The sequence below is a fragment of the Ruegeria sp. 6PALISEP08 genome (assembly GCF_001238295.1).
Lineage (GTDB): Bacteria > Pseudomonadota > Alphaproteobacteria > Rhodobacterales > Rhodobacteraceae > Ruegeria.
The window spans coordinates 1-54,526 of record NZ_LGXZ01000012.1 but is presented as its reverse complement, the minus strand read 5'-3'; the positions used below and the strand labels follow the sequence as shown (position 1 = coordinate 54,526).

The window sequence follows — 54,526 nt, the reverse complement described above, 5'->3', positions numbered from 1 at the left end:
CGGTGCTGCCACCCGGCCTGCACGCAACTTTGCCGAGGTGGTCCTGACCTTGGACAACTCGGAACGTCTCGCCCCGTCAGGTTTCAACGACAGTGATCAGTTGGAGATCGTCCGCCGCATCACCCGTGATGTCGGCAGCGCCTACAAGACCAATGGCAAGGATGTGCGAGCCCGAGATGTGCAGATGCTGTTTGCCGATGCCTCGACCGGGGCACATTCGCCCGCACTGGTGGGACAGAACCGCATTGCCGAGCTGATCAACGCCAAACCCCGCGCCCGCCGCCGTATTCTGGAAGAAGCCGCCGGGATCTCGGGCCTCTATCAGCGCCGCCATGAAGCCGAGTTGAAGCTGAAAGGGACCGAGGCCAACCTGACCCGCGTCGATGATGTTCTGGAACAGCTCGGTGGGCAATTGGCTCAATTGGCCCGTCAGGCGCGTCAGGCCGCGCGCTATCGCGAGATTGGCGAACAACTGCGGCAGGCCGAAGGGATGCTGCTGTATCGGCGCTGGAAAGAAGCTGATATGGCCCGCCAGCAGGCTGAAGAAAAGCTGCGCGAACGGATCACCGAAGCCTCCCGCGCCGAGGCTGAAGCCCGAGCGGCCGCCGCCAAACGGTCCGAGATCGAAGAAGCCCTGCCACCTTTGCGCGAAGAAGAGGCCATTGCTGCGGCTGTTCTACAACGTCAGCAGGTGCAGCGCGATCAGCTTTCGGATCAAGAAACCCGCGCGCGGCAGACCATTGAGACACTGACCAACCGTATTCAGCAGCTTGGCAACGATATTGAGCGCGAAACCGGTCTGAACCGCGACGCGGGTCAGATGATCGAGCGTCTGGAATGGGAAGCGCGCGAGCTGACCAAGGCAGCCGAAGGTCATGATGAGAAAGTGGCCGAAGCGGCAGAAATCGCGCGCGAAGCGGCCTCGATCCTGCAGGACCGCGAAGACCACCTGTCGCAACAGACCGAAGATATGGCCCGCCTTGTTGCCCGGCACCAATCGGCGCAACGTTTGGTCGAAGACAGTCGCAAGACTTTGGCCCGGTCCGAGGGCGAAGAGGAAAAAGCACGGCACGCAGTGGATGAGGCCAAAACGGCCCTGACCCGCTCCAGCGAGGCGTTTGAAGCCGCGCAGGAGGGCGAGGAAGAAGCGCGCGAAGCAGCTGAAGCCGCTGACGAGGCCCTGGCTGCCGCCGACGAGCTGCGCAACGAAACGCAAGCGCGCGAGGCCGAAGCGCGTGCGCAGCGTTCTGAGGCTGAAGGCGAACTTGGAGCGATCCGTGCCGAAACCACTGCCCTGGCCAAGCTGGTGGAACGTGACACCGCCGAAGGTGGCCAAGTGCTGGATCTGCTGCGCGTAGAGCCGGGCTTTGAAAAAGCCCTGGGCGCGGCCTTGGCCGATGATCTGCGTGCGCCGCTGGTCGAGGGCGATGGCCCCTCCGGTTGGGTGCAGGTGGCGGGTTATGACAGTGATCAGCAGTTGCCGGATGGGGTCGAACCGCTGGCGCTACATGTATCTGGCCCGGATCGTCTCAGCCGTCGGATTGCTCAGATTGGCCTTGTGGATGCGGATCAGGGTGCACGCCTGCAGGCGGCGCTGAAACCGGGTCAACGGCTGGTGTCCCGCTCGGGTGATCTGTGGCGTTGGGACGGCTTCCGCGCATGGGCCGAAGATGCCCCAAGCGCAGCAGCGCTGCGGTTGGAGCAGCTCAACAAACTGGAAACGCTGAAGCAGGAATTGACACGCACCGAGGCGCAAGCAGATGGTGCCCGCGCTGCGCATGAGGCGCTGTCGCGCCAATTGGCAGATGTGACCGAGGCCGACCGTCGGGCGCGTGAAGCTCGCCGTGCTGCTGATCAGCGCATGGCTGAAACCGCGCGTCTGCTCAGCCGGGCCGAAGCGGATCGCAATCTGGCGCAGGGAAGGCTGGAAACCCTGACTCTCACCGTGGATCGCCACAAGGAAGACGCCATGGCGGCCCGCGCGCAATTGCGCGAAGCTGAGGGTGCATTGAGCGGTTTAGGTGAACTCGACAGCGCCCGTGCCGAGGTCGAAGACATCAAACAAACCGTCGAAGCGGCGCGGATCACAATGCTGACCCACCGTTCGACCCATGATGAGCTGCGTCGTGAGGGGGACGCACGCACTCGCCGTTCGCAGGAGGTCACAAAAGACCTCAGCGGATGGCGGCACCGATTGGAAACTGCAGAAAAGCGGATTTCGGAATTGGCCGAGCGCAAGGAAAGCTCGGAAGAAGAACTGACCGAAGCCATGGCAGCGCCCGCAGAAATCGCCGAAGCGCGGGAAGAGTTGAACGAACTGATCGAAGCGGCTGAAACGCGTCGGGCAGAGGCTGCTGACAAGCTGGCCGAGGCTGAGACCCAGCAGCGAGAGATTGTTCTGGCTGAACGTGAGGCTGAACGTTTGGCCTCGGAAGCGCGTGAAACCCGCGCGGCGGCTGAAGCACGCTGTGATGCGGCCAAAGAAAGCGTCGTCGCTGCAGCGGAACGGATCGCTGAAGATCAACAGCTGACCCCGAACCAGCTGCTGAACCAGTTGGACGTGAACCCCGACCAGATGCCTGCTGCGGATGTACTGGAATCAGAGGTGAACCGCCACAAGCGCCAACGTGACGCAATGGGCGCGGTGAACCTGCGGGCTGAGGAAGACAGTAAAGAAGTTCAGGAAGAGTTCGACACGCTCAGCAGCGAAAAAGCAGATCTGGAAGAGGCCATCAAGGCCCTGCGCAGCGGCATTGCCAGCCTCAACCGCGAAGGGCGCGAGAGGTTGCTGACCGCGTTTGAACAGGTGAACTCGAATTTCGCGATGCTGTTCAAGCATCTCTTCGGCGGTGGTGAGGCCAATCTGGTCATGGTCGAAAGCGACGATCCGCTGGATGCAGGCCTTGAGATCATGTGCCAACCGCCGGGCAAGAAACTGTCGACCCTCAGCCTGTTGTCGGGTGGAGAACAGACCCTGACCGCGACCGCGCTGATCTTTGGTGTGTTCCTGGCAAATCCCGCGCCGATCTGCGTGCTGGACGAGGTCGACGCGCCGCTGGACGACGCCAACGTCACGCGGTTTTGTGACCTACTGGATGAGATGTGCCGCCAGACCGATACGCGCTTCCTGATCATCACCCACCATGCAGTCACGATGGCGCGGATGGACCGGCTTTTCGGCGTGACCATGCAGGAACAGGGCGTCAGCCAATTGGTTTCGGTTGATCTGAAGAAAGCCGAGCAGATGGTCGCCTGACCGCTCACTGCAAGTTTATGACGGTTGCGGCCGTATCACGCTAACTTGGGAACATGACGCGTTTTCTGATCCCCGCCCTAATCGCTGCCAGCCCGGCCTTTGCCACAGACTGGTCTGTCAAATCCGGGGATGTTCCCCTGACATCATCGGAACTCGACGCTTTGGCGGGCCAAACGTTCACCTTCTACGATGACGGTCAGGCCAAATTCTCGGCTGGAGGGGCCTATTCCTTCACTTATGCCAGCGGAGACTCGGCTTTTGGGACCTATTCCATTGCCGAGGACGGCAGCGTCTGCATCGCTTATCGAAATGGGTTCAGCCGATGTGATCTGTATGTGCACAGCGGCGAGAGGCTGATCTTAATCGACGAGAAAGGCGATCGGTATCCGGTTCGGCCCGAGTAAACCGGTGTGTCAGCGCGGTCCAAAGACAAAGCACAAAACAGGGACTCTCTTCATTTTGACGAAAAAACTTGTCAGATTGTGCGGACGATCTTTCCAGCCAAAGGCCCATGAGGGGATATAACCTGTGACAGAAGACTACGACAAACGCCTCGCTCTGGGAAAACAACGCGGATCGCATGGTCGTCAGCAAGACAAAGGTGTTCTGGTCATTCGAACGATTGCGATGCCCGCCGACACCAATCCGGCGGGTGACATTTTTGGCGGATGGCTGATGTCGCAAATGGATCTGGCTGCAGGCAATATGGCGGCGCGTGTGGCGCAGGGACGATCGGCGACCGTTTCCGTCGAGGCGATGCAGTTCTTGCAACCGGTCAAGGTTGGGGACGAAGTGACGCTCTATGCAACGCTGGTCCATGTCGGACGCACATCCATACGCGTTCATGTGGATGTCTGGGCGCGTCCCAGACAATCCGACAATGGCCAAAAGGTAACGGATGCGGATTTCGTCTTTGTTGCCTTGGATAAGACCGGGGTGCCACGTCCTGTGTTTGAAGACAGTTAAAGCCGTCTAAAGGCGGTTCAACAATTCAACTGTCGGCCACGCGTCTGCAGGCAGGCCCAAGCGTTGCTGTTCCGCCTGCACAGCGGCCCGCGTTCCAGCTCCCAGAATGCCGTCGACTTTGCCGACATCATAGCCCTTGGCCTGCAACTTGCTTTGTAGCTGCTTCATTTGTGCGCCGTTCAAACCTTGCGCCGGATTGCCTGCATCATAGATCTGCGCGCCTTCAAGCCGTGTGCCGAAATAGGCGGCTGTCACAACGTAGACAAAGCTTTGGTTCCACTCGAAATAAACGTCGAAATTGGGATAGGCTAGGAACGCTGGCCCGTTGCGTCCCTGTGGCAGGATCAATGAGGCTGGCAGATTGGCCAGCGACCCGCTGCGGGCCTGTATGCCCATGGCTTGCCAATCAGCCACCGAGCGTGGTTTGCCGGGGCCAGACAGGGACCAATCCATTTGTGCGGGCACTGTGACCTCTTGCAGCCACGGCTCGCCCGCACGCCAACCCAGATGCGACAGCATCTTGGCCCCGGACATCAGCGCATCAGTGGCCGAGGTTTTCAGGCGAACATGCCCGTCACCATCTCCGTCGACCCCGTTTTCCAGAATGTCACGGGGCAGCATCTGGACCATGCCAATCTCTCCGGCCCATGCGCCCGTTGTACGGGCAGGGTCGAAATCACCGTTCTGATACAGTTCGATGGCAGCAAATATTTGCGGGCGGAACAGTTCGGGCCTGCGGCAGTCATGCGCCAACGTCACCAGCGCGTTGCGGGTGTTGTAGTTCCCCTGAAACGCACCATAGTCTGTTTCAAACGCCCAAAAAGCCAGCAGCACCCCGCGCGAGATGCCATACTCGCGCTCGATCCGGTCAAACACAACGTCGTGTTCGCGCGACATTGCCTGCCCACGTTCGATCCGATTTCTCGTGATTAGAAGGCGTGAAAATTCGATGAACGGTTTCTGGTACACCCCCTGCGCACGGTCCGCCTTCAGCACGGCATTGTCCTGCTGCACGCCATTGAAAAACGCGTTCACGGTGGATTTATCAAAACCCTGCTGCACAGCCTCGGCTTTTAACCCCTTAACGAACGAATTGAACCCGCCACCACATTGGGCCAGAGCAGGAGAGGCAAACAGAGCTGCGGCGATCAGACCAGAAAGAAATCGCATGAAGGGACCCGTCAGAAAATCAGTTTGACCCCAACCGACACTGACACGAGCCCAAGCGCAAGCCCCCAAACGCACCACAACATGTGACATGCGCGGAAAACTTCCGCCGCGCCGATGTCGTGCGGCGCATCGCCGTTGACCCAGGCCAGATCCCTGACCTGCCCGTCATAGCTGCGCGGTCCGGCAAGGGCGACGTTCAGCGCGCGGGCCATGGCGGCCTCGGGCCAGCCTGCATTGGGCGAGATATGGCGGCGCGCATCCCCTACAATTTCGCGCCAGCGCGACCGCTGGCCCGAGAGCGCCACGATCAGCACACAGGTCAGGCGGGCAGGGATCAGGTTCAGCAGGTCGTCGAACCGGGCCGAGGCCCAGCCAAACGCGCGGTACTTTTCATTGCGATAACCGATCATGCTGTCGGCGGTATTCACGGCTTTGTAGACAAGCAGCCCGGGCAATCCGGCGACCAGAAACCAGAAAGCAGGCGCAATGACCCCGTCGCTGAGGTTTTCCGCCGCGCTTTCGATGGCCGAGCGCGCCACCTGCGCCTCGGTCATGTCCCGCGTATCGCGTGAGACGATCATGGCCACCTGTGCCCGCCCTTCGGCCAATGAGGTCAGCAGCCCGTCACCCACCGCACGCACATGTGCAACCAGCGATTTCTGGGCCAGCAGGATCGCACAGAGCAGGACCTCGACAACCGGCCCCAGCAGAGACAGCGCCCAGCCCAGCCCCCATGCACCGCAGACCAGCAGGGCAAGCACACCCACCCCTTTCAACCGACGTCCGGCCCCATGGTTCAAACGTTTATCCAGCCAGCCGATCAGATTGCCGATCATCACAGCCGGGTGTTTGACGCGCGACCAGAGCCAGTCGGGCTCTCCCAGCGCTGCGTCCAGACACATGGCGCAAACCAGCATCAGGCCAAGGCTCACAGCGCGGTCTCCAGCCGATCCCACCCGTCCGCAGGCGGCAGCCCGAGACGCAGATAGGTGGTTGAATAAGGAAAGACGCGGCTCCAGATATGGCTTTGTGCCAGTCGATTCTGCCATCCAGCGGCGTCGTCAACCTGATAAAGCCGGAACAGGCTGGTGCCACCGATGACCCTTGCCCCCTTGGCAGTCACCAGAGCGTCCAACAGGGCGGCCTCATCATCCAATCGCGCACGTGTATTGTTTGCCCAGCCATTGTCCGCCAGGGCCTGTGTTCCAACCCTCAGGGCAGGGCCAGACACAGACCACGGGCCCGTCAGATCGTTCAGCCGGTTGATCATCTCTGGCCGCCCGATTGCAAAGCCCAAACGCATCCCGGCCAGTCCCCAGAACTTGCCAAAGCTCTTCAGCACGATAACGCCGGGGCGGTCTGCCAGATGGATCAAGGACACGTCCGGCATGACGTCGCAAAAGCTTTCGTCAATCACGGTCAGCGGGGCAGAAACATCGCTTTCCTTCCAGATACGACCGTCGGGATTGTTCGGATGCACGATTACGCGGGCATCTCCGGGTGAATTAGCTTGAACGGTCCAACCCTGTGCCGAAAAGGCGGCGGCGTGTTCGTTATAGGTGGGCGGCGTGATCTGCACGGCGCCTGTCGTGGCAAGCGCGGGAATGCGTGCGATGATGGCCGATGCGCCCGGTGCGGGCAGGATCGCCGCGCCCTCCGGCACATTCCAGAACTGGCGTGCGGCATCTGAAAGTCGTTCAAAGGCCCCGTGATCCGGCAGTTCAGCCCAATCACCGGCAGTTAGCCCAGAAACCTCGTAAGGATGCGGGTTGATGCCGGTCGACAGATCGATCCAGTCGGAGCGTTGACCACCATACCTGACAATCGCCCTGTCCAGCCCTCCACCGTGGTCGCGCGCCGCGCGTGGGTCCAGACCGTGATCCAATGTGCTCATTTGCTCTCTCTGCGGGAAATGACCGATTTTTGCGCGTTTCAAGCGGATTTTTGCCTCTTACACAAGCAAATCCGCCAGTTCACGGAGCTGTGGGGCCGCTGTTAACACTTTGTTAAGGAAATAACGAGATCACGGACCACGGGGGTCGGCACCAATCACCATATCAAGTGCCGAGGTTGTTGCAAATGAAAGTTCTGATTGTTGAGAGTAATCCCGATCTTGGTCGGGTCTGGAAAAGGCATCTGGAAAGGCAAGGCGCCGAGGTCACGCTGGTCGAGACGCAGGAGGCCGCCATTCTGGCGCTGTATGGCACGGATTTCGAAATCATCGTGCTGGATCTGGTTTTGGAAACCGGCAGCGCTTTGGCCGTGGCCGATTTCGCCAGCTATCGCCGCCCCGAGGCGCGGGTGATCTTTGTCACCAACACCTCCTTCTTCTCGGATGGGTCGATCTTTGCCCACAGCCCGAATGCCTGCGCTTATGTACAAAGTGAAACGCCGCCAGAGGATCTGGCGGCGATGGTCGAGCATTACGCTGCAGGTCGCTGATCGCGGCCATGCGGCTCTGCATAATCCAGCACCGGGTTCACCGGAATAATTCGATGCGGATTGATGCTGTCGTGGCTGTAGTGATAATGGCGCACGATGTGGTTCATGTTCACCGTCTGCGCGACACCCGGCCACTGGTACAGCTCACGCGTATGGGCCCATAGGTTCGGATAATCGACCAGTCGCCGCTTGTTGCACTTGAAATGCAGGTGATACACTGGGTCGAAGCGGACCAGAGTTGTGAAAAGCCTCCAGTCGGCCTCGGTGATCCGGTCCCCCATCAGATAGCGGTTGCGGGACAAACGGTCTTCCAGCCAGTCCAATGTGTCGAACAGCGGGCCCACAGCGGCGTCATATGCCGCTTGCGAGGTGGCAAAGCCGGACTTGTAGACACCGTTATTGAGGTTTGAATAGATGCGCGCATTGACCTCTTCGATCTCGTCCCGCATCGCTTTGGGCCAGTAATCGTCGGTATTGCCGGTAATCCCGTTGAAGGCGGAATTGAACATGCGGATGATTTCCGAGCTTTCGTTCGAAACGATTGTCTCGTGCTGTTTGTCCCACAGGATCGGCACCGTGACGCGACCAGAATAAGAAGGATCGGCCCTGGAGTAGATCTGATGGGCATAATCCAAGCCATACAGGTCGTCACCGGCGGCACCATGATTGTCGGCTTCAAAGGTCCAGCCTTTGTCCAGCATGTCTGGATGCACGACCGAGACCGAGATCAGATCGCTCAGCCCTTTCAATTCGCGAAAGATCAGTGTGCGATGTGCCCAGGGGCAGGCGTAGCTGACATAGAGGTGATAGCGCCCGGCTTCCGCTTTGAACCCGCCCTTGCCTGACGGCCCTGCACTGCCATCGGCGGTCAGCCAGTTGCGAAACAGCGCGGCGCTGCGTTTGAACGCCCCGCCCGTGGATTTGGTGTCATACCAGGTGTCGTGCCATTTTCCGTCGACCAGCAGGCCCATTTCTTTTCCTCCGCAAAAGCGTTTCGCCAAAGATAGGCCCATGCCCGGCATCTTCCTATCCGAACACTCGCGCAAGAGCTCTGCATTGTCGCACAGTCGGGGTCGGGATTTCTGTGCAACAGACTTCGGATAGAACGTGATCTGTGATGCGGTTCACTGGATTTTTACAACTCTTCCCGCACAATAGAACTCATAAGCGGGGGAACGGATTAATGAGTACCTATGTTTCAAAGGAAATACGCGCCGAGTTGGACGCGGCCCGAATCGCCACCATGAAGAAAGCCAGCCGTTTGCGGGCGGAAATGGGCAACAATACATACAAAATTCTTAAATTGTGGAAAGATGGATTTACGGTTGAGGCCCAAACCACCCCGCGTCTGCGCGGGCTGGTCGATATTTATGATGGGGCAAACCATCTTTACCAATGCCTGATCGTCGCGGATGAGGACGAAGGTGGTGAAATGCGGTATGAATTCAAACGCAGCACCGCAGCCCATGACAAGGCTCCGCTCGATTTCTATCGCGCGCCGGATGCACCGATTGCCCTATTGGGGCACGAGGATTAGGGCCGGATTTCGACGGCCGTGCCGGTTTCTGTCAGGCTCCAAAGCTGCGCCATTTCGGCATTCGACAGTGCAATACAGCCCAATGTCCAGTCTCCGGGCAGGGTAACACCGACCACACCGTTTGGTTGCCCATGGATGAAGATGTCTCCTCCGGGGTCCTCACCCTTCAGACGTGCGCGTTTAATGTCATCGGGTTGGGGATAGTCTATTCCTAGTGACAGGTGAAAGGCGCTGTTCGGGTTGCGTCGATTAATTTCATAAAGCCCGACAGGGGTTTTTCCGTCCCCTTCAATCTGCTTGGCTCCGTCCGGGGCAAAACCTAACGAAATGCCGGCCTGCATCACCACTGCCCCGTCCAGCGAGGCAGTCAGGCGGCGGGCGGATTTCTCAATCAGGATATGGTCAATGCGTGTGGCTTCGGGCGCCAGCGGACGGGCCGGCGAGCGCGGGCCATAGCGGTGCCAGCCAAACCAGCCGGCACCTAGTGTCAACAGAATGAGACATATCAGCTCCAACCGCCGCATGTCTTATTGCAGATCCTCGAAGGCTCGTTTCAATCGCGCGCAAGCTTCCTCGACCCGCGCCCGTTGCGTTGCGAGATTAAACCGTTCGAACGTCTCTCCACCAGCGCCAAAACCAGGACCTGGCGAGGTCGCAATCCGCGCATCCTCGCGCAGGCGGCGGACAAACTCGTCATGATGCATGCCAGTGCCCGAGAAATCGACCCAGGCCAGATAAGTCGATTGCAACGGCATCGACCACAGGCCCGGAATTTCAGCAATGGTCTGATCGAACAGACGGCGATTGCCCTCCAGATGTGCGATCTGGGCATCCACCCATTCGGCGCCCTCGGGGCTGTAGGCGGCAGTGATCATCGCCACACCCAGTGCGCTAGGGTCGTAGTCCAGCGTCTGCAACCGATGCTTCATGGTCGCGCGCAGCTTGGGATCAGGAATGATCATGTTGCCGGTGCGTTGCCCGGCGATGTTGAATGTCTTTGACGCAGCGGTCAGCGTCACAGTCCAGGGTCGTGCATCCGGGGCCGCAACATCCATCGGCACAAATTTGGTGCCGGCATAGACCAGATCGTGGTGAATTTCGTCCGACACTAAGATCAAGCCGTTGCGTTCGGCAAACGCGGCCACGGCGCGCAGCTCCTCCGGCGTCCAAACCCGACCCGACGGATTCTGCGGCGAACACCACAGCAGCATCGTCTCGGACCCATCCAAACGCGACTGAGCGTCCTCCAGATCAAGGCCATAGCTGTCGCCTTCACGCACTAGCGGGCATTCCACGACTTTGCGGCCCGATTTGTTCACCTTGTGGGCAAACTCATGATAAACCGGGGTGAAGATCACGATGCCATCGCCCGGCTTAGTCCAGACATCCAGTGACAGCGCAATTGCGTTGCCCAAGCCTTGGGTCGTCAAAATCCAATCGGTGTCGATCTCCCAGTCGTGGCGAGCTTTCATCCACCACTGGACCGCAGCCAGATAATCCGGGTGCATCCAGGAATAGCCGAACACGCCAAGATCTGCCGCTTTGCGCACCGCGTCGATCACGCAAGGCGCTGTTTGGTAATCGGAATCGGCCGTCCACATGGCCAGCCCATCCTCGGGTGAGACACCATACAGCGTCTCCATCTTGTCCCATTTTGAACTGTTGGTGCCCCGGCGGTCGATCAGGTCGTTGAAAGTCATGTCTGCTCCGTTCTGTTGGTCGAAAGCTAATCGCAAATCGGGCAGGTGCAAGGGGGGCGTTGCGGCGCGGGGCGGGATGGCCTAAATCAGCCTCATGAAACGCAATATCCTGATCCATCCCGACCCCCGCCTGAAGAAGGTCTGCGCGCCCGTTGACGACCTTACGGACGAGCTGCGCAAACTGGCCGACGACATGCTGGAAACCATGTATGATGCGCCCGGCGTCGGCCTGGCCGCGCCTCAGATCGGTGTGCTGGACCGGCTGATCGTGATTGATTGCGTCAAGGAAGAGGGCGAGACACCGCGCCCCCTGATCATGTTCAACCCCGAGGTCGTTGCGTCTTCGGATGAAACCAGTGTTTACGAAGAAGGCTGCTTGTCCATCCCCGATCAATATGCCGAAGTGACCCGCCCCAAGGTGGTCGATGTCACTTGGATGGATCAGAACGGCAAGCTTCAGCAGGAAACCTTTGACGGGCTTTGGGCGACTTGTGTGCAGCATGAGATCGACCATTTGAACGGCAAGCTGTTCATCGACTATCTCAAGCCGCTGAAACGGCAGATGATTACCCGCAAGATGCAAAAGCTGAAACGCGAACGGACCCGGACATGACCGTCCGCCCCTGCCTGCCATGGCCCGACAAACGCCTGCGCACCAAAGCGGATGAGGTGGTTGAAATCACTGATGCGATCCGGGCCATCTGGGATGACATGATCGACACGATGGATGCGATGCCCGGCGTTGGTCTAGCTGCGCCGCAGATCGGCGTGATGTTGCGCTTGGCTGTGGTCGATGGGTCGGCCGAACGGGGTAAGGCCGTACGTCTGGCCAACCCGGAAATCCTGCACAGCTCGATCGAGCTGCGCGAACACGAAGAAGCCAGTCCAAACCTGCCCGGCGTGTCGGCCAAGATCAAACGACCGCGCGCAGTAACGGTGAAGTTCCTGAATGAGCAGGGCATGGTGGATCGCCGAGATTTTGTTGGCATAGACGCCACCAGCGTGCAGCATCAGATCGATCATCTGAACGGACGGATGTTTTTCGACCGGCTCAGCAAGGTCAAACGTGACATGCTGCTGCGCAAAGCAAAAAAGCAGGGGTAAAGATGCGCGTTGTCTTCATGGGAACCCCGGATTTCTCGGTGCCGGTTCTGGATGCACTGGTCGAGGCCGGGCATGAGATTGCCGCCGTCTATTGCCAACCCCCACGCCCCGCCGGTCGCGGCAAGAAAGACCGCCCAACGCCCGTTCACGCCCGGGCCGAGGCTCTGGACTTGCGCGTCCGCCATCCGGTTTCGTTGAGATCAGCCGAGGAGCAGGATGCCTTTGCCGCGTTGAATGCGGATGTGGCCGTGGTTGTGGCCTATGGCCTGATCCTGCCACAACCCGTTCTGGATGCGCCCAAGCAGGGTTGCCTGAACATCCATGCCAGCCTTCTGCCGCGCTGGCGCGGGGCTGCGCCGATTCATCGGGCGATCATGTCCGGCGATACCGAGACAGGCATTTGCATCATGCAGATGGAGGCTGGTCTGGATACAGGCCCGGTTCTGCTGCGGCAGGCGACAGCGATTGAACCAGAGGAAACAACCGCGCAACTGCATGACCGGCTCTCAACCATGGGGGCGGCGCTGATCGTCGATGCGCTTTCTAAGCTACAGGATCTCACGCCCGAACCTCAGCCTGAGGACGGCGTGACCTACGCCTCCAAGATCGACAAATCCGAAGCCCGCGTCGACTGGACACGTCGGGCGGTCGACGTCGACAGGCAAATCCGGGGCCTGTCACCCTTTCCCGGGGCATGGACCGAGATGGATGGTGAACGCATCAAACTGCTGGCGTCGCGTTTGGTGGACGGGCAGGGCGCTCCGGGGGAGGTTCTGAATGATGATCTGTACGTGGCCTGTGGGCAGGGTGCTGTCGAACTGCTGCGCTTGCAAAGGGCAGGCAAAGGCGCGCAGGATAGGGAAACCTTCCTACGGGGCTGGGCAATACCCACCGGCACTCGGCTGTCTTCGGAGTAAAGCCATATGTTCATGGTGATGATGGGCACCGTCGTGATCGCCGGGATTGTCGGATACCTGTCCGAACAGACCGGTTTTACCCGTAACGGCTATTTGCAATCCATCATCATCTGTGTGGGCGGGGCGTTCCTGTTCTATTTCGTGCGTATCATGTTCGGGATCAGCTTTGGCCCGCCAGGTCTGGATGCGGTGATATCGTCCGTTGGTGCCCTGATTATCGTTCCGACCCATTGGAGGAAATGAGATGCCCATCGTTGTGTTGATCATCATCGGTGCTGCGGCAGGGTTCCTCGCCACCCGTTTGATGCGGATCGAGGCGGATATCGCGACGACCATGCTGATCGGCATCGTGGGGGCGTTGATCGGAGGGCTTCTGCTTCGGTTTCTGCTAACCGTCATGGGCTGGCTGTCAGGGTTTGTAGGGGCGGTCCTTGGGGCATTGCTGGTGATCTGGATCTGGCAGACCTATCTGCGCCGTTAACGCCTTGACCTTGCGCCAACTCTCCGGCCAGATCGCGTTCAACGACAAGGGAGGCTGTCGATGCCGCACGATCTGAAACCGGGTGACGTTGCTCTGATGGGCGTTCCGCTGGACCTGCATTCCTCGTTCCTGCAAGGCCCTGCCTTCGCCCCTGGACGCATTCGCGAAGCGTTACATTCCGGTGCCGCCAACCTGACCGCCGAGGATGGCACCGACTTGGGCGCGACCGAGAGATTCCGAGATACCGGCGACTTGGATGTTTTTGAGATGCGCGGTCAGGAGCCGATTGACCGGATCGAAGCCGAAGCTGCCAAGCGTATCGCAACCGGTGCACGCCTGTTGTCGCTGGGCGGCGACCATTCCGTGGCCTATCCATTGATCAAGGCCCATGCGGAGAAGTACGAAAGGTTGAATATCCTGCATATCGACAGCCACCCCGATCTGTACGACGAACAGGATATCGGCCCGTTGGGCCATGGCTGCCCCTTTGCGCGCGTGATGGAAAACTGCCCGATCAAGCGGCTGGTGCAGGTCGGCATCCGTACCATGAACGCGCATCAGCGCGAACAGGCTGACAAGTTCGGGGTCCAGGTGATCGATATGCGCAACTGGAGCCCCGACCTGCAGATTTCCTTTGATGGCCCAGTTTACCTGTCACTGGATCTGGATGCGCTGGACCCGGCCTTTGCCCCGGGCGTCTCGCATCACGAACCTGGCGGGCTGAGCACGCGCGAAGTTATCAACCTGATCCACCGGTTCGAAGGTCAATTGGTCGGGGCAGATATTGTCGAATTGAATCCGCATCGCGACCCTTATGGTATGACCGCGATGGTGGCCGCGAAATTCGTTAAGGAAATCGGTGCGCGCTTGATGACACGCTGATTTATCGCGCGTCGCACTCCGTGGCCGAGCTAAGTGCCAGGGCACCTCTAGTGGTCATCTCGTAGCGGTTCGCCTCGGCGGCGGTCATCCAGTGCATACTGTCGGCCGGGGCAGCATAAAGCGTGTACCAATAAAATTCCTCATCCACGCCTATGTCTTTGAAATAGTCCAGGTATCGGTCATGTTCCGGGTCATCCTTGGGCAATTCGGTGGCCACCAGCCCAGATCCGGCCCAACTGTGAACGCCGACACAGGCCCCCGGTTGCAACACGCGGCGCTTTCCGGCCAGGAAAAGGTCGGTACCTCCGCTGGCGACCAGACCGTTTGAGGGCACGATTGTATCGAAACCGGCCCTGCGCACCGCGCGGCTGAAGATGACATTGGCGTCATCGTCGACGGATCCTTCGATGTACTGCAGGACCAGTGTTCGGGCTTCGGGGTTTTCAGAGATGGCCTCCTCAAAAGCGGATAGCGTCGTTTCATCAATTGTGCCCGAGGCAATGATCTGGTCGCCCTGCGCCACAAAACTGACAGGTGTGTAGTATTGCCCGCACGAGGCGAGCAGGGCCAGACAGGCGGCAATGGATGTAAGTCTAAAGGTCACGTTGGCCTCCGGGCTGCGCTTTCCAAAGGGGTATCAGCACAGTGCTTTGACGTCCACCGACAGACTTAGTTGCGCGGTGGGCGGCTTTTGTAGACGGGCAATTGCCAGCCAAATACCAATGATCCGGCTCGCAACGCCCAGCAGACCAACGCGCAGAGAGCCAGTGCAAGCGCAGGTTCTGTCCCAAAATGGACAGCCAACACCGCCGTCAGCGCGCCAGTAAATGCGCAAGAGACATAAAGCTCACCCTGTTTCAGCACCAGTGGCACCTCGTTGCAGACCACATCGCGCATCAGCCCGCCCAGACATCCGGTTGTCACCCCCATCAGCACGACAATGATACCGGATTGATCCAGAGAAAAAGCAGCGCCTGTTCCGGCAGCAACGGCAACCGACAGTGCAAAACTGTCCAGCCAAACCAGCCAGTTGTAACGGCTTTCCATCAAATGTGCGGTAAAGAACACCAGAACCGCGGCGGCAACGGCGATCAGTATGTAGTCCGGTTGGCCGACCCAGAAGATAGGGTGCCGGTCCAACAACAGATCACGCACTGTACCGCCTCCGACTGCGGTCAGACAGGCCATGAAAGCAAACCCGACCAGATCCAGCTGGGCGCGGCTGGCCACCAAAGCCCCGGTCAGCGCAAAGATCAGGACCGAGGCGTAATCCAGCAAGGATAGCGAGGTCACGCCTGCGCCTTCTTGGGTCTGAACGGCGCCATGCCTGCGCGGGCCAACTCATCGGCCTTTTCGTTCTCGGGGTGGCCCGCATGTCCCTTGACCCACTCCCAGGTCACATCATGCCGTTCTTGCGCTTCGTCCAGACGTTGCCACAGATCGACGTTCTTGACCGGTTTCTTGTTCGAAGTTTTCCAACCGTTCCGCTTCCAGCCAAAGATCCAGCCGGTGACGCCGTTCTTCACATACGCGCTGTCGGTCACGATGGTGATCGTCGACGAGCGCTCCAGCGCCTCCAGCGCGCTTATGGCGGCCAGCAGTTCCATCCGGTTGTTGGTTGTCTCGGCCTCGCCCCCGTTCAGCTCACGTTCTTTTAGAACGGTGTCCCCGTCCATCGCGCGCAGCAGCGCGCCCCAGCCTCCGGGGCCGGGATTGCCGGAACAGGCACCATCGGTATAGGCAAACAAATCAGGCATGAGCAAACACCAATATAAATCCGTCATAAGACCCGGCCAGACCCTTGCCCATCCCCTTGACGCTGCGGTCAATCGTGAACCCAGCCTGGGTCAGAGCGCCTTCGATCTCGGCCTCGGTATAATATGTATAATAGCGATCCAGTTCGTCCCTGTGTTCACCAGTGCCCAGCTTCATGCCCAGAAACAACTGGCCTTCGGGCTTTAGGGCGTTGTGGATCGCCTTCAGGTGGCGCGGGAAATCTGCGCGCGGCGCGTGCAGCAGCGAAAAGCTGGCATAGACACCGTCATAGACCGAGGTCTCGGTCACGTCATCAAACGTGCCGAGATGCGCGTCTACTCCGTTCTCACGGGCATGGTCCACAAAGGCAGGCGTCGCGTCCAGCGCCCTTACCTTTAGACCCTGGCGCATCAGGAAACCGCTGTCTGACCCGGGCCCGGACCCCAGATCCAGCACATAACCACCCGCACAGACTGCATCGGCAAATTCCTGACGCGCCTCGAGCTGTTCGGGGGGCAACGGGATGTTCAGATATTCGGCCACCCTAGGGGTATAGGCGTTGATCGTGCGTTTGTCGGTCATAAGTAAACTCCGACGGCAAGGCTGGCGACAACGACGGCGGTCAGCAGGATGCGCAACCGCATCCACCAGACCGGTGTCAGCCGCCAATAAGAAAACAGGGCATCCAGCACCAGCAAACCGGCAAACCCGTACATCAGGTTCGTGCCTGCCTGAACCGGCCCGCCACCTGTCATGAAAAAGGCCCAAAGCGCGGGTAGGACAGACAGGGTGTAACACAGACCTGCCTTGCTGCCCGAAGTCTTGGTGGCAAAACCCCAAAGAACACCGGACATAAAACTCAGGATGACCGAGCCATAGAACAGCTGCACGTACGGTCCCACAAATCGCGCGCCAAGGTTCTGCGCACCCCAGGCGTTCAGGTCGCCGTTCAGATAGGTCAATGCGCCCCAGACAAAGGGAATCAACCCCGCCAGCCCCAGATAGAGCGGTGCCTTTGGTACTCCGATCACACCGGTTGCCTCAGGACACGGGGGACTTTGAACTCGACGTTTTCGACGGCTGTCTCAACCAGTTCGACGGTGACATCGTAATGTGCGCGGAACGCGTCGATCACCTCGTTCACCAAAAGCTCGGGGGCCGATGCGCCCGCAGTGACGGCCACGGATGAGATACCCTCCAGCGCGCGCCAGTCGATCTCGGAGGCGCGCTGCACCAGCTGCGCATATTCGCAGCCCTCGCGTGAGGCGACTTCGACCAGACGGCGGGAGTTCGACGAGTTCGGCGCCCCTACAACCAGCAGGGCGTCCGCCTTGGGAGCCACGGCCTTGACGGCCTCTTGCCGGTTCGTGGTGGCATAGCAGATGTCTTCTTTGTGTGGTCCGACAATGGCCGGGAACCGGGCCTGAAGCGCAGCTATGATGTCTTTGGTGTCATCAACTGACAGGGTTGTCTGAGTAACAAAGGCGAGTTTTTCGGGGTTACGCACGTCAACCGAGGCCACATCCTCGACGGTTTCGACCAGCAACACATCGCCCTCGGGTAGCTGTCCCATGGTTCCAACGGTCTCGGGATGGCCCTTGTGGCCGATCATGATCATCTGCAACCCCGCATCTGCATGGCGCTGTGCCTCGATGTGCACTTTCGAGACCAGCGGGCAGGTTGCATCCACATAGATCATCTCGCGTTTAGCGGCCTCGGCAGGGACCGATTTCGGCACGCCATGGGCGGAAAAAATCACCGGACGATCATCTGGGCATTCATGCAGTTCCTCGACAAAGACAGCACCCTTGGCCCGCAGCCCGTCGACGACAAATTTGTTATGCACGATCTCGTGGCGCACATAGACCGGAGCCCCCCATTTCTGCAGGGCCATTTCCACGATCTTGATGGCGCGATCCACACCGGCGCAGAAACCCCGGGGGGCTGCAAGGTAAAGTGTCAGCGGTGGCTGTGTCATTGGGTGTCTCCTTGAGGCACAGGTAAGTCTTTTCCTGGCCTTGGTCCAGACAGGAGATCGTCATTCAACTGACACGAATCGATGCTAGCCAAGAGATGTTTCAGCACCTGTACATAGTTAAGGAAGCGCGGCCAGGACTTCGGTCCTGACCGCGCAAATTTTACCCCATCAGTAATGCGTATTTCGGATCAGCTGTTGCTGGCCATCGCGACGTTGCGCGGCTCGGCCGGCATTTCACGTGGCGGGCGGCCGATCACGTCGCGCAGATCTTCCAGTTCGATGAAGTTGTCCGCCTGTCGGCGCAGCTCGTCCGAGATCATCGGAGGCTGGCTGCGGATGGTCGACACGACAGACACACGTACGCCCTGACGTTGCAGGCTGGCAATCAGCGGGCGGAAATCCCCATCGCCCGAGAATAGCACGATATGATCCACACGTGGCGCAAGTTCCATGGCATCGACAGTAAGCTCGATATCCATGTTCCCTTTGACTTTCCGACGCCCCATGCTGTCGGTATATTCCTTGGCCGGTTTCGTGACCATGGTGAAGCCGTTGTAATGCAGCCAGTCAACCAATGGACGGATCGGCGAATATTCGTCGTTTTCCAGGAGCGCTGTGTAATAGAAGGCCCGAAGCAACTTGCCACGGCGCATGAATTCCTGCCGCAGAAGTTTGTAGTCTATGTCGAAACCGAGTGCTTTTGCCGCAGCATAAAGATTCGAGCCGTCGATGAACAGCGCTAGCCGTTCGTCTTTATAAAACATAAATAGTCCCTTTCGGTATAATCCAGATCGCGCCGTTAAGTGAGTGAGTGAGTGATAAATTGGCGCGTTCTGATCATGCTATAATTAGAACTTTTGGCAGTTATCGCAAGTATGCAATGCGTCGAATGTAGGGTGCTGGATGAGCAATTCTTTGTCAAATGCCGTTATTGCACTGGGTGCAAATCTCAACTTGAGAGGAAATGGGCCTGCCGTCACCCTTCGGAGTGCTCTTGACGCCATTTCGCGTCAGGATCTGGTGATTCGCGCAGTCAGTAGGTTTTTCGCGACACCTTGCTTTCCCGCAGGCGCGGGCCCGGATTACGTGAATGCTGCGGCTCTGATCGCCACCGAGCAGTCTCCTGCCGAGCTTTTGCGCGGCCTGCACGCGGTTGAACATGAGTTCGGGCGCGAACGGGTGCAGCGTTGGGGAATGCGGACACTGGACCTCGATCTTGTGTGTTTTAGCGATCAGGTGTTGCCGGATCGTGCGCTGTTCGATCACTGGCTGACCCTGTCACCTGAGGCGCAGCAGCAAAAGGCCCCGGATCAACTGATCCTGCCGCATCCGCGCCTTCAGGACCGCGCATTTGTACTTGTGCCCATGGCCGATATCGTCCCTGACTGGCGTCATCCGGTTCTGGATCGCACGGTTTCACAGATGGTCGCCGATCTGCCTGCGGACGAAGTTGCAGCGGTCACGCCACTGTGATCCTTGCAAATGCAGCATTTCCTGCTTGTCAAGGCGCGGATTCGCGCTTAGATAAGCCCCTTCCTGACATGGATTCAGAAACGGAGAGCGCCTCATGGCCCGCGTGACGGTTGAAGATTGCGTAGACAAGGTTCCAAACCGGTTCGAACTGGTGATGCTTGCCGCCCATCGGGCGCGCGAGGTATCCGCCGGTGCTGCGATTACTGTTGACCGCGACAACGACAAGAACCCTGTCGTGTCCCTGCGCGAAATCGCCGACGAAACCCAAAGCGCGGATGAACTGCGCGAGCGCCTGATCGAGGCCAACCAGACCCAGATCGAGGTCGATGAGCCGGAAGAAGATCAGATGGCACTGCTGATGGGTGCCGAATCGGACAAACCTGCCATGGACGACATGTCAGAAGAAAAACTCCTGCGCGCTCTGATGGAGGCCCAGGGACAGGGGTAAGCCCTAAAAGCGAAGGTGCGGACCGGATGATTTCTGCTGACGACCTGATTGCGCTGGTCCGCAACTACAATCCCAAGACGAATGCTGAACGTATCACACTGGCCTATGAATTCGGTCAGCAGATGCATGAGGGGCAGGTCCGACATTCCGGCGAGCCCTATTTTACCCATCCCGTTGCCGTTGCCGCCATCCTGACAGAACAGCGTCTGGATGATGCGACTATCATTACGGCGCTGCTTCACGACACGATCGAAGACACCAAAGCCAATTATGGCAAGGTGGCCGAGCTGTTTGGGGATGAAGTCGCCAAGCTGGTTGACGGTGTTACCAAGCTGACCAACCTGCAACTGTCCAGCCGTGAGACCAAGCAGGCTGAAAATTTCCGCAAGCTGTTCATGGCCATGTCCAAGGACCTGCGAGTCATTTTGGTCAAGTTGGCAGACCGTCTGCATAACATGCGCACGATCAAGGCAATGCGCCCAGAAAAGCAGGTGGTTAAAGCGCGCGAGACGATGGACATCTATGCGCCACTTGCGGGCCGGATGGGTATGCAATGGATGCGCGAAGAGTTGGAAGACCTCGCTTTCCGTGTCCTGAACCCCGAAGGCCGCCAATCGATCATCCGGCGTTTCATCACGCTGCAACGCGAAACCGGTGACGTGATCCATCGGATCACCGGCGATATGCGGCACGAGCTGGAAAAGGCGGGGATCGATGCCGAGGTCTTTGGCCGCGCCAAGAAACCCTATTCGATCTGGCGAAAGATGCAGGAAAAGGATCAGGGCTTCTCGCGCCTGTCCGATATTTACGGCTTTCGCATCATCACCCAGACCGAAGAGGACTGCTATCGCACACTTGGTGCGATCCATCAGCGCTGGCGCGCGGTACCGGGGCGGTTCAAGGATTACATCAGTCAGCCGAAGTCGAACGGCTACCGTTCGATTCATACCACGGTGTCGGGGCGTGACGGTAAAAGGGTCGAGGTTCAGATCCGCACCCGCCAGATGCACGACGTGGCTGAAACCGGCGTTGCTGCGCACTGGTCTTATCGCGACGGTGTACGTACCGAGAACCCGTTTGCCGTTGACCCGGCCAAGTGGATTTCCAACCTGACCGAGCAGTTCGACAATGAGGAAGATCACGAAGACTTCCTCGAGGCCGTCAAATTGGAGATGTATTCCGACCAGGTGTTCTGCTTCACGCCCAAGGGCGATGTGGTGAAACTGCCGCGCGGGGCGACACCGATCGATTTCGCCTATGCAATCCACACCCGGATCGGCCATGCCTGTGTTGGGGCCAAGGTGGACGGCATCCGTGTGCCGCTTTGGACGCGGCTGAAGAACGGCCAGTCGGTTGACATCATCACTGCAGACGGTCAGACGCCGCAGGTCACATGGCTTGAGATCGCCGTCACCGGCAAGGCCCGCACCGCCATCCGTCGCGCCCTGCGCGAGGTCGACCGGGAGCGGTTCATTAAACTGGGCAAGGAACTGGCGCGTTCAGGCTTTGAGCACGTTGGGCGCAAGGCCACTGAAAAGACGCTCGACACTGCAGCCAAACACCTGCGTCTGAAAGATCGGCACGAATTGCTGGCCCGTCTGGGCAGCGCTGAACTGACGGCGCATGAGGTGGTTCAGGCCGTCTATCCCGAACTGGCCAAAGATGACGGTGATGCCATTCCGCTGCGTCGTGCCGTCATCGGCCTTGAACCGGGGCAGAAATTCGATCGCGCGCCGTGTTGCCAGCCTCTGCCGGGAGAGCGGATCGTTGGCATCACCTACCGTGGCAAGGGCGTGGTGGTGCACGCCATCGATTGCGACCGGCTGAGCGAGTTTGAAGGCGAACCCGAGCGCTGGGTCGATTTGCACTGGCATTCGGGTACCCACCCAGCCGTCTATAGCGCGACGCTGGATCTGACTATTGGCAATGACGCCGGGGTTCTGGGGCGTATTTGCACATTGATCGGCGAGAAAAAGGCCAATATCTCGAACTTGGAATTTGTTGACCGCAAACCGGATTTTTACCGTCTGCTGATCAATGTCGAACTGCGCGACCTTGAACAGTTGCATTCGCTTATGCTGATGCTCGAGGCGGAAAGCGACGTCGCGGCGGTCGAAAGGTATCGGGATCAGGCCAAATCCGCGGTTGCAGCTGGCTGAGAAGGGGTGAACACGCGTGGTATTCAAGCGCCGAGACCGACGCTCTCCTGTTCAGGTCGCATCGGATTTCGTCTATCCGCGTGGCGGGTGGACCCGCGCCTTTCATTACGTGAAACACCGGGTCCGGCGGCTGCCTGACACTCCAGACAGGATCGCGCGCGGCATCGGGGCAGGCGTTTTTGCCGCGTTCACACCGTTTTACGGGCTGCATTTTCTGGTCGCTGCAATCGGCGCCAGGCTGTTCAAGGGCAATCTTCTGGCCGCACTTAGCGGCACGTTTTTCGGCAACCCTTTGACTTATGTGCCGATTGGGGTGATCTGTCTTCAGACCGGGCATTTCCTGTTGGGCACTGAATACGAAGAAGGTGACACGCAGGGCCTGATGGGCAAATTTGCTAACGCTATCGGTGACCTCAAGAACAATTTTCTGGCGTTGTTCACGGATCGCGTGGCCGACTGGCACGGGTTAGCACAGTTCTACGATGACGTCTTCTACCCCTATATGATCGGCGGTATCATTCCCGGCATCGTGGCAGGTGTGCTCTGCTATTATCTCAGCCTGCCGCTGATCCGCACCTACCAACAGCGCCGTCGCGCCAGGATCAAGGCGAAGTTTGATCAAATCAAACGTTTGGCCGAAGAAACGGCTGCCGTTCCCCTGTCAAAGCCACTAGGCTCGGCCGAAAAGTCTACAAAAGGAATCGAGTGATGTCTGAGAACCACTTGCGTCTGGGTGTGAACATCGATCACGTCGCCACCGTACGCAATGCGCGGGGTGGGGCTTATCCCGATCCGCTTCGCGCCGCCAAACTGGCGGAAGAGGCAGGCGCCGACGGCATCACCGCCCACTTGCGCGAAGACCGTCGCCATATATCGGACACCGATATCGACGGGCTGATGGAGGTTCTGTCGGTGCCGCTCAACTTTGAGATGGCAGCTACGGACGAGATGCAGAAAATCGCCCTGCGCCATAAACCGCACGCTGTCTGTATTGTCCCCGAAAAGCGCGAGGAACGCACCACCGAAGGCGGACTTGAAGTCGCGCGCGAGGAAAACAAGCTGGCGCATTTCATCGCGCCACTTCGGGATGTCGGCTGCCGCGTATCGATCTTCATCGCCGCTGATCAGCGTCAGATCGAGGCGGCGCATCGCATTGGTGCCGAAGTGATCGAATTGCACACCGGTGCCTATTGCGACGCCCACGCAGAGGGGCGCATGGACGATGCCGCGCAAGAGCTTGAATCGCTGCGTCAGATGTCAGCGTTTGCCCATTCGCTGGGGCTTGAGGTCCATGCAGGCCACGGCCTGACCTATGACACGGTTAAGCCGGTTGCGGCTTTCCCTGAGGTGAAAGAACTGAATATCGGCCACTTCCTGATCGGTGAGTCAATCTTTCTGGGTCTCACCCCCGCCATTCAGGAAATGCGCCGCCTGATGGACGAGGCCCGCGCGTGATCACGCCCGGCTTTATCGCCATCTGGCTGGCCTGGCTGATGGCTGGCGGCTCTCCGGGGCCTGCCACGATGGGCATTGCCGGAACCGCCATGAACGAAGGCCGCCGCGCCGGTCTGGTCTTCGCGCTGGGCATCTGTGCCGGGTCCGCCGCTTGGGGCATTGCCGCAGCACTTGGCCTGTCGGCGATCATGCTGGCCAATGTCTGGGTGTTCGAAGTGATCCGCTATGTCGGTGTGGCCTATCTGGGCTGGCTGGCTCTCAAGGCTCTGCGCCGCGCGATGACCTCGGACGAGGTCGCATTGGGCAAACCGGTCACTGGTTCTCTGCCGACGATCTTCGCCAAAGGCGCGGCAATTCACCTGACCAACCCCAAAGCAATCCTCAGCTGGGGCTCGATCTATGCCATCGTCGCACCCAATGATGCCAGCCTGTCGATGCTGCTGGGCTATTTCGCCATGCTCTATGCGGGATCGCTACTGATCTTCATCGGTTACGCCTACCTGTTTTCATCCGAGCGCATGGTCCGCACCTACCGCCGCGCCCGCCGTTGGTTCGATTTTGCCTTTGCGGGGTTCTTCGGTGTGGCGAGTTACAAGATATTGACGGTGCGGTTGACTTAAACAAGATAGTCTTAAGGGTTTTTGAGTGAACTATTTGTTTTCGAAAGATAAACAGGTTGGATTACATCGCCCTTTGTTTGTGGGCATTGTGCTCATGAACTACGCGGCTTTTAGCATGGCAAATGGCAAGAGGATTTTTTTGTTTGAATGGCCGACAAGGCTTTCCCCATTCGTTCTTTCGCTTGCGGTGGCTGCTTTGCTGTATGGTTTTGATACAGGTCGGAGAGGTTTCCAATGCGGCCCGCCAGTAAAGAGCTGGATACTCGCTCGCAAAATGGTTCTGACCACTTTTCTCGCAGTACTTGCCTTAGTTGTTTTCAAAGTCCTGACAGACTCTCCCCGACGTTGGCATCCGCCCGAGCATTTTACACAACTGTGCTGTGAGCTCTTAATAAGTTTTGGTGTTTCCTTGATTCTGTGTCGTTGCGCTTTTGTCGTTGGAGTTGGCCGGGGGTACAGCATGCACTTACGAAAAAAAGAGCAAGAAACATGATCCTCGGCATCGGCACAGACCTCGCAAATATCGACCGCATTCAGGGCACGCTCGACCGTTTCGGCGACCGGTTCCGCAACCGTGTCTTCACCGAGACAGAGCAGCGCAAGGCAGACCGACGTGCCGATACCGCGGGCACCTATGCCAAACGCTGGGCCGCGAAAGAGGCGTGTTCCAAGGCGCTGGGCACCGGTTTGCGCATGGGCATTTCGTGGAAGGACATGGCCGTCACCAATCTGCGCACCGGCCAACCTGTGATGCATGTCACCGGATGGGCCGCCGAACGCCTGAAGGAAATGACCCCCGAAGGGCACGAGGCGATCATTCACGTCACCCTGACCGATGATCACCCCTGGGCGCAGGCCTTTGTAGTGATCGAGGCGCGTCCGCTTCAAGATCACGCCACGCAGCCTTGACTTGCCTCCATCCCCCCCGCATGTAGCAGCGAAGCCAAGCAAAGAACTGGAGAGAGCAGTATGGCCGAGGAAGCCAAGACCGGAAATCCCGTCTGGGAGACGATCAAAACCATCGTCTACGCCCTGTTGATTGCCGGCGTGTTCCGCACCCTCTTCTTTCAACCGTTCTGGATCCCCTCGGGCTCGATGAAGCAGACGCTGCTGATCGGTGATTTCCTCTTCGTCAACAAGATGGCTTATGGCTATTCCTACGCATCCTGTCCCAGCCTGATTATTCCCAGCGTTGGTCTGAATGTGGATGCCGAAGATATCTGTGGCTGGATGCAGGGCGAAGACAATACCCGTATCTGGGGCGGTGATCCCGAACGTGGCGATGTCATCGTCTTTCGCCATCCGGTCACCGGACGCGACTATATCAAGCGACTGATCGGTCTGCCGGGCGATCGTATCCAGGTTCGCGACGGTCAGATCATCCTGAATGGCACTCCGGTTACCCAGCAGCCTGACGGTGTGTTCACAGAAATCGCCGAGCCGCAAGGGCCACAGCGCCTGCGCCCGCGCTGTGAAAACGGCCCCGTCGGCATTGGCGGTACCTGCGAAAAGTCGCGCCTGATCGAAACCCTGCCCAACGGTGTGTCTTATGACGTGTTGAACATTGGCAATCAGAGATCGGACAATACAGGCATCTATACTGTGCCCGAAGGCCACTATTTCTTCATGGGTGACAACCGCGACAATTCCAGTGACAGCCGCCTGCCGCAATCCGCCGGTGGCGTGGGTTATGTGCCTTATGAAAACCTGATCGGTCGGGCCGACCGGATCATGTTCTCGTCCGCGGGCCGGTCGATGCTGTTCTTCTGGACCTGGCGCGGAGATCGGTTCTTCAAGGCGGTCAATTGAAGCTTTCGGCTGAAATAAAGGCGTTCCAGCAGCGTTTGGGGTATGAGTTCGCCAACCCCGAACTGCTGGTGCGCGCGCTGACCCATGGCTCGGTCTCGTCGACCACCCGACCCGACAATCAGCGGCTCGAATTTCTCGGCGACCGCGTACTGGGCCTTGTCATGGCCACCGCGCTGCTTGAGGCCGACAAAAAGGCATCCGAAGGCCAACTGGCCCCTCGGTTCAACGCGCTGGTCCGCAAAGAGGCCTGCGCTGACGTGGCCCGCCAGATCGATCTGGGCGCGGTGCTGAAACTGGGGCGGTCCGAGATGCTGTCAGGCGGCCGCCGCAAACAGGCCCTGCTGGGCGACGCGATGGAGGCCGTGATCGCCGCCATCTACCGCGATGCCGGGTTCGAGGCCGCCCGCGATGTTATCCTCGCCCTTTGGGGGGACCGTGTCCACACGGTCGAGGCCGACGCCCGCGACGCTAAAACCGCGCTGCAGGAATGGGCACAGGCCCGTGGGCAAAAGCCGCCCTCTTATATTGAGGTCAAACGCAGTGGCCCCGACCACGCGCCGATCTTCACCATCGCGGCACGCCTTCAGGACGGTGCCGAGGCGCAGGCCACCGCCGGATCCAAACGTCAGGCCGAACAGGCAGCGGCGAAGGCTCTGCTAGAGCAGTTGAGCCCGACCGGTTCATCCTAAGGACATGAAGCTCAGACCAGCCCAGAAGGCAGATGCCGCCAGTTTGGCGGCTTTGTCGATCGAAGTCTGGATCGGTACCTATCTGCGGCAGGGCGTGAGTTCGTTCTTCGCTGAATTTGCACTGAGCGAATTCACAACAGCACGGTTTGAAGCGCTTATCGACGACGGGGCGGACCTTTTGGTGGTCTCGGAAAACCGGGACGGTATTGATGGTTATATACGGTTGTCAGAAGGTAGCATTGCACCCGTTGACGGGCTGTCCGATCTTGAGATCGTGACGTTTTACGTGCAGCCGCGCCATCATGGAAAGGGCATCGGTTCCGCTCTGTTGCAGGTGGCGATTGACTATTGTCGGGATAAAGGCCGGACTGAGATTTGGCTGACGACCAATTCCGAGAACACTGCTGCCATAGATTTCTATCTGTCTAAGGGGTTCCGGCAGGTTGGCATCACGCATTTCCGTATCGCAGACCAAGCTTATCCGAACCACGTTCTGGCATTGGACATGTCAGCGTTGGGCTAAGGTCAGACCACCCGGATGAACCCAGCCAGCCCGGTTTTCTGATGCTCGATCACATGGCAATGAAACGCCCAGTCGCCGGGATTGTCGGCAACCAGCGCGATATCAATGATCTCGTCTTTTAACAAAAGCACCGTATCGGACACCAACGGTGGCAGCTTGCGCAGGTTTGACTTTAGCGGGACAAAAGCAAGCCCGTGCAGGTGGATCGGGTGCAGATTCGGAGACTCATTACGCAATCGCAGAACATAACTCTTACCCTGTTCCAGCACGGCCAGCGGTCCGGTTCCCTGTGCTGCATCCCCGGGCCACGGCGTGCGGTTAATGGACCAGAAACTGTAGCCCAGCGACCCGCAGAACCCGTCATTGGGCGCACCACCTTCGGGTGTCCAGCCGAACACGAATTCATGCATCTCGGCTTGGTCCAGATTAGGGCGCAGAACAGGGTTGGTACGCAACGGGCGCAATTCCTTCAGATCGCGTGACGCGGATTGACCGGTCGCCCGCAAACGCGCCATTGCGCGATGCTTTTGTCCTGGGAATTTGGCCATCAACGCCGCCGATTGCCCTTCATCCTCTGGCATTCGCATAGCAAAATCCACCCGCTGACCTGGGCCAAGCAAAAGCGGTTCGTCGGCGGTGGGTAAGGCGAGATCAACCTCAACTGGATGCCCGTCCCACGCAATGATCCGGGCCAGGGCTCCTTCAAGATGCAGCCTGTAGATGCGGGTTGTGTCCGTATTGACGACGCGCAATCGCACAAGGGTGCCTGCCGCGTGATCATATACCGCCTCTGTCCGCCAGTTCGCGGTTTGAACATTGCCAAATGTGCCCGCTCGCGCAGCTCTACGCGCGGTATATGCGGGTAGAAATGCGCCCTCCTCGTCCAGCCTGAAATCGCGCAGATTGATCACCTGCTCGCTCTCGAAACCGGGGTCTTCCGGCTCGGCAATCACCATCACACCGGTCAGCCCATGGGCCATCTGATCCATCGTCATACAATGGGGGTGATACCAGTGTGTCCCCGCATCCGGAGGTGTAAATTCATAGGCAAAGCTCTCACCCTCACCGATGGGCATCTGGGTCAGATAAGGCACCCCGTCCATCTTGTTGGCAATGCGCAGCCCATGCCAGTGCATTGCGGTGTAATCGGGCAGGGTATTGCGCACCGTCAGACGCATTGCCTCGCCTTGTCGTCCGTACAGAACCGGTGGCGGCGCATCAGGGGATAGGCTGACCATCCCCGTGGTCAGCTGATCGCGCAACCGATAGTTGGCGGATTGCAGCACCAGATCCTGCGCATCGTTGCCTGCGGCCAGAGACAACCCTCCCAACCCTACGACGCCTGCGGCGGCACTGCTTCCAAGAAGAAACTCGCGACGTTTCATGAAGACCTCACTGAACGGATCTGATGCCGGGCTGGGAATGGCTTGGCGTCTGCGTCCGTCCTGCCACCCTGCGTGCATGGCTGCAATGCGACAAATCCCTCTGGCCCGCCGGACCTTTCTGCTGTAGGGGTGCGCACTTGCAAACAGGATCGCAGGACACATGACCACACGCGCCGGATTTATCGCCCTGATCGGAGAGCCAAACGCAGGCAAATCCACCCTTCTGAACCGCATGGTCGGGGCCAAGGTCTCGATCGTGACGCATAAGGTGCAAACCACACGCACCCGCATCCGAGGTGTGGCGATGGAGGGCGACGCGCAGCTGGTGTTCGTGGACACGCCGGGCCTGTTCAAACCCCGCCGCCGTCTGGACCGCGCCATGGTCGCCGCCGCCTGGGGCGGGGCAGCAGATGCGGATGTTGTTGTGCTTATGGTCGAGGCGCATCGTGGCATCACTGAAGGGGTTGAACGCATCCTCGAAGGTCTGGAAGAGATCGGACAGGGCCGCACAATCGCTCTGGCGATTAACAAGATCGACAAGGTACCGTCCGAAAAGCTGCTGGCGCTGACCAGCGAGTTGAACGCGCGCTATCCTTTTGCCGAAACCTTTATGATCTCGGCTGAAAAAGGCCACGGCGTTGATGATCTGCGCAAGTGGCTCGCCGCGGAATTGCCCGAAGGTCCGTGGCTGTATCCTGAAGATCAGATTGCTGACCTGCCTTTGCGCATGATCGCGGCTGAAATGACGCGCGAAAAGCTGACTCTGCGCCTGCATCAGGAATTACCGTATCAATTGACCGTCGAGACTGAAAATTGGGAAGAGCGCAAAGATGGCTCTGCCAAAATCGATCAGGTCATCTATGTTATGCGCGACGGCCACAAAGGCATCGTGCTTGGCAAAAAGGGTGAGACCATCAAGGCCGTCAGTCAGGCCGCACGGGCCGAGTTGGAAGAGTTCCTGGACCGTAAGATCCACCTGTTCCTGCAAGTGAAAGTCCGGCCCAACTGGCTGGAAGAATCCGAGCGCTATTCGGAAATGGGCCTGGATTTCAAAGACGGCAACGCATGACGCGCCTGACGGCTGAATTCTGGGTCCACGCCTATCTGGCGCGGCTCCGGTTTCAGGAGATCCCGGCCTTTGTTGTGGCCCATGGTGACGACACTGCAGGGGCCGTTCTGGTCAAGCTCAATACGCTGGATGGGCAGGCCGTCGCTTTCCAACGCAGCTTTGACCTGATGAGCGGTGAACGCAAATGGATCGAACTTTCCAGCGGCCCCGAGGCAGATGTGGACACCGCGATCACCAAACAACGCAGCTTTGACCCTGATCTCTGGGTGCTTGAGGTTGAGGACCGGCAAGGACGGCATATGCTGGGTGAAGAGGGGTTGGAATGACCTTTGATGGGCCTTTGATACCGGCATCAAAGCGACTTTTTGGGATGTTGTTTTTGGCAAGTTGGGGCTGATCTGCCTTCGAGACCAAGTACGGTGATGGGGTGTTTTCGTGGCTGAAACACGTTCTGAGAAACTGGAAAAACCGCAACTTGGCCTCTCTGCGACGCTTTCGCAGCTGGTCACGCGCTAGTTCACCCATTCTGAACACGCCAAGGTCAATCGTTGCTGTCCCAATCTCTGTGTGCTGGGCTGTCCGTGCTATGGTTTGTCTATAAGCCGGTGCTATGAAAGTTGCAGGTCTATGTGGGCAATGGCATCTTGATGGTACTGAACCTGCTGATGGTCAGCGGTTTTCTGATCCATGCTGGAGTGACGTTCCGAGGCCAGGGAGGCTCCAGATTCGTTCCCGCCACCGAGCTCGCAAATCATATACGACGCCATCAACCCGCGTCGCCAAAATAGACAAAGCTCATCTTGTTCCCATCTGGGTCACGAGCATAGGCGCCAAAGAAGTTCGGACCATATTGGGGACGATCATCCGGGTCACCTTCGTTTGAGCCACCATTGGCCAGAGCGGTCGCGTGTGCATCTCGTACTTCATCTTCGCTTTGGCATAGCAGACCGACCATGTTGCCATTTCCGATCGTTGCAAGTTCTTTATCGAATGGAGTTGCGACCCACATGCATCCGCCACCGCGCAGCTCATAGCATACCGCGTGCGGCATATACTCGGCGACGACTTTCCCACCTATTTTCGGCACCACCGCATCGTAATAAGTGCGGGCTTTGGCGACATCATTTGAACCGATCATCACGTAGTTAAGAGACATTATTAGAGACCTCCACAAAGAACATAAAGGGAACATTAGTGTCAAAACTGGAATCGAGCAATGCGTTTTTTTTTTGAGTTTGCTGCGATGATAAAACTCGGCAATTGGCGGGGTTTCGATAAGACCTTGGACCGACTGCTTCCTGATTCATAGTTAGTGCAGCGGCCTTAAGGCTTGTTAGGCAGTTCTCTGGGGACGTAATTGAACCACTTGTGGGGCGGTGAGAATGCGATATCCTGCAGGGCCTTAAAAACAAAAAGGCGATAAGTGCGATCCCGCACCAGTCTCACGGCCTTGGGTCACGCGTTGTGCTCTCCGTTCCACCCGTCTTCGTACTCACCCAACACTCTGGAAATCTGAAGCAATGCTGAGAACAACCGGGCGTAAACATCCCTTGATAGCATAAGTTTATTGTCGTCCAGCACCTGCACCAGATCGACAACGGACGAGGCAAATGTCTCATAGACATGTATGTCAGCTTCCGTTGGATCATGAGTCCAGATGTTGCGTTCTTCGTAATAAGCAACAGGTTGCGGTTCGTCATCGATCATAGCGCGGCCCCTTCGTTTGAAGCGCAGTTGGGGCGGCGCGCGCATGCGCACAAGGTGGCTGGCAGGAAGTCACAAAACTATGGCTGTTTCTGAAAAAAGCCCTGAGCGATAGGGGCAGTACAGGTTCTACTCTTGCGCCCGAACACTGCATGGGATTTGCTGCGGTTCAACCCAAGCAGCAACAGGGCTGAGTTTTGGACTGGCGCGATCACGGCATACTCCTGACTTCTCGGCGCCATGGTGAAACGGCGGCGATAATCGAAGTCTTTACCGAGGTTCACGGACGTCACGCCGGAGTGGTGCGCGGCGGGACCAGCCGCAAGGTCGCGCCCATTCTACAACCTGGTGCGCAATTGGATGTGCTGTGGCGGGCGCGATTGGAAGAGCATCTCGGCACCTTTCAAGTCGAGCCCTTGCGGTCCCGCGCGGCGGCGGCATTTTCAGGGCGATTGGCCTTGTCCGGGCTCAATGCCGTTGTGGCGTTGTTGTCCTTTTGCCTGCCCGAACGCGAACCGCATCCGGCCCTTTACAAGAGAACCGAACAGTTGATGGACCTGCTGGGGCAGGATGAGATCTGGCCACTGGCTTATCTGCGTTGGGAAATCGCGTTGCTGGATGAGCTGGGCTTTGGTCTTGACCTGACCGTTTGCGCCGTGACCGGTGTGACAGAAGGGTTGGTTTACGTTTCACCCAAAACGGGCCGCGCCGTCAGTACGAACGGGGCCGGGGAATGGGCGGACAAGCTGTTGCCCTTGCCGCCCTGCTTGCGCGGGGAAGGCACCGCGCCGGACACCGAGATCACGGACGCCCTGCGCACGACCGGTTATTTTCTTGAAAACCGAGTCGCCCCGTCGCTGGGGCATAATCCGCTGCCCGAGGCGCGGGCGCGGTTCGTGGATCAGGTCACTCGGCGGCTGTGAACACCATCTCATTCCCGTTCTCATTGCGCAGGATCAGCACGTCGCCGGATACTTCGGACTGGGTCATGACCAAGAGGGCGGCGAAATAAAACCCTTCGGCCTCAAGCCCTGCACATGCAGCCCGCGTGGCGTTCAGGTCTTTTATCTCAAACCAAGGGTAGGGCGCGTTCAGAGTGCCGCCATAGCTGTTGCAGGGGGCATTTCCTGCAATCTTACCCTCTTCTGGAAAGCGCAACAGGGCGCTGGCCTCATAGGGTCGCCCATCAATTTCCTGCAACACCCATGTCTGCCCAGCTGCGCCATAGGCGGAGACGGTTTCGTCCTGTTCGCATTGGAACAGGGCCAGCAGAGGCAGGGTCAGGATCAGGCGGATCATTTCAGGGTCTTAATCCATTCGGGGTGTCGCGAAAACCTCAATAGGGGATTGCGCCGCTCAGCAATTCCTGCCGCACCTCAAGGCGTGGCCTCCAGTTGTATTTCGTATCCTCGCGCACGGGCGCCCAGTACAGCGCCCCACTGTTCCGCCACGGGTCCAGGATGATGCCGTCATACATCGAATCCCCCTTCGCGCTGATCAACGCCGAATGATGGATGATACGGAACTGCGTCGGCGGCGACGTGACCCAATGCAGATCGAGCGTACGGAAGCTTTCCTGCCGCAGACGCGCGGTCATGGCCTGCGCCCAATCATTGCACAGGCCAAACTCGCGAAAGCCGTTGGCGATCTTGGCGTTGTGAATGATAGCTGGGTCTGTGATGTTCCATTCCCGCGCCAACTGTTGGGAGTAGGTGTAGGAGATCGTGGCAGCCTTTTGCGCTTCGACGGGATCAACCTCGGGCCCGAGCGACTGGATGGCTTGTGCCAGCGCTTCGATATCGCTTTGGGTGGTGGTCGGCTGACTGACGGCGCAACCGCCCAGCACAAGTGCAGCAAGGGTCGCCCAAAGCGCAAAAATTTGTCGGGTCATTTTATGCTCACCATTCCTCGGCCGGGGCCTGTTTCGCTGGGTGCTCTACCGGGGTTCAAAACGGATGCAAAGGGGAAGTTTGCACAGCCGAGCGCCTTAAAGCGGACGTGCGCCGGATGTATCCCGTTTTCTACGCGCTGAAATTCTGTCGGCGGTTGTGTGTGCAAAGCCACCAAGCCAAGAAAAAGACCCGGCGCAATGGCCGGGCCAGTTGGGGAAACGGGGTGCTGACAAAAGTTACCCAAGCAGCCGGCGTGCGATGACCTGCGCCTGAATCTCAGCAGCCCCTTCGAAAATATTTAAGATGCGCGCGTCACACAGAACGCGGCTGATTTTGTATTCCAGCGCAAAACCGTTGCCGCCGTGAATCTGCAGCCCGTTATCGGCAGCGGCCCAGGCCACTCGGGCGCCCAGCAACTTGGCCATACCGGCTTCCAGGTCACAGCGCTGGCCGTGGTCTTTCTCCCACGCGCTGAAATAGGTCAGCTGACGTGCAATCATGATCTCAACCGCCATCATCGCCAACTTACCCGAGACGCGCGGGAAGTTGATCAGCGATTTGCCGAACTGTTTGCGGTCGATCGCGTATTGCATGGCAATATCCAGCGCGCTTTGCGCCACGCCAATGGCGCGGGCGGCGGTCTGGATGCGGGCGGATTCGAAGGTTTCCATCAACTGCTTGAACCCTTTGCCTTCTTCACCACCCAGCAGGTTTTCACCTTTGACCTGGAAGCCATCAAAGCCCAGTTCGTATTCCTTCATGCCGCGATAGCCCAGAACTTCAATCTCACCGCCAGTCATGCCGGGGGTTGGGAAAGGGTTCTCGTCGGTGCCCGGGGTCTTTTCGGCGAGGAACATCGACAGGCCGCGGTGGTCGGTGCTGTCCGGGTTTGTCCGCGCCAGCAGGGTCATGACGTGGGTGCGTGCGGCGTGGGTGATCCACGTCTTGTTGCCGGTGATCTGGTAATCACCGTTTTCATCCTTCACAGCGCGCGTGCGCAGGCTGCCAAGGTCCGACCCGGTGTTGGGCTCGGTGAACACGGCAGTGGGCAGGATTTCGGCGCTGGCCAGTTTTGGCAGCCAATTGGCTTTCTGCTCGTCCGTGCCACCGGCAATGATCAACTCGGCCGCAATTTCGGACCGCGTACCCAGCGATCCAACACCGATATAGCCGCGCGACAGCTCTTCTGACACCACGCACATAGAGGCTTTGGACAGGCCGAACCCGCCAAATTCTTCGGGGATGGTCAGGCCAAAAACGCCCATTTCGGCCAGTTCTTCGATGATCTCCAGTGGGATAAGTTCATCTTTCAGGTGCCATTCATGGGCGTATGGTTCGACCTTTTCCTGTGCATAGCGGCGGAATTGGTCGCGGATCATCTCAAGTTCTTCGTCCAACCCCGAGGTGCCGAACATTGTGGCGCCAGCCTGATCCTGCATCAATTCGACCAAACGGCTGCGCGCAGCCTGAGAGTTGGCCTGCGCCATCAAGGTCTGCACTTCAGTCGATTGAAAGCCCGACAGCGCGTCCCAGCCAAGGCCCATATCCTGAAGGCGTACAACTTCGCCCTGGTTCATCGGAATGCCGCCGGCGACCTGATGCAGATATTCGCCAAAAGCGATCTGGTGCAACAGCTGTTCGACCTCGCCGAATTTACCATCGGCTTGCAGAGCTTCGGCCCAGCGTTGCATCTGTTGCAGTGACTGAGCGTAGGTGGCCAGCCAAGCCAGACCATGCGCGGCAGTCTGGTTCGCCTCGATCAATGCGCCGGAAACGCGACCATCCGCAGTGACCATGCCACGCACCGACTCGCGGGCTTTTTCGAACACCGCGTCAACCGCTGGCACGGCGGTCCGGGTCAAATCCAGAAGATCGGGCAAAACTGCAGCAGTTGTCATCTCGGTCATATCCTGTCCGTCGTGGGCCATGAATCGCGTCCTTTCCTCGGTCGTCTGGTCATATCATGCTGCACGTGCAGCGCAACAAAAATACTTATTACGCAGCGAAAAAGTTCAAATATTACTCGATCATTTTTGCAATGCAGAAGAAATTCCAGATGGTATCTAGAGGGAATGACCTTGTTTTCCATTCTTTCTCCGCAAGACCTGATGTTTGCCATGGCCGTTGCGTTTGCCGCCGGATGGATCAAGGGCATCGTTGGGTTCGCCATGCCCATGGTTATGGTGTCAGGGCTGAATTCCTTTCTTACCCCGGAGCTGACCCTGGCGGGGCTTATTTTGCCAACACTTGTGACAAATGGACTTCAAGCCCTGCGCGGTGGCGCAGCGGCCGCCTATTCCTCGATCCTGAGCTTTCGGGTGTTCCTGATCGTCGGTGGCCTCATGTTGGTCCTGAGCGCGCAACTTGTCACAATGATGCCTGGTTCCGTCTCGCTGCTTCTGATCGGTGGCATGGTATCGGTATTCTGTTTGTTCCAGGTGCTGGGGGTCCGGCTTGTTCTGAACCAACCATCGGTCAGAATTGAGGCTGCTATTGGGGGGGTGGCAGGTTTTGCTGGCGGTATGTCAGGTGTTTGGGGGCCGCCAACAGTTGCTTATCTGATGGCCTTGAACACGCCCAAAAAGGAACAGATCCGTATTCAAGGTGTTATTTATGGGCTTGGGGCGGTGCTGTTGCTTGCCGCTCATCTGGGGTCCGGCATCTTGCGGGCAGAAACACTTCCGTTTTCCGCCATACTGATCCTTCCCGCTTTGGCGGGGATGTGGGTCGGTACCAAGCTGCAGGACCGAATCGATCAGGCCAGTTTTCGCAAGGCGACCCTGTTTGTGTTGTTGGTGGCTGGTTTGAACCTGCTGCGACGCGGGTTGATGGGCTGATGCCTTAACCCGGGTGCTTGTCGACAAAGCGGAACGCGAAATAAAGCCCCAGCATCAGAAAGAATAGGCCAGAGATATCTCCGATGAGAAAGGCAATGTATTCGACCGTTGCGCTGCCAAAGACCAAATTGGTCAGTGCCGAAACGAGAACGGATGTAATGACGCCCACACCCATGACGCAAATCCAGCAGGGTTTCCGATCAGGGCGCGGGAACAGATCCCATCCCACAGCCTTGAACAAATAGAACACTGCCGGAACCGTTGTGACTGCAATGGCAATGGCCAGCAGACGGCTGGGCAGGAATACGTCCGAGCCCCCCAGATAAGCGAAGACGATGAACACGCCCGGCAATAGGGCAAAGATTGCACGCCATCCTAAAAGCCATGCACAGAGAACCCGCACACCATGCGGAAGAAACAGCAGGCTCGCCCGGCTTGGATATTCCGGAAAATACAAGTTCTGAAGAGGCATCAGAACGGTGAAAGTCAGGGCGGACGCCGCCACATAGGCCAACGAGGCCGCTGCCGTTTCAATCGCCCAGGCACGCAGCGCGATCATCGCACCTCGCGTGTCTGACTGGCGTCATCTGGGTGCATGAACGATGTACCGTCCCCGGTTTGCGCTGCCGCTCTGCGAAAGATACCCTTTTTTCACCAGCGATTTCAGAGCGCGAAAAAAGGTCGGGCGTGACACGCTTTGGACCAGAGTATGCTCGATCAAACCAAACGTGCGCACTTCCTGGTCGGATTTGGAAAGCTCTTCGGCGGCGTAATAAATATCGCGCTCAACCGGAGATAGTTTTTCCAGACCCAGCGTCCTCTCCATGCTTTGCATCAGTTTGCGAAGTTCGGTGAGCTTCGAGATTTCCGTCATGTTCTTACCTACAATTTCCTGTGCCAATTGCCGCCCTTCTGCGACGATACGCGCCACGCTGACCATAATGCTGATCAGCAGGTCCCATGTTGACACTCATCCCCATTTACCTACACTAGGTACCTGATTAGGTTGCTCAATCCAGCGCTGTGAGTGTGCGCATATGAGCAGCCCCAAAGTTCTTTCAGTCAACGCCCGGCGCTGATGTGCCGGGCTTTTTCGTTTCTTCGATACGTACAGGTACCTTAGATCGCAATTTGACACAACGAACTTGTATGTGCTTTTCGTTACATACAACCACTAGTTGATAATACTAAATGTCGTCGGCATCGAAAAAGGGGCCCACAGGCCCCCTGTTTTCTTTTCCAACGCCTTGTCAGCCAATTGCGACAGCTTTGATGTCGTCGTCAATGAACGGCAGGTATTGCTCAAAATTCTCAGCAAACATCTTAACCAGTTTCTCGGCCTGCTTGTCGAACGCGGCCTGATCGTCCCAGGTCCGGCGTGGGTCCAGCAGAACCTCGGCAACACCCGGTACAGAGACTGGTACGTCAAAGCCGAAATTTGCATCCTTGCGGAACTCGGCATCACGCAGCGAACCTTCCAGTGCGGCGGTCAGCAGGGCACGAGTGGCCCGGATCGGCATCCGGCTGCCCACGCCATAAGCACCACCTGTCCAGCCGGTATTCACCAGCCAGCAGGTCGCGCCGTGCTGGGCGATCTTGTCACGCAGCAGGTTGCCGTATTCTTCCGGCCTACGCGGCATGAACGGTGCGCCAAAGCAGGTCGAGAAGGTAGGTTGCGGTTCGGTGACGCCGCGTTCGGTCCCAGCAACCTTCGAGGTAAAGCCTGATAGGAAGTGATACATCGCCTGCGCCGGGGTCAGCCGCGCGATCGGCGGTAGAACACCAAATGCATCGCAGGTCAGCATGATGATGTTCTTGGGATGCCCCCCCAAGGCGCTGCTGGAGGCATTGGAAATGTACTCCAGCGGGTAGGCGCAACGCATGTTCGCGGTCAGCGAATCGTCGTCGAAATCCAGCTCTTTTGTTTCGGGATCGAAGACCATGTTTTCGATCACGGTGCCGAACTTGCTGGTGGTTGCATAGATTTCGGGCTCGGCCTCGGCGTTCAGGTTAATCGTCTTGGCATAGCACCCACCTTCGAAGTTGAAGGTACCGCGATCCGACCAGCCATGTTCGTCATCACCGATCAACACGCGTGACGGGTCGGCGGACAGGGTGGTCTTGCCGGTGCCAGACAGGCCGAAGAACACGGCGGTGTCGACCGGGTTGCCAACGGCGTGGTTGGCCGAGCAGTGCATCGGCATCACGCCTTTTTCGGGCAGCATGTAGTTCAGCAAAGTGAAAACGGACTTCTTGTTTTCACCAGCATATTCTGTGCCACCGATCAGGATCAGCTTGCGATCGAAGTTCAGGGCAATCACCGTTTCACTGCGGCAGCCGTGTTTTGCCGGGTCGGCCTGAAAGCTGGGGCAGTTGATGACGGTGAAGTCTGCGGTGAACTCGTCCAGATCCTCACGATCTGGTCTGCGCAGCAAGTGGCGGATGAACAGGTTGTGCCAGGCCAGCTCTGTGACCATTCGCACATTGATTGCGTATGCTGGGTCTGCGCCACCGACAAGGTCCTGCACGAAATAGTCGCGACCTTTCATATGGGTCAGCATGTCTTCGTACAGCGCGTCAAAGCCTTCGGGGCTCATCTCGGCGTTGTTTTCCCACCAGATGGTATCGACGACACTGTCGGTTTTGACGACGTGCTTGTCCTTGGGCGAACGACCGGTGAATTTGCCGGTCGTGACCAGAAATGCGCCACCATTGCCAAGTGTACCTTCGCCGCGCTTCAGCGCTTCTTCGATCAGCGCCGGTTCCATGAAGTTATAATAGACATTGCCCAGACCCTCGATGCCCTGATCTTCGAGGCGGAATTGCGGGTTAACCCGTCCAGATGTCATGTGTGTCTTCTCCTGTGGCGGCGCACGGGGTGTGACCCGGAAGCGCCATTGGGGCAGTGAGCCGGAAAACCGGCGGCTGGGCGCCTCTTATCACGGTCGTTTGGGGCATGAACAGGCGGGTTGACGCAGTTAGCGCAACCAAGTCCGAGTTTAGCGCCATCACAATTTCAATGTTCGAAATGCAGGCAGATTTTTGCGGGCATCAAGGCAAATATGCCGCAGACCTGCCGCAACAAAGGCACGATTCGAGGTTACGGATTGATTCGGCGTCTTAAAACCGCCAACAATGCCTTACAAATAAGCGAATTATTGCGTGAGTGAGCAGGAATAGGGGTGAGCCCGATGTCAAAGATTGCACTGGTGGATGACGACAGAAACATTCTGACGTCCGTATCCATGACGCTCGAAGCCGAAGGTTTCGAGGTTGAAACTTATAATGATGGCCAGGCCGCGTTGGATGCGTTCAACAAAAAGCTGCCGGACATGGCCGTGCTCGATATCAAGATGCCGCGCATGGATGGCATGGATCTGCTGCAGCGGCTGCGTCAGAAAACGCAGATGCCGGTGATCTTCCTGACGTCGAAAGATGATGAAATCGACGAAGTTCTGGGCCTGCGTATGGGCGCAGACGACTATGTGAAAAAGCCTTTTTCGCAACGGTTGCTGGTGGAACGCATCCGGGCATTGCTGCGTCGGCAAGAGGCGACAACCGGTGATGCGGTTGCAGCCAACAGTAATGATACAAAGGTTATGGAGCGCGGCGACTTGCGAATGGACCCGCTGCGCCATGCGGTCAGCTGGAGAGGGAATGATGTGTCCCTGACCGTGACCGAGTTCCTTCTGCTGCAGGCGCTTGCCCAGCGTCCTGGCTTTGTCAAAAGCCGCGATCAACTGATGGATGTGGCCTATGACGATCAAGTTTATGTGGACGACCGAACAATCGACAGCCACATTAAACGCCTACGCAAGAAGATGCGCGCGGCCGACCCCGAGTTTTCGGCAATCGAAACCCTGTATGGGATCGGTTACCGGTACAACGAAGAATAGGCGCGACGACTGCAAGAGGTAATGGGCTCTCGTGCGCGACACTGAAGAAGCCACAGAAATGCGCGACGGCGATGTCGTTCTCGGGGATGATTGGGTCATCCCCCAAGATTCCGATTCCGCCGAGCTTAGGGAGAAGAGGTCCCGGAGAAGCCTGTATTCTCTGCGCGGCTCACCCTTGGCGCGCAAGATCATCACCTTCAACCTGATCGCCCTGGTCATTCTGGTCACTGGGCTGCTCTATCTGGACGATTCGCGGAAAGAGAAGGTGCAGCAGACCGCACGCAATCTGCTGGGCGATGCGCAGCTGGTCAGCAACGTCTTTGAAACCCAGCTTCGCCAAGGTGCTCAAAGCACGCCCCAAAATGCTGGAAGCTTGGACGTCAAAGATACGCTTTCAGGGCTGACGTTGCCCGAAGGCGGTGAAGTTTTTGTTTACGACGCAAGTGGTACATTGATCGGTTGGACACGTGGAGCGCCGCAGGCATCCGAAATGCCGGTTCTACTACGCTCTGATTCTGACTTGCAGACCGGCAGTACTGTAATCAGCGACACGTTGAACGCGGTTTGGATCGGTTTGTCCAAACTGTTTAATTGGTCGACCGAAGCAGAATCCCCGACATTGGCGCAGCGCGTGCAGGCAATCATTCCGCAGGCGCTTGCGGGACAAGCGCAGGTTCAGGCGGTTTCGGACGAGGCTGGTGAAACGGTGATCGTTGCCGCTGCCCCAATCATATCCGAAAATAGCTTTGCCGGAGCAGTTGCCATCACAGGCCCGGCAGGTGAGATCGACGCGCTTGCGCGCCGCGAACAGGAACGCATCCTTCAGATGTTCGTGGTGGCCCTGCTGGTTTCTGTGGGCCTGAGCCTTGTGCTCGCCTCGACCATCGCCAACCCGCTGGCGGATCTGGCGGCGGCGGCTGAAATGGGCAAGGACCGGGGCACAGGGGTCAATCCCGGTCGCATCCGCATTCCGGACCTCAGTGCGCGCCCTGACGAGATTGGACGGCTCAGCCGCGCCCTGCGCGGTATGGTGACTGCGCTCTATAATCGGATAGACGCAAACGAACAGTTTGCCGCTGACGTTGCGCATGAAATCAAAAATCCGCTGGCCAGCCTGCAATCTGCCGTTGGTACGCTGCGCATGGTCAAGCGTGAGGACCAAAAAGACAAGTTGCTGGACGTGATTGAACATGATGTCCGGCGTCTGGACCGTCTGGTCAGCGATATTTCGAACGCGTCGCGTCTGGATGCGGAATTGGTCAAGGAAGAAGAGCAGCCCTTTGATCTGCTTAAATTGCTGGGCAATCTGGGTCAGTACTTGGGTGAAGATGCCCGATCCAAAGGCATCGATTACATCACCGACCTGCCGCCTGAGCCGATCATCATTGACGGCCTCGAAGCCCGGCTGGCGCAGGTTTTCGTGAACCTCATTACCAACGCCATATCCTTTTGCGAGGAAAACGACGCCATTCGCGTCTGGGTTCGCCAGCGCGACAACCGCGTGCTTGTCGTGGTCGAAGACACCGGCCCGGGCATCCCCGAGCAGGCACTGACCAAAGTGTTCAAGCGGTTCTATTCGCAACGTCCGGCAGAGCATTTCGGTAACAACTCGGGCCTTGGGCTTGCGATCTCGAAGCAGATCGTCGAGGCACATGGCGGTGTGATCTGGGCCGAGAACATCCGCCCGACCGAGGCCGATATCACTTCGGATCCGCTGGGTGCGCGCTTTGTGGTGGGGTTGCCCGTTTAACCGATGCAAGCCGCTTTGCTGTCAGACGCCAAAGACCGGGACAAGGCGTGTATTCACGCCTCCTGCGTGTCTGTTGCCGGACGAGGGATGTTGGCTATCGGAGCTTCAGGCACGGGGAAATCCGGGCTGATTTTGCAGATGATGGCCTATGGCGCAGAGCTTGTTGCAGATGACCGCGTGACCCTTGAAATGCGCGGCGATCAGATCTTCGCATCCGCTGTCCCGCAAATCCGTGGCTTGATCGAGGCGCGTCATATCGGCCTGCTCATGGCCCGGACGACCGGGGCGGTACCATTGGATTATGTGGTGGATCTGGATCAAAGCGAACCAAAGCGCTTGCCCGAACAGGTCACCGTTCAGGTCCTGAGGCAAACTGTTCCCTTGCTTCGGGGTGCGGGTGTCCCCAATTTGGCTGCAGCGTTGATGCAGTTGCTAAGAGATGGGCGTGTAAATCCGGAATGGCCGACAACATGACTTCACAACGGAGGATCGTATTGGTCACTGGCCCTTCGGGGGCAGGTCGGTCCACCGCTATCCATGTGCTGGAAGATCTTGGCTTTGAGGCCATTGATAACCTGCCGATGGGGCTGCTACTGCGTCTGCTCGATAGTGCAGACAGCGACCGTCCGATGGCGCTGGGCGTTGATGCCCGCAATCGGGACTTCTCGACAATCGGATTTATTGAGCTTGCCGAAAAGCTGGGCCGGATGGCGCACGTGGATCTGACCGTTTTGTATCTGGATTGCAGCGATGACGTCCTGCTGCGTCGGTTTTCGGAAACCCGCCGCCGTCACCCGGTCGCAAGAAATGCTGGCCCCGAAACCGGCATCCAGCGCGAAAAAGAACTGTTGACCCCGATCCGCGAGATTGCAGATACGCTGATCGATACCAGTCTTCTGAACGTCCATCATTTGCGCGAAGAGGTCGAGACCTGGTTTGCCCCCAAAGGCGGGCGGCACCTTGCGGTCTCGATCGAATCCTTCTCGTATAAGCGCGGGCTGCCGCGCGGGCTGGATATGGTGTTCGATTGCCGGTTCCTTGCCAATCCCTATTGGCGCCCAGAACTGCGTGCGGCAGATGGTCGACACCCGGACGTCGCGCACTATGTGCAATCGGACACAACCTATTTGCCGTTTTTTGACCGCGTGATGGATTTGCTGACCTTGTTGATGCCCGCATTTCGGGCCGAAGGCAAAGCGCATTTGTCTGTGGCCTTTGGGTGTACCGGAGGGCAACACAGATCTGTTGCAATGGCAGAAGCAGTCGCAAATGCCCTTGCAGAGGGCGGTCAGCAAGTGGCAATTAGACATCGCGAGATGGAACGCCGGACGTTGAATGTGAGGTCGGATTGATCGGAATCGTGATCGTTGCGCATGGGGGATTGGCCCGGGAATACCTGGCTGCTACTCAGCATGTGGTCGGGCAGCAACCCGGTCTGGTGGCTATCGCCATCGAAGCCGAGCACGACCGCGATGAAAAACAGGCCGAGATCTGCCAAGCCGCCGACAGCGTAGACATGGGGGATGGGGTTGTTGTCGTCACAGATCTGTTTGGAGGAAGCCCGTCGAATCTCAGCCTAAGGGCCTGCACCCCCCAGGATCGGCGGATACTTTATGGTGCGAACCTGCCTATGCTGATCAAATTGGCCAAAAGCCGCCACCTGCCCATCGGCGATGCCGTGCGTCAGGCCATGGAGGCTGGACGGAAATACATAAATGCACAAAATGTGACATTGGAATGAAACCGGATTGACGACTATGACCAACCGAAGCTTTAAAATTATCAATGAAAAGGGCCTGCACGCCCGCGCCTCGGCTAAGCTGGTCGAAGTCGTGGAAGGGTTTGATGCCCATGCCGAGGTGTCAAAAGACGGACTTTCTGCCTCAGGCGACAGTATCATGGGTCTTTTGATGTTGGCAGCATCGCGCGGAACAACTATTGACGTCGAGACGTCCGGGCCGGATGCTGAGGCATTGGCAGAAGCTCTGGAAACGCTTGTGAACGACAAGTTCGGAGAGGGGTTCTAAAGCCACCCCGCCGGGACAGGAAGAACGGGAAGACCAGGAATTGGCGGAAACGACGCACGAGACCAAGACAAGCCCGGTGGTGGATGGGACCGCAGATCAGGGCGAGATCTACGACCGTAGAACTCTGACCTATGCGAACTCGTTTGACGATGCCTGGACTTCGACCGCCATTCGGGCCATCGAATGGTGCACTGGTAAGCTGACCATTCTGCGCATGGTCAACAAGTTCGAAAGAAAGAACGAATACTATCGCGGCCAGCGGTTTTGGGGTGGTGCCCTCAAAACTATGGGAATCGACCTGACCACACCGCAAGAACAGATTGCCCGCATTCCCAAAACCGGCCCTGTCGTGGTTGTTGCCAACCATCCGCACGGTATGGTCGACGGTATGATCCTGGCTGAGCTGATCGGACAGGTGCGCAGCGATTATCGTATTCTGACCCGCTCGGTCCTGACCGGTCTTGATGAGGCCGCGACATCTTTCATGATCCCGGTGCCATTCCCGCACGACCCCGAGGCACAGGCCAAAATGCTGGAGATGCGTGGTAAGGCCATGGAACACCTGAAGAACGGCGGTGTAGTGGCCCTGTTTCCGTCGGGTGTGGTGATGTCTTCGGACAGCTGGTTTGGCCCTGCTATCGAGCGGGAATGGAACGTGTTCACGGCCAAGATGATCCGCCGCTCGGGCGCGCAGGTGGTGCCGATTTTCTTCCCGGGCAGAAACTCGCGCTCGTACCAGATCGCCAACAAATTGTCGCCGATCCTGCGACAGGGTCTGCTGCTGCATGAGATCGTCCGGTCCTGCAATAAACCGCAGTCGCCAGTCATCGGCGATCCGATCTCAGATCAGGACATGGAACTGCTAGAGCGCGACCCGCGTGGTTTCATGACCTGGCTCAGAAACCACACCATGGGTCTGGTGAAATCAAGCAAACCCTGATCAGCGCTCTTTCGGGCTAATTATCCCGGGTTGGGGGCTGGCCCCCGAACTACCGGGTCGGAACCGGAATCTCACCGCGATAGTCATAGAATCCACGTTCGGTCTTGCGGCCCAACCAGCCAGCCTCGACATATTTCGTCAGCAGCGGACAGGGGCGGTACTTGGTATCGGCCAGCCCATCATGCAAGACGTTCATGATTGCCAAGCAGGTGTCCAGTCCGATGAAATCCGCCAGCTCCAGCGGCCCCATGGGATGATTCGCGCCCAGCTTCATCGATTGGTCGATGGACTGTACGCTTCCGACGCCTTCATACAGCGTATAAACGGCCTCATTGATCATCGGCATCAGGATCCGGTTGACGATGAAGGCCGGGAAATCTTCGGCGCTGGCGGCCGTTTTACCAAGGCGATCGACCACGACCTTACAGGCGCTGAAGGTTTCTTCGTCGGTGGCAATGCCGCGGATCAGTTCCACCAGTTGCATGACAGGCACCGGGTTCATGAAGTGAAAGCCCATGAACCGCTCTGGCCGGTCGGTGCGGCTGGCCAGGCGTGTGATTGAAATGGACGATGTGTTCGACGTCAAAATCGTATGTGGCAGCAGATGTGGTTGCAGGTCTTCGAAGATTGCCTGTTTGATTGTCTCCCGCTCTGTCGCGGCCTCGATGACCAGATCGGTCTGACCAATACGGGGCAGTTCCAACGTAGTCGCGATCCGTTCCAAGGCGGCCTGCATGTCGTCGTCGCTGATCTTGCCGCGAGAGGCTTGGCGCGCCATGTTGCCTTCGATAATAGTCACGGCGTTATTCAGCGCGTCCTGGCTGACATCGTTCAGCAAGACCTCGTATCCCGCCAATGCCAGAACATGGGCAATCCCATTGCCCATCTGACCCGCGCCAATTACTCCGATCGATTGTATTTCCATGTCCAGCTGCCTCTGCCCTGAAGGTTATCGCGACAGTATCGGCAGAGCGGGGCAGGCGGCAAGGGGATCGAACCTGTCAATTTCGCTTCAAATGCGCGCATTAGGGTTTTCTCAACACCTGAGGCCGCAAGATGGCAACCGGGTGAGAAAATGGGGGGCTTGATATGAGCTTTCATCAATCTGGCGGCGGAGGAGAGGCCGCCTGTCAATACATGGGATCCAAGTTGTGGTTTAGGGGCCCACCGGGTGAATTGGGCAAGCCATATGTGGCCTGCCTGGGGGGAGAGGAAACCTTTGGCCGGTTTGTGGAGCATCCGTTTCCAGCCGAGCTTGGGAAACGGTTGAAGCTGCCTGCATCAATTTCGGCAGCCTTTTTTGTGGTGTTGAGGCCATGCTGGGGGATCCGGCACTGTTGAAGCTGGTAAAAGCGTCAGAGATTTGCGTATTGCAGGCACCCGATCTGCCGTGCCAGTCGAACCGGTTCTACCGGGTGCATCCGCGCCGCAATGATCGTTTCTTGGAGCCCTCGCACGATCTGGTACAACTATATCCGGAGGTCGATTTCACGGAAGTCCATTTCGTGCGGCATCTGTTGGATCGGCTGCGCACTAACCAAGACGCCCGTTTCGAAATTGTCGCGCAAGAGTTGCGAGACGCTTGGTTGCGCGCTTGTTCAGAATTGATACGCCGCATAAAGCCGCCGGTCATTCTGCTTTGGCTGCATGTGCAGAGGCGGACGGGTATGCATAGCGATCCTGTCTTACCGGATGCCGCGATGATCGAACAGCTTCGGCCCCTTTGTACCAGCGTTGTTGAATGCTCGGTTCGCGTGGCGGCGGAGTCAGACGCGTTGGAGGACGTGTTGTTTGGGACGTTGCAACAGCCGATGGCTGAGCATGTGATCGGCCCGTCTGCGCACAGAGAGATTGCCGGGAAACTGTTACCTGTTTTGCGCGACCTGAACTGAAAAGGCCCGCCTTTTGGCGGGCCTTTGAAGATGTGTTGTCAAAAATCTCGGCTTTAGCCGAGTTTTTCGGTGAGTTCCGGCACGGCCTGGAACAGGTCTGCAACCAGTCCGAAGTCGGCGACCTGGAAGATCGGTGCTTCTTCGTCTTTGTTGATCGCCACGATGACCTTTGAGTCCTTCATGCCGGCCAGGTGCTGGATCGCGCCCGAGATGCCAACAGCGACATACAGGTCCGGTGCAACTACCTTACCGGTCTGACCTACCTGCCAGTCGTTCGGAGCATAGCCCGAGTCAACAGCGGCGCGTGATGCGCCTACAGCAGCGCCCAGCTTGTCGGCCAGACCCTCGATCAGTTTGAAGTCCTCTTCCGAACCGACACCACGGCCGCCCGAGACAACAACACCGGCCGAGGTCAGTTCCGGACGGTCGCTTTCGGCGACCTTGTCCTCGACCCAGGACGATAGACCCGGGTTGTCGCCGACCGAGATGGTTTCAACCGCCGCCGAGCCACCTTCACCCGCTGCGTCAAAGCTGGCGGTACGCAGGGTGACAACCTTTTTGGCGTCGTTCGATTTCACCGTCTGAACCGCGTTGCCCGCGTAGATCGGGCGCTCGAAGGTCGAACCATCGACCACGCCGGATGCATCCGAGATTACCATGACGTCCAGCAGCGCGGCCACGCGCGGCATCACGTTCTTGGCGTCGGTGGTGGCAGGGGCAACGATATGCTCGTACCCATCAGCCAGACCTACGATCAGGGCTGCGGTTGATTCCGCCAGGCGGTGACCCAGCGATGCGTCCTCGGCTACCAGAACCTTGGACACGCCATCGATCTTGGCGGCGGCTTCCCCAGCAGCGGCGGCAGAGCCACCAGCGGCCAGAACGGTGATGTCACCCAGTGCTTTCGCAGCGGTCACGGCCTTTGCGGTCGCATCCAGCGCCAGTTCACCGTTGTTGACTTCGGCAAGCAGAAGTACAGCCATTACACAGCCCCCGCTTCTTTGAGTTTCTCGACCAGCTCGTCGACCGAGCCGACAACGATACCAGCAGCGCGCGCCGGGGGTTCGTCGGTTTTGACAATCTCCAGACGCGGCGTGACGTCGACGCCGTAATCGGCGGCGGTTTTCTCGTCCAGCGGCTTTTTCTTCGCCTTCATGATGTTGGGCAGCGACGCATAGCGCGGCTCGTTCAGGCGCAGATCGACGGTCACGATGGTCGGCATCTTGACGCTGATGGTTTGCAGACCGCCATCCACCTCGCGGGTGATCCGGGCAGCGTCGCCTTCGATGTCCAGCTCGGACGCGAAGGTGCCTTGCGACCAACCCAGCAGGGCCGACAGCATCTGGCCAGTGGCGTTCATGTCGTTGTCGATCGCCTGCTTGCCCGCCAGGACGATGCCCGGCTGCTCTTCCTCAACCACTTTGGCCAGGATTTTGGCCACGGCCAGAGGCTCGATATCAGTGTGTACGTCGTCAGCCGCAACAACCAGGATGGCGCGGTCTGCACCCATGGCCAGCGCGGTGCGCAGGGTTTCCTGCGCCTGCTTCACACCAATCGAAACAGCAACGACTTCGTCAGCCTTGCCTGCTTCTTTCAGGCGAATCGCCTCTTCAACAGCAATCTCGTCGAACGGGTTCATCGACATTTTGACATTGGCGAGATCAACACCGCTACCGTCCGCTTTCACGCGGACCTTCACATTGTAGTCAATCACGCGCTTGACAGGCACCAGTACCTTCATTGTAGCGCTTTCTCCTCAAAAAAACGGTAAGCCGCGAAGGCGACTCCACCAATGCTCTCGAGGGACTAGATAGCGCCTGCCGCAGTGGCGCAACAGAGCAAAATCGTCACGTCATGCCGCCGGGACGTCGCGTTTCGCAATTTTTTTGCTTTGAGGCGAAAGATTGTTACCCGCAGAATTGGTATTTCGTAGTCAGCAGTTCACGCCCAGCCTTCTGGCTGGGGCTTCGCCTTTCCGGTCGCTACGGTGTCCACTTGCCACCGCGCCGCCTTCAGCGGTTCGCGCCCGGAACCCACAAAACGTCGTCTTTCCCGTTGGTGTTTGCGCAACGAGCGGCCACAAAGAACCAGTCGCTCAGCCGGTTGAGATATTTGACAGCTACGGCGTTGACGGGCTCTATATTCGTCAGTTCGACGGCCAGACGTTCTGCCCGGCGCGATACGGTGCGGCACACGTGCAGTTGCGCGGCCAGACGCGAGCCACCGGGCAGGATGAAGCTGCGCAGCGGTTCCAGCGCTTCGTTCATTGCATCAATCTCGGCCTCGAGCCGGTCGATCTGAGAAGGTACGACGCGCAGGGGCGGATAGTCGGCCTCGGCATCCTTATCCATATCGGGACGGCAGAAATCCGCGCCCAAATCGAACAGGTCATTCTGAATGCGAGACAATGCTGCGTCGACTTCACCTTCGGCTTCAGACCGGGCCACGCCCACAAAGGCGTTCAACTCATCCACCGTGCCATAGGCGGCAACGCGGCCTGCGTATTTGGCCACGCGTTCACCATTGCCCAGGGCCGTTTTGCCGTCGTCGCCCGTGCGCGTATAAATCTTGTTGAGAACGACCATTTATTGCACCCCTTGTCCGCGCAGATAGACGAAAAGCACGATCAGCACCACGGCAATGAACTGAAAGAGGATGCGCAGCCGCATCATCTTGTTGCTTTTCTTTGCGGCTTCCATGCCGCCTTTGCCGAAATTCGCGATGCCTAAGGCCAACACAACGACAACCGCCGCCATGGCCAAAAGCAGAACGACCATCAAAAGGTCCATTACAAATCACCGTCCGGTTTTTTCGATTATGCCCCATCTAGCGTCAGGGCGTCAAAAAGCGAACGGGAAATTTCGTCTCAGATGTCTGACAGTATGCGGTCGGTGGCCTTGGTGGGCAAAACTCGGCGCAGAACGCCGGCGATGTAGGTCGGCGTCGTCACGTAATAGCGCGGCTTCGGGCGCCGGGCTTCTACCGCGTAAGCCAGTTTGTCAGTCACGGCCGAGGCGGGCAGCTCGAATCGATCTGGGCCGTTGCTTTCATAGAGCCGTTTCAACAGCGAGGCTTCGTATTTTGCACGTAGGGCCGAGTTTTCCCAATCAATGAATCTTTCGAACATCGGGATTGCTTTTTCCCTGAGTTTCGAAGTGATTGGTCCAGGTTCGATCAGGACGACGTGAATCCCGGTATCGCGCAACTCCAACCGCATCGTATCGGTCAAGCCCTCGATGGCGTATTTGGTGGCTACATAGGCTCCGCGCCAGGGAAAGGCGACAAGGCCCAGAACCGAAGAACACTGAACAATTCGGCCATGGCCCTGTTCCCGCATGACGGGAATCACTTGGCGTGTCAGCTCATGCCATCCGAAGACATTGGTTTCAAAGATATGGCGCAATCCGTCTGTTGGAACGTCTTCAACGGCCCCTGGCAGACCATGGGCGCCGTTGTTGAACAAGGCATCCAGAGTACCGCCCGTGGCCTCAAGCACAGATGATAATCCTGACGTGATGCTTTCGGTTTCTGTATAGTCGATCCTGGGGCTTTCAAAGCCTTGCGCACGCAAACGATCGCAATCGCGTTGTTGACGGCAGGACGCAAAGACACGCCAGCCGCGTGCACGCATTCCGTGTGCTGCATCCAGGCCTATTCCAGAAGAGCATCCTGTAATGAGTATCGATTTCTGCATGAGCCTTCCGAACCTGAACCCCACCCATAGCTATGGCGGGGTTTGTGGCAGGGCAATGATGCTCGGACGTCAGTTTGTTGTTTTCCGGACAAGTGATGCCGAAATCCATCCAACTTGTTGCTCGGGCAACACGCGTAGGCGTAACCACCCTGTGCCCGATTCGCTCAAGACTTCGACCTGTTGGCCAATGCGAGCCTTGCCGATGATTGGGTAGATGGTCCCAGGGCCGTCGCGCAAGTTTACGCGGGTGCCCGAAATCTCGCGAATGTCTTTTGGGGCTTCAAGGGGCGCGGGCAGGTCAACGGTTGGCAATTCAGCATCGGTCGCAACCTGTTCAAGCGAAGACACGCCTTCTTCCAGAGAAGCCAAGGTCAGGGTCACGTTTTCATCGCTAAAAAGCGAAGGATTCGCCCTCAGCCCTGCTGCGACCTGCGACAGCAGTGCTTTGGTTTCCTCCTCACCCAGTTGGGCCGTGGCTTCATCCGGCTCCACTGTGGGTTCGGATGAAGGTAAGGGTACATGTTCGGGCTGGATGGATGCTTTTGTTACCAGGCTCGTCGCTGGTGCGGTTTCGATAACAGGGCGGACTGGTTTCGGCGCAACAACAACACGTTCTGGTTCGGCTTCACGTACGCCGCGCGGTTCGAATTCGGGACCTCCACTCATCACGTAAAAGGTCCAGCCAAGAGCGGCAAAGGTAACTAGCAACAGTCGCATTGTGGCCATCCCCCAATGGTAATCGTAACATCAATAAAAAGGCAGCAGTTCAATTGATGAAAGCTTACCATATTTTCAGCGATGAGTCGAAAAACGGGGGAAAACAACCACCTGTCTCCCCCTGTTGCAAAAAGCGCGACTTGTCCCCAGCTAAATACCTGCTGCTTGCTTTACCAAGACGCGCTTGCGTCGTATCACATCATATATGAACGATACCATCGACGACCCCAACATGGAGGCCCCTGAGAATGGGGGCGAGGTAGCCGAACCGCTCCGCCGCGCGATTGGCGAACGCTATCTGACCTATGCTCTGTCCACCATCATGCACCGGGCCTTGCCCGACGCGCGTGACGGTTTGAAGCCGGTTCACCGGCGAATCCTCTATGCGATGAGAGAGCTGCGACTAAGTGCAACCGGAGGATTTCGTAAGTCGGCCAAGATTTCGGGCGACGTGATGGGTAACTATCACCCGCACGGCGATGCTGCGATCTATGACGCGATGGCGCGCCTGGCGCAGGATTTCAACGTCCGTTACCCGCTGGTCGACGGGCAGGGGAACTTTGGCAATATCGACGGCGATAACCCGGCGGCCTCACGTTACACCGAAGCGCGGATGACCATCGTGGCCGAAGCGCTGCTTGAGGGTCTGAACGAAGACGCCGTCGACTTCCGCGACAACTATGACGGCACACTGACCGAACCGGTCGTGCTGCCTGCGCAGTTTCCGAACCTGCTGGCCAATGGGTCCAGCGGTATCGCGGTAGGGATGGCGACAAATATTCCGCCGCACAATATCTCGGAACTCTGCGACGCCTGTCTGCATCTGATCAAGACGCCGGATGCGCGCGACGATACGCTGTTGAACTACGTCCCCGGTCCGGATTTCCCCACAGGCGGTGTCATTGTCGAACCGTCTGAGAATATCGCGCAGGCTTATCGCACCGGGCGCGGGTCGTTCCGCCTGCGCTGTAAGTTCGAGGTCGAAGATCTGGGCCGTGGTCAGTGGCAGATTGTGGTCACCGAGATCCCCTATCAGGTTCAGAAATCCAAGCTGATCGAAAAGATCGCGGAACTGATCCAGACCAAAAAAATCCCGATCCTCGCCGATGTCCGGGACGAATCTGCTGATGACATCCGCCTGATCCTCGAGCCGCGTTCCAAGAACGTGGACCCCGAGGTGCTGATGGGGATGCTCTATCGCAACTCGGACCTTGAGGTGCGGTTCAGCCTGAACATGAACGTGCTGATCGACGGTGTGACGCCCAAGGTCTGCTCGATGAAGGAAGTTCTGCGTGCCTTCCTTGATCACCGGCAAGAGGTGCTGCTGCGCCGATCGCGTCATCGCATGGCCAAGATCGACCATCGCTTGGAGGTGTTGGAGGGCTTTATCGTTGCCTTCCTGAACCTCGACCGTGTGATCGACATCATCCGCTACGACGACGACCCCAAGGCCGCGCTGATGCGCGAGGATTGGGGCATCGACCACGTCCGCGCGACCAGCGAGGCCGACTATGTCTCGCCCAAACCGGGCGAGGGCGAGCTGTCCGAGGTTCAGGTCGACGCCATCCTTAACATGCGTCTGCGCAGTCTGCGCCGTCTGGAAGAGATGGAACTGGTGCGTGAGCGCGACGAGCTGATGCTGGAACGCGCCAACCTCGAAGACCTTCTGGCCGACGAAGGACTGCAATGGGCCAAGATTGCAGAGCAGCTGAAAGAGACCAAGAAGACCTTTGGCAAAGACTACGAAGGCGGCGCGCGTCGGTCTCAATTTGCCGAGGCGGGTCAGGTCGAGGAAGTGCCGCTTGAGGCGATGATCGACAAAGAACCGATCACGGTTGTCTGCTCTCAGATGGGCTGGATTCGCGCCATGACCGGCCATATCGACCTGAAGCGCGAGTTGAAATTCAAGGATGGCGACGGCCCGCGTTTCATCTTCCATGCGGAAACTACCGACCGCTTGCTGGTGTTTGCCTCGAACGGGCGATTCTACACGCTCAGCGCCGCGAACCTGCCCGGTGGGCGAGGCATGGGAGAGCCGCTGCGTCTGATGGTCGATCTGCCGAACGAAGCGCAGATCATCGACATCCTGATCCACAAACCGGGGCGCAAACTGCTGGTGGCGTCAGATGCTGGCAATGGCTTCATGGTGCCCGAGGATGACGTACTGGCCCAGACCCGCAACGGTAAACAGGTGCTGAACGTCAAAAGCGGCGAAACGGCGATGATCTGCAAACCGGTTGCAGGGGACCATGTGGCCGTGGTGTCTCAGAACGGCAAGTTCCTTGTGTTCCCGGCAGAAGAGCTGCCCGAGATGACTCGCGGCAAGGGCGTACGACTGCAGAAATACAACATGGCGCGGGGGCGACAGGGCACGCTGGAACTGGATGGCGGGTTGTCGGATATTACGACCTTCAATTGGGAAGAGGGCCTGAAATGGTCAATGGGTGGTGACAAGACTAGACACGAGGCGGATATGACCCAGTGGCTGGCCAAGCGCGCGAGCGTCGGGAAAAAGCCGCCCTATGGCTTCCCACGGGACTATAAGTTTTCGTGATCTGGCGGCCACAACAGTCAATTTCTGCCGATACGACTTTGCACAGGCCGTGTCGGTGCGCTACATCCCGTAAAACAGGCCTATCGAGAAGAGACACATGTTGCGAATTCTGACCCTGATTACCGGATTGGCCCTGATGGGCGCGTGTACACAGACGCAGGTTTACGAAGAACCCGAGAGCCTTGGGGAATTCAAACTGCGCGTGAATTACGCTTTTGCTGAAAAAGCAAAAAAAGGACCGGTGTCGCGGGACGCCACTCCAAAGGAGTGGGAGGATGCCATTCAAAACGCGGTGGACATTCGTCTGGGTCGCTACGTGGGCGCACAGGAATATGACATCGGTATCAGTCTTGAAGGCTATATGCTGGCCCCTCCCGGCGTGCCCGTGATCTATAATCCAAAAAGCACGGCAATTGTTCTGGTGAACGTCTACGACGTCCGCAAGAAAGAGTTCCTGGCCAAGGGCAAACAGTTTCAGGTTCTTGAAGACACAACCGGTGAAAGTGCTCTGGCCGGCTCGGGTCACACCCGCACGAGAGAAGAGCAAATGGACGGTCTTGCACTGAAAGTTGCCGACCGAGTCGAAGAATGGCTGGCCGAAGAACACAAGGAAAACGGCTGGTTCGACCGACGGCCTGACCTGATCCAGCCGCTGGAATCTGTCGAACTCACTCAAAATCCGGCGTCTTAGCTCGCTTTTCAGGCAGGATGTGCTTGATTTTCCCCTTTGAACCAAATATCTCGCGCGCGCAGATGTAACCACGGGACCAAGGGTCCCCCAAATCGCAAAAGGGCGCCTGAGGAA

At 58.1% G+C, this 54,526-nt stretch carries 64 protein-coding genes and 1 pseudogene (1 of these 65 cut by a window edge); 36 read left to right on the top strand and 29 right to left on the bottom strand.

Annotated elements, in window-relative coordinates:
* The 3 genes from ALB80_RS16780 to ALB80_RS16770 form a co-directional block, all read left to right on the top strand.
* Window positions 1-3,256 carry the 3' portion of a chromosome segregation SMC family protein gene (locus ALB80_RS16780; RefSeq protein ID WP_050605249.1) on the top strand. Its footprint begins 200 nt before the window's first position, so only the last 3,256 of its 3,456 coding nucleotides appear in the window; its start codon lies beyond the left edge, outside the window; it ends in the stop codon at window positions 3,254-3,256.
* 53 nt (window positions 3,257-3,309) lie between these two features.
* On the top strand, window positions 3,310-3,660 hold the full coding sequence (locus ALB80_RS16775; RefSeq protein ID WP_050605248.1) for a hypothetical protein: 351 nt from the start codon (window positions 3,310-3,312) through the stop codon (window positions 3,658-3,660).
* A gap of 223 nt (window positions 3,661-3,883) precedes the next feature.
* On the top strand, window positions 3,884-4,222 hold the full coding sequence (locus ALB80_RS16770; RefSeq protein WP_083445341.1) for an acyl-CoA thioesterase: 339 nt from the start codon (window positions 3,884-3,886) through the stop codon (window positions 4,220-4,222).
* A gap of 6 nt (window positions 4,223-4,228) precedes the next feature.
* On the opposite strand, the gene ALB80_RS16765 is transcribed toward ALB80_RS16770, so the two are convergent.
* The 3 genes from ALB80_RS16765 to ALB80_RS16755 are packed head-to-tail and all read right to left on the bottom strand — an operon-like array spanning window position 4,229 to window position 7,286.
* Complete coding sequence (locus tag ALB80_RS16765; RefSeq protein WP_050605247.1) at window positions 4,229-5,392, bottom strand: lytic murein transglycosylase; 1,164 nt, start codon at window positions 5,390-5,392, stop codon at window positions 4,229-4,231.
* Between the two features lie 11 nt (window positions 5,393-5,403).
* On the bottom strand, window positions 5,404-6,324 hold the full coding sequence (gene cbiB / locus ALB80_RS16760; protein WP_050605246.1) for an adenosylcobinamide-phosphate synthase CbiB: 921 nt from the start codon (window positions 6,322-6,324) through the stop codon (window positions 5,404-5,406).
* Complete coding sequence (locus tag ALB80_RS16755) at window positions 6,321-7,286, bottom strand: threonine-phosphate decarboxylase (RefSeq protein ID WP_050605245.1); 966 nt, start codon at window positions 7,284-7,286, stop codon at window positions 6,321-6,323. Before ALB80_RS16755 ends, cbiB begins: the two co-directional genes overlap by 4 nt.
* A gap of 185 nt (window positions 7,287-7,471) precedes the next feature.
* On the opposite strand from ALB80_RS16755, the gene ALB80_RS16750 reads away from it, so the two are divergent.
* On the top strand, window positions 7,472-7,834 hold the full coding sequence (locus ALB80_RS16750; protein ID WP_050605244.1) for a response regulator transcription factor: 363 nt from the start codon (window positions 7,472-7,474) through the stop codon (window positions 7,832-7,834).
* On the opposite strand, the gene ALB80_RS16745 is transcribed toward ALB80_RS16750, so the two are convergent.
* Window positions 7,816-8,805 carry a glutathione S-transferase family protein gene (locus ALB80_RS16745; RefSeq protein WP_050605332.1) on the bottom strand — a complete coding sequence of 330 codons (990 nt, stop codon included), beginning with the start codon at window positions 8,803-8,805 and terminating at the stop codon, window positions 7,816-7,818. The genes ALB80_RS16750 and ALB80_RS16745 overlap by 19 nt on opposite strands.
* Before the next feature lie 212 nt (window positions 8,806-9,017).
* Here ALB80_RS16745 and ALB80_RS16740 point away from each other — a divergent pair, with 212 nt between their 5' ends.
* Complete coding sequence (locus ALB80_RS16740; protein WP_050605243.1) at window positions 9,018-9,371, top strand: hypothetical protein; 354 nt, start codon at window positions 9,018-9,020, stop codon at window positions 9,369-9,371.
* Here ALB80_RS16740 and ALB80_RS16735 read toward each other — a convergent pair.
* Together ALB80_RS16735 and ALB80_RS16730 are read right to left on the bottom strand one after the other, a co-directional pair.
* On the bottom strand, window positions 9,368-9,862 hold the full coding sequence (locus ALB80_RS16735; RefSeq protein WP_253276901.1) for a murein L,D-transpeptidase family protein: 495 nt from the start codon (window positions 9,860-9,862) through the stop codon (window positions 9,368-9,370). The genes ALB80_RS16740 and ALB80_RS16735 overlap by 4 nt on opposite strands.
* A 36-nt stretch (window positions 9,863-9,898) precedes the next feature.
* The gene (locus tag ALB80_RS16730; protein ID WP_050605241.1) at window positions 9,899-11,071 is read right to left on the bottom strand and encodes a MalY/PatB family protein; all 1,173 of its coding nucleotides are present in this window, start codon (window positions 11,069-11,071) and stop codon (window positions 9,899-9,901) included.
* 94 nt (window positions 11,072-11,165) lie between these two features.
* Between ALB80_RS16730 and def (ALB80_RS16725) the strand changes: the two genes are divergently transcribed.
* From def (ALB80_RS16725) to speB, 6 genes are read left to right on the top strand one after another with little or no spacing between them, the layout of a single operon-like run.
* The gene (gene def, locus ALB80_RS16725) at window positions 11,166-11,684 is read left to right on the top strand and encodes a peptide deformylase (RefSeq protein ID WP_050605240.1); all 519 of its coding nucleotides are present in this window, start codon (window positions 11,166-11,168) and stop codon (window positions 11,682-11,684) included.
* On the top strand, window positions 11,681-12,175 hold the full coding sequence (def, locus tag ALB80_RS16720) for a peptide deformylase (protein ID WP_050605239.1): 495 nt from the start codon (window positions 11,681-11,683) through the stop codon (window positions 12,173-12,175). Before def (ALB80_RS16725) ends, def (ALB80_RS16720) begins: the two co-directional genes overlap by 4 nt.
* Window positions 12,176-12,177: 2 nt before the next feature.
* On the top strand, window positions 12,178-13,092 hold the full coding sequence (gene fmt, locus ALB80_RS16715) for a methionyl-tRNA formyltransferase (RefSeq protein WP_050605238.1): 915 nt from the start codon (window positions 12,178-12,180) through the stop codon (window positions 13,090-13,092).
* A gap of 6 nt (window positions 13,093-13,098) precedes the next feature.
* Window positions 13,099-13,335 (top strand): hypothetical protein, encoded by a 237-nt coding sequence (locus ALB80_RS16710; protein WP_050605237.1) that lies wholly within the window; start codon window positions 13,099-13,101, stop codon window positions 13,333-13,335.
* Between the two features lies 1 nt (window position 13,336).
* Complete coding sequence (locus ALB80_RS16705; RefSeq protein WP_050605236.1) at window positions 13,337-13,573, top strand: GlsB/YeaQ/YmgE family stress response membrane protein; 237 nt, start codon at window positions 13,337-13,339, stop codon at window positions 13,571-13,573.
* Between the two features lie 60 nt (window positions 13,574-13,633).
* Window positions 13,634-14,455: an agmatinase gene (gene speB, locus ALB80_RS16700; protein WP_050605235.1), complete on the top strand. Its 822-nt coding sequence runs from the start codon at window positions 13,634-13,636 to the stop codon at window positions 14,453-14,455.
* Window position 14,456: 1 nt separating this feature from the next.
* On the opposite strand, the gene ALB80_RS16695 is transcribed toward speB, so the two are convergent.
* The 7 genes from ALB80_RS16695 to ALB80_RS16665 form a co-directional block, all read right to left on the bottom strand.
* Window positions 14,457-15,059 (bottom strand): alpha/beta hydrolase, encoded by a 603-nt coding sequence (locus tag ALB80_RS16695; RefSeq protein WP_050605234.1) that lies wholly within the window; start codon window positions 15,057-15,059, stop codon window positions 14,457-14,459.
* A 65-nt stretch (window positions 15,060-15,124) separates the two neighbouring features.
* A complete protein-coding gene (locus ALB80_RS16690) occupies window positions 15,125-15,748 on the bottom strand; it encodes a trimeric intracellular cation channel family protein (RefSeq protein ID WP_050605233.1) in 624 nt (207 codons plus the stop codon).
* Window positions 15,745-16,212: a ribonuclease HI gene (gene rnhA, locus ALB80_RS16685; protein ID WP_050605232.1), complete on the bottom strand. Its 468-nt coding sequence runs from the start codon at window positions 16,210-16,212 to the stop codon at window positions 15,745-15,747. Before rnhA ends, ALB80_RS16690 begins: the two co-directional genes overlap by 4 nt.
* Window positions 16,205-16,792, bottom strand: coding sequence for a bifunctional 2-polyprenyl-6-hydroxyphenol methylase/3-demethylubiquinol 3-O-methyltransferase UbiG (locus ALB80_RS16680; RefSeq protein ID WP_050605231.1), 588 nt, complete (start codon window positions 16,790-16,792; stop codon window positions 16,205-16,207). Before ALB80_RS16680 ends, rnhA begins: the two co-directional genes overlap by 8 nt.
* Window positions 16,789-17,241 carry a DUF3429 domain-containing protein gene (locus ALB80_RS16675; RefSeq protein ID WP_050605230.1) on the bottom strand — a complete coding sequence of 151 codons (453 nt, stop codon included), beginning with the start codon at window positions 17,239-17,241 and terminating at the stop codon, window positions 16,789-16,791. Before ALB80_RS16675 ends, ALB80_RS16680 begins: the two co-directional genes overlap by 4 nt.
* On the bottom strand, window positions 17,238-18,188 hold the full coding sequence (ispH, locus tag ALB80_RS16670; protein ID WP_050605229.1) for a 4-hydroxy-3-methylbut-2-enyl diphosphate reductase: 951 nt from the start codon (window positions 18,186-18,188) through the stop codon (window positions 17,238-17,240). Before ispH ends, ALB80_RS16675 begins: the two co-directional genes overlap by 4 nt.
* A gap of 188 nt (window positions 18,189-18,376) precedes the next feature.
* Window positions 18,377-18,952 (bottom strand): NYN domain-containing protein, encoded by a 576-nt coding sequence (locus ALB80_RS16665; protein WP_050605228.1) that lies wholly within the window; start codon window positions 18,950-18,952, stop codon window positions 18,377-18,379.
* A gap of 139 nt (window positions 18,953-19,091) precedes the next feature.
* Here ALB80_RS16665 and folK point away from each other — a divergent pair, with 139 nt between their 5' ends.
* The 11 genes from folK (at window position 19,092) to ALB80_RS16615 (ending at window position 27,364) form a co-directional block, all read left to right on the top strand.
* The gene (gene folK, locus ALB80_RS16660; protein ID WP_050605227.1) at window positions 19,092-19,661 is read left to right on the top strand and encodes a 2-amino-4-hydroxy-6-hydroxymethyldihydropteridine diphosphokinase; all 570 of its coding nucleotides are present in this window, start codon (window positions 19,092-19,094) and stop codon (window positions 19,659-19,661) included.
* 94 nt (window positions 19,662-19,755) lie between these two features.
* On the top strand, window positions 19,756-20,109 hold the full coding sequence (gene rpoZ, locus ALB80_RS16655; protein ID WP_050605226.1) for a DNA-directed RNA polymerase subunit omega: 354 nt from the start codon (window positions 19,756-19,758) through the stop codon (window positions 20,107-20,109).
* A gap of 26 nt (window positions 20,110-20,135) precedes the next feature.
* Window positions 20,136-22,268: a bifunctional (p)ppGpp synthetase/guanosine-3',5'-bis(diphosphate) 3'-pyrophosphohydrolase gene (locus tag ALB80_RS16650; RefSeq protein WP_050605225.1), complete on the top strand. Its 2,133-nt coding sequence runs from the start codon at window positions 20,136-20,138 to the stop codon at window positions 22,266-22,268.
* Window positions 22,269-22,284: 16 nt separating this feature from the next.
* Window positions 22,285-22,977 carry a DUF2062 domain-containing protein gene (locus ALB80_RS16645; protein ID WP_050605224.1) on the top strand — a complete coding sequence of 231 codons (693 nt, stop codon included), beginning with the start codon at window positions 22,285-22,287 and terminating at the stop codon, window positions 22,975-22,977.
* The gene (locus tag ALB80_RS16640) at window positions 22,977-23,723 is read left to right on the top strand and encodes a pyridoxine 5'-phosphate synthase (RefSeq protein WP_050605223.1); all 747 of its coding nucleotides are present in this window, start codon (window positions 22,977-22,979) and stop codon (window positions 23,721-23,723) included. The genes ALB80_RS16645 and ALB80_RS16640 overlap by 1 nt, the downstream gene beginning before the upstream one ends.
* On the top strand, window positions 23,720-24,343 hold the full coding sequence (locus ALB80_RS16635) for a LysE family translocator (protein ID WP_050605222.1): 624 nt from the start codon (window positions 23,720-23,722) through the stop codon (window positions 24,341-24,343). Before ALB80_RS16640 ends, ALB80_RS16635 begins: the two co-directional genes overlap by 4 nt.
* A 25-nt stretch (window positions 24,344-24,368) precedes the next feature.
* Window positions 24,369-24,836, top strand: coding sequence for a hypothetical protein (locus tag ALB80_RS22235; protein ID WP_157054232.1), 468 nt, complete (start codon window positions 24,369-24,371; stop codon window positions 24,834-24,836).
* Entirely contained in the window at window positions 24,833-25,252 is a 420-nt protein-coding gene (acpS, locus tag ALB80_RS16630; protein ID WP_050605221.1) for a holo-ACP synthase, read from the top strand. The genes ALB80_RS22235 and acpS overlap by 4 nt, the downstream gene beginning before the upstream one ends.
* A gap of 60 nt (window positions 25,253-25,312) precedes the next feature.
* A complete protein-coding gene (gene lepB / locus ALB80_RS16625) occupies window positions 25,313-26,152 on the top strand; it encodes a signal peptidase I (RefSeq protein ID WP_050605220.1) in 840 nt (279 codons plus the stop codon).
* On the top strand, window positions 26,149-26,841 hold the full coding sequence (gene rnc / locus ALB80_RS16620) for a ribonuclease III (RefSeq protein ID WP_050605219.1): 693 nt from the start codon (window positions 26,149-26,151) through the stop codon (window positions 26,839-26,841). The genes lepB and rnc overlap by 4 nt, the downstream gene beginning before the upstream one ends.
* 4 nt (window positions 26,842-26,845) lie before the next feature.
* The gene (locus ALB80_RS16615; protein WP_050605218.1) at window positions 26,846-27,364 is read left to right on the top strand and encodes a GNAT family N-acetyltransferase; all 519 of its coding nucleotides are present in this window, start codon (window positions 26,846-26,848) and stop codon (window positions 27,362-27,364) included.
* A gap of 2 nt (window positions 27,365-27,366) precedes the next feature.
* On the opposite strand, the gene ALB80_RS16610 is transcribed toward ALB80_RS16615, so the two are convergent.
* Window positions 27,367-28,749 carry a multicopper oxidase family protein gene (locus tag ALB80_RS16610; RefSeq protein WP_050605217.1) on the bottom strand — a complete coding sequence of 461 codons (1,383 nt, stop codon included), beginning with the start codon at window positions 28,747-28,749 and terminating at the stop codon, window positions 27,367-27,369.
* Between the two features lie 160 nt (window positions 28,750-28,909).
* On the opposite strand from ALB80_RS16610, the gene era reads away from it, so the two are divergent.
* A complete protein-coding gene (gene era, locus ALB80_RS16605) occupies window positions 28,910-29,818 on the top strand; it encodes a GTPase Era (RefSeq protein ID WP_050605216.1) in 909 nt (302 codons plus the stop codon).
* Window positions 29,815-30,144, top strand: a complete 330-nt coding sequence (locus tag ALB80_RS16600) for a DUF1491 family protein (protein ID WP_050605215.1) — start codon at window positions 29,815-29,817, stop codon at window positions 30,142-30,144. The genes era and ALB80_RS16600 overlap by 4 nt, the downstream gene beginning before the upstream one ends.
* A gap of 440 nt (window positions 30,145-30,584) precedes the next feature.
* On the opposite strand, the gene ALB80_RS16595 is transcribed toward ALB80_RS16600, so the two are convergent.
* Entirely contained in the window at window positions 30,585-30,974 is a 390-nt protein-coding gene (locus ALB80_RS16595; protein ID WP_083445338.1) for a VOC family protein, read from the bottom strand.
* 299 nt (window positions 30,975-31,273) lie between these two features.
* Window positions 31,274-31,525 (bottom strand): hypothetical protein, encoded by a 252-nt coding sequence (locus tag ALB80_RS16590; protein ID WP_050605213.1) that lies wholly within the window; start codon window positions 31,523-31,525, stop codon window positions 31,274-31,276.
* 194 nt (window positions 31,526-31,719) lie between these two features.
* On the opposite strand from ALB80_RS16590, the gene recO reads away from it, so the two are divergent.
* Window positions 31,720-32,445 (top strand): DNA repair protein RecO, encoded by a 726-nt coding sequence (recO, locus tag ALB80_RS16585; protein WP_050605212.1) that lies wholly within the window; start codon window positions 31,720-31,722, stop codon window positions 32,443-32,445.
* Here recO and ALB80_RS16580 read toward each other — a convergent pair.
* The 3 genes from ALB80_RS16580 to ALB80_RS16570 all read right to left on the bottom strand — a co-directional run bounded on the left by ALB80_RS16580 (window position 32,429) and on the right by ALB80_RS16570 (window position 35,342).
* Window positions 32,429-32,821, bottom strand: a complete 393-nt coding sequence (locus tag ALB80_RS16580; RefSeq protein WP_050605211.1) for an META domain-containing protein — start codon at window positions 32,819-32,821, stop codon at window positions 32,429-32,431. The genes recO and ALB80_RS16580 overlap by 17 nt on opposite strands.
* A 37-nt stretch (window positions 32,822-32,858) precedes the next feature.
* Complete coding sequence (locus ALB80_RS16575) at window positions 32,859-33,413, bottom strand: hypothetical protein (protein WP_050605210.1); 555 nt, start codon at window positions 33,411-33,413, stop codon at window positions 32,859-32,861.
* Between the two features lie 237 nt (window positions 33,414-33,650).
* Window positions 33,651-35,342 carry an acyl-CoA dehydrogenase family protein gene (locus ALB80_RS16570; RefSeq protein ID WP_050605209.1) on the bottom strand — a complete coding sequence of 564 codons (1,692 nt, stop codon included), beginning with the start codon at window positions 35,340-35,342 and terminating at the stop codon, window positions 33,651-33,653.
* A gap of 144 nt (window positions 35,343-35,486) precedes the next feature.
* Here ALB80_RS16570 and ALB80_RS16565 point away from each other — a divergent pair, with 144 nt between their 5' ends.
* Window positions 35,487-36,251, top strand: a complete 765-nt coding sequence (locus ALB80_RS16565) for a sulfite exporter TauE/SafE family protein (protein ID WP_050605208.1) — start codon at window positions 35,487-35,489, stop codon at window positions 36,249-36,251.
* A gap of 4 nt (window positions 36,252-36,255) precedes the next feature.
* Here ALB80_RS16565 and ALB80_RS16560 read toward each other — a convergent pair whose 3' ends face one another.
* The 3 genes from ALB80_RS16560 to ALB80_RS16550 all read right to left on the bottom strand — a co-directional run bounded on the left by ALB80_RS16560 (window position 36,256) and on the right by ALB80_RS16550 (window position 39,100).
* Complete coding sequence (locus tag ALB80_RS16560) at window positions 36,256-36,810, bottom strand: hypothetical protein (protein WP_253276900.1); 555 nt, start codon at window positions 36,808-36,810, stop codon at window positions 36,256-36,258.
* Between the two features lie 24 nt (window positions 36,811-36,834).
* The gene (locus tag ALB80_RS16555) at window positions 36,835-37,221 is read right to left on the bottom strand and encodes a hypothetical protein (RefSeq protein ID WP_253276899.1); all 387 of its coding nucleotides are present in this window, start codon (window positions 37,219-37,221) and stop codon (window positions 36,835-36,837) included.
* A gap of 280 nt (window positions 37,222-37,501) precedes the next feature.
* Entirely contained in the window at window positions 37,502-39,100 is a 1,599-nt protein-coding gene (locus ALB80_RS16550) for a phosphoenolpyruvate carboxykinase (RefSeq protein WP_050605207.1), read from the bottom strand.
* A gap of 342 nt (window positions 39,101-39,442) precedes the next feature.
* Here ALB80_RS16550 and ALB80_RS16545 point away from each other — a divergent pair, with 342 nt between their 5' ends.
* The 7 genes from ALB80_RS16545 to ALB80_RS16515 are packed head-to-tail and all read left to right on the top strand — an operon-like array spanning window position 39,443 to window position 44,864.
* Window positions 39,443-40,147 (top strand): response regulator transcription factor, encoded by a 705-nt coding sequence (locus ALB80_RS16545; RefSeq protein ID WP_050605206.1) that lies wholly within the window; start codon window positions 39,443-39,445, stop codon window positions 40,145-40,147.
* Between the two features lie 58 nt (window positions 40,148-40,205).
* Window positions 40,206-41,897 (top strand): sensor histidine kinase, encoded by a 1,692-nt coding sequence (locus ALB80_RS16540; protein WP_050605329.1) that lies wholly within the window; start codon window positions 40,206-40,208, stop codon window positions 41,895-41,897.
* Between the two features lie 3 nt (window positions 41,898-41,900).
* Window positions 41,901-42,371, top strand: coding sequence for an HPr kinase/phosphorylase (locus ALB80_RS16535; protein WP_050605205.1), 471 nt, complete (start codon window positions 41,901-41,903; stop codon window positions 42,369-42,371).
* Window positions 42,368-43,249 carry an RNase adapter RapZ gene (gene rapZ, locus ALB80_RS16530; protein ID WP_253276898.1) on the top strand — a complete coding sequence of 294 codons (882 nt, stop codon included), beginning with the start codon at window positions 42,368-42,370 and terminating at the stop codon, window positions 43,247-43,249. Before ALB80_RS16535 ends, rapZ begins: the two co-directional genes overlap by 4 nt.
* A complete protein-coding gene (locus ALB80_RS16525) occupies window positions 43,246-43,638 on the top strand; it encodes a PTS sugar transporter subunit IIA (protein WP_050605203.1) in 393 nt (130 codons plus the stop codon). Before rapZ ends, ALB80_RS16525 begins: the two co-directional genes overlap by 4 nt.
* A 16-nt stretch (window positions 43,639-43,654) precedes the next feature.
* Window positions 43,655-43,924, top strand: coding sequence for an HPr family phosphocarrier protein (locus ALB80_RS16520; RefSeq protein WP_050605202.1), 270 nt, complete (start codon window positions 43,655-43,657; stop codon window positions 43,922-43,924).
* A 40-nt stretch (window positions 43,925-43,964) separates the two neighbouring features.
* Window positions 43,965-44,864: a lysophospholipid acyltransferase family protein gene (locus ALB80_RS16515; protein ID WP_050605201.1), complete on the top strand. Its 900-nt coding sequence runs from the start codon at window positions 43,965-43,967 to the stop codon at window positions 44,862-44,864.
* A 49-nt stretch (window positions 44,865-44,913) separates the two neighbouring features.
* Here ALB80_RS16515 and ALB80_RS16510 read toward each other — a convergent pair whose 3' ends face one another.
* Window positions 44,914-45,789 carry a 3-hydroxybutyryl-CoA dehydrogenase gene (locus ALB80_RS16510; protein ID WP_050605200.1) on the bottom strand — a complete coding sequence of 292 codons (876 nt, stop codon included), beginning with the start codon at window positions 45,787-45,789 and terminating at the stop codon, window positions 44,914-44,916.
* A gap of 164 nt (window positions 45,790-45,953) precedes the next feature.
* Here ALB80_RS16510 and ALB80_RS16505 point away from each other — a divergent pair.
* Window positions 45,954-46,756: pseudogene (locus ALB80_RS16505) on the top strand (DUF6473 family protein).
* A gap of 53 nt (window positions 46,757-46,809) precedes the next feature.
* On the opposite strand, the gene ALB80_RS16500 reads toward ALB80_RS16505, so the two are convergent.
* From ALB80_RS16500 to ALB80_RS16475, 6 genes are all read right to left on the bottom strand, one after another.
* The gene (locus ALB80_RS16500; RefSeq protein ID WP_050605199.1) at window positions 46,810-47,739 is read right to left on the bottom strand and encodes an electron transfer flavoprotein subunit alpha/FixB family protein; all 930 of its coding nucleotides are present in this window, start codon (window positions 47,737-47,739) and stop codon (window positions 46,810-46,812) included.
* Window positions 47,739-48,497, bottom strand: coding sequence for an electron transfer flavoprotein subunit beta/FixA family protein (locus ALB80_RS16495; RefSeq protein ID WP_050605198.1), 759 nt, complete (start codon window positions 48,495-48,497; stop codon window positions 47,739-47,741). The genes ALB80_RS16500 and ALB80_RS16495 overlap by 1 nt, the downstream gene beginning before the upstream one ends.
* A gap of 271 nt (window positions 48,498-48,768) precedes the next feature.
* Complete coding sequence (locus ALB80_RS16490; protein WP_050605197.1) at window positions 48,769-49,341, bottom strand: cob(I)yrinic acid a,c-diamide adenosyltransferase; 573 nt, start codon at window positions 49,339-49,341, stop codon at window positions 48,769-48,771.
* Entirely contained in the window at window positions 49,342-49,545 is a 204-nt protein-coding gene (locus ALB80_RS16485) for a twin transmembrane helix small protein (protein WP_050605196.1), read from the bottom strand. It lies immediately after the preceding gene.
* Window positions 49,546-49,622: 77 nt separating this feature from the next.
* Entirely contained in the window at window positions 49,623-50,450 is an 828-nt protein-coding gene (locus tag ALB80_RS16480) for an SDR family NAD(P)-dependent oxidoreductase (RefSeq protein WP_050605195.1), read from the bottom strand.
* A 69-nt stretch (window positions 50,451-50,519) separates the two neighbouring features.
* On the bottom strand, window positions 50,520-51,167 hold the full coding sequence (locus tag ALB80_RS16475) for an SH3 domain-containing protein (protein ID WP_253276897.1): 648 nt from the start codon (window positions 51,165-51,167) through the stop codon (window positions 50,520-50,522).
* Window positions 51,168-51,372: 205 nt separating this feature from the next.
* Here ALB80_RS16475 and ALB80_RS16470 point away from each other — a divergent pair, with 205 nt between their 5' ends.
* Together ALB80_RS16470 and ALB80_RS16465 are read left to right on the top strand one after the other, a co-directional pair.
* A complete protein-coding gene (locus ALB80_RS16470; RefSeq protein ID WP_050605194.1) occupies window positions 51,373-53,721 on the top strand; it encodes a DNA topoisomerase IV subunit A in 2,349 nt (782 codons plus the stop codon).
* A gap of 97 nt (window positions 53,722-53,818) precedes the next feature.
* Window positions 53,819-54,412: a hypothetical protein gene (locus ALB80_RS16465; RefSeq protein ID WP_050605193.1), complete on the top strand. Its 594-nt coding sequence runs from the start codon at window positions 53,819-53,821 to the stop codon at window positions 54,410-54,412.
* Window positions 54,413-54,526: the final 114 nt, after the last annotated feature.

Excerpts from the sequence above, each read along its gene's own strand:
- ALB80_RS16595 (WP_083445338.1), bottom strand. The coding sequence starts at position 30,974 with ATGTCTCTTAACTACGTGATGATCGGTTCAAATGATGTCGCCAAAGCC.
- ALB80_RS16705 (WP_050605236.1), top strand. The coding sequence starts at position 13,337 with ATGCCCATCGTTGTGTTGATCATCATCGGTGCTGCGGCAGGGTTCCTC.
- lepB (WP_050605220.1), top strand. The coding sequence starts at position 25,313 with ATGGCCGAGGAAGCCAAGACCGGAAATCCCGTCTGGGAGACGATCAAA.
- ALB80_RS16485 (WP_050605196.1), bottom strand. The coding sequence starts at position 49,545 with ATGGACCTTTTGATGGTCGTTCTGCTTTTGGCCATGGCGGCGGTTGTC.
- acpS (WP_050605221.1), top strand. The coding sequence starts at position 24,833 with ATGATCCTCGGCATCGGCACAGACCTCGCAAATATCGACCGCATTCAG.
- ALB80_RS16565 (WP_050605208.1), top strand. The coding sequence starts at position 35,487 with ATGACCTTGTTTTCCATTCTTTCTCCGCAAGACCTGATGTTTGCCATG.
- ALB80_RS16730 (WP_050605241.1), bottom strand. The coding sequence starts at position 11,071 with ATGACTTTCAACGACCTGATCGACCGCCGGGGCACCAACAGTTCAAAA.
- ALB80_RS16765 (WP_050605247.1), bottom strand. The coding sequence starts at position 5,392 with ATGCGATTTCTTTCTGGTCTGATCGCCGCAGCTCTGTTTGCCTCTCCT.
- ALB80_RS16465 (WP_050605193.1), top strand. The coding sequence starts at position 53,819 with ATGTTGCGAATTCTGACCCTGATTACCGGATTGGCCCTGATGGGCGCG.
- ALB80_RS16550 (WP_050605207.1), bottom strand. The coding sequence starts at position 39,100 with ATGACATCTGGACGGGTTAACCCGCAATTCCGCCTCGAAGATCAGGGC.
- ALB80_RS16560 (WP_253276900.1), bottom strand. The coding sequence starts at position 36,810 with ATGATCGCGCTGCGTGCCTGGGCGATTGAAACGGCAGCGGCCTCGTTG.
- ALB80_RS16745 (WP_050605332.1), bottom strand. The coding sequence starts at position 8,805 with ATGGGCCTGCTGGTCGACGGAAAATGGCACGACACCTGGTATGACACC.
- def (WP_050605239.1), top strand. The coding sequence starts at position 11,681 with ATGACCGTCCGCCCCTGCCTGCCATGGCCCGACAAACGCCTGCGCACC.
- fmt (WP_050605238.1), top strand. The coding sequence starts at position 12,178 with ATGCGCGTTGTCTTCATGGGAACCCCGGATTTCTCGGTGCCGGTTCTG.
- ALB80_RS16590 (WP_050605213.1), bottom strand. The coding sequence starts at position 31,525 with ATGATCGATGACGAACCGCAACCTGTTGCTTATTACGAAGAACGCAAC.
- ALB80_RS16600 (WP_050605215.1), top strand. The coding sequence starts at position 29,815 with ATGACGCGCCTGACGGCTGAATTCTGGGTCCACGCCTATCTGGCGCGG.
- ALB80_RS16535 (WP_050605205.1), top strand. The coding sequence starts at position 41,901 with ATGCAAGCCGCTTTGCTGTCAGACGCCAAAGACCGGGACAAGGCGTGT.
- ALB80_RS16580 (WP_050605211.1), bottom strand. The coding sequence starts at position 32,821 with ATGATCCGCCTGATCCTGACCCTGCCTCTGCTGGCCCTGTTCCAATGC.
- ALB80_RS16750 (WP_050605244.1), top strand. The coding sequence starts at position 7,472 with ATGAAAGTTCTGATTGTTGAGAGTAATCCCGATCTTGGTCGGGTCTGG.
- folK (WP_050605227.1), top strand. The coding sequence starts at position 19,092 with ATGAGCAATTCTTTGTCAAATGCCGTTATTGCACTGGGTGCAAATCTC.
- ALB80_RS16510 (WP_050605200.1), bottom strand. The coding sequence starts at position 45,789 with ATGGAAATACAATCGATCGGAGTAATTGGCGCGGGTCAGATGGGCAAT.
- ALB80_RS16475 (WP_253276897.1), bottom strand. The coding sequence starts at position 51,167 with ATGCGACTGTTGCTAGTTACCTTTGCCGCTCTTGGCTGGACCTTTTAC.
- ALB80_RS16500 (WP_050605199.1), bottom strand. The coding sequence starts at position 47,739 with ATGGCTGTACTTCTGCTTGCCGAAGTCAACAACGGTGAACTGGCGCTG.
- era (WP_050605216.1), top strand. The coding sequence starts at position 28,910 with ATGACCACACGCGCCGGATTTATCGCCCTGATCGGAGAGCCAAACGCA.
- rnhA (WP_050605232.1), bottom strand. The coding sequence starts at position 16,212 with ATGCCTGATTTGTTTGCCTATACCGATGGTGCCTGTTCCGGCAATCCC.
- ALB80_RS16610 (WP_050605217.1), bottom strand. The coding sequence starts at position 28,749 with ATGAAACGTCGCGAGTTTCTTCTTGGAAGCAGTGCCGCCGCAGGCGTC.
- ALB80_RS16740 (WP_050605243.1), top strand. The coding sequence starts at position 9,018 with ATGAGTACCTATGTTTCAAAGGAAATACGCGCCGAGTTGGACGCGGCC.
- def (WP_050605240.1), top strand. The coding sequence starts at position 11,166 with ATGAAACGCAATATCCTGATCCATCCCGACCCCCGCCTGAAGAAGGTC.
- ALB80_RS16490 (WP_050605197.1), bottom strand. The coding sequence starts at position 49,341 with ATGGTCGTTCTCAACAAGATTTATACGCGCACGGGCGACGACGGCAAA.
- rapZ (WP_253276898.1), top strand. The coding sequence starts at position 42,368 with ATGACTTCACAACGGAGGATCGTATTGGTCACTGGCCCTTCGGGGGCA.
- ALB80_RS16520 (WP_050605202.1), top strand. The coding sequence starts at position 43,655 with ATGACCAACCGAAGCTTTAAAATTATCAATGAAAAGGGCCTGCACGCC.
- ALB80_RS16710 (WP_050605237.1), top strand. The coding sequence starts at position 13,099 with ATGTTCATGGTGATGATGGGCACCGTCGTGATCGCCGGGATTGTCGGA.
- ALB80_RS16665 (WP_050605228.1), bottom strand. The coding sequence starts at position 18,952 with ATGTTTTATAAAGACGAACGGCTAGCGCTGTTCATCGACGGCTCGAAT.
- ispH (WP_050605229.1), bottom strand. The coding sequence starts at position 18,188 with ATGACACAGCCACCGCTGACACTTTACCTTGCAGCCCCCCGGGGTTTC.
- ALB80_RS16640 (WP_050605223.1), top strand. The coding sequence starts at position 22,977 with ATGTCTGAGAACCACTTGCGTCTGGGTGTGAACATCGATCACGTCGCC.
- ALB80_RS16545 (WP_050605206.1), top strand. The coding sequence starts at position 39,443 with ATGTCAAAGATTGCACTGGTGGATGACGACAGAAACATTCTGACGTCC.
- ALB80_RS16480 (WP_050605195.1), bottom strand. The coding sequence starts at position 50,450 with ATGCAGAAATCGATACTCATTACAGGATGCTCTTCTGGAATAGGCCTG.
- ALB80_RS16680 (WP_050605231.1), bottom strand. The coding sequence starts at position 16,792 with ATGACCGACAAACGCACGATCAACGCCTATACCCCTAGGGTGGCCGAA.
- ALB80_RS16495 (WP_050605198.1), bottom strand. The coding sequence starts at position 48,497 with ATGAAGGTACTGGTGCCTGTCAAGCGCGTGATTGACTACAATGTGAAG.
- ALB80_RS16470 (WP_050605194.1), top strand. The coding sequence starts at position 51,373 with ATGAACGATACCATCGACGACCCCAACATGGAGGCCCCTGAGAATGGG.
- rpoZ (WP_050605226.1), top strand. The coding sequence starts at position 19,756 with ATGGCCCGCGTGACGGTTGAAGATTGCGTAGACAAGGTTCCAAACCGG.
- ALB80_RS16540 (WP_050605329.1), top strand. The coding sequence starts at position 40,206 with ATGCGCGACGGCGATGTCGTTCTCGGGGATGATTGGGTCATCCCCCAA.
- ALB80_RS16775 (WP_050605248.1), top strand. The coding sequence starts at position 3,310 with ATGACGCGTTTTCTGATCCCCGCCCTAATCGCTGCCAGCCCGGCCTTT.
- ALB80_RS16615 (WP_050605218.1), top strand. The coding sequence starts at position 26,846 with ATGAAGCTCAGACCAGCCCAGAAGGCAGATGCCGCCAGTTTGGCGGCT.
- ALB80_RS16770 (WP_083445341.1), top strand. The coding sequence starts at position 3,884 with ATGCCCGCCGACACCAATCCGGCGGGTGACATTTTTGGCGGATGGCTG.
- ALB80_RS16575 (WP_050605210.1), bottom strand. The coding sequence starts at position 33,413 with ATGACCCGACAAATTTTTGCGCTTTGGGCGACCCTTGCTGCACTTGTG.
- speB (WP_050605235.1), top strand. The coding sequence starts at position 13,634 with ATGCCGCACGATCTGAAACCGGGTGACGTTGCTCTGATGGGCGTTCCG.
- ALB80_RS16650 (WP_050605225.1), top strand. The coding sequence starts at position 20,136 with ATGATTTCTGCTGACGACCTGATTGCGCTGGTCCGCAACTACAATCCC.
- ALB80_RS16570 (WP_050605209.1), bottom strand. The coding sequence starts at position 35,342 with ATGGCCCACGACGGACAGGATATGACCGAGATGACAACTGCTGCAGTT.
- ALB80_RS16755 (WP_050605245.1), bottom strand. The coding sequence starts at position 7,286 with ATGAGCACATTGGATCACGGTCTGGACCCACGCGCGGCGCGCGACCAC.